The sequence below is a fragment of the Paenibacillus azoreducens genome (assembly GCF_021654775.1).
Taxonomy (GTDB): domain Bacteria; phylum Bacillota; class Bacilli; order Paenibacillales; family Paenibacillaceae; genus Paenibacillus_AQ; species Paenibacillus_AQ azoreducens.
Genome location: NZ_AP025343.1, coordinates 4,340,816 through 4,398,486 on the forward strand (window position 1 = coordinate 4,340,816; position 57,671 = coordinate 4,398,486).

Here is a 57,671-nt window from a genome sequence, read left to right on the forward strand (position 1 = left end):
TTCAGCGTGACGCCGCGCAGGCGGCCTTTGAAGTGCTGCAGTTCTCTCAATTTATTTTCCGTACAGCGCACCAGCTGTGTCATGTAATAACGAAGCGGCGGGCATTTCCGCAATTGTGAAATATGAAGAGGAAACGTTCGGCCATACAGTTCTGCATCATAAACAGCACTCCGGAACAAGTACCTCTCAATTTTCTTCCCATGTCCCTTGTAAAAGGTATCTACAAGATTTTTTCCGGTTGTTTTCCGCAAAAAGGAATCGACCAAGGCAACCACCTTCGGCACATATTCCTCCAGCAGCGAGCGGCCGCCGTCCAAATAAAATTTACTCCGCTGCAAATCATAATCCGAAAGGGTCAAAATGTGCTCCAAGCGGAGCGCGGAAGGTTCATATGTGAACAGCCTCGTTAATTCCAAATCAAACAGCTCTCCTGTTTTGGCGGATTGAGACCTCATCACGATGTCCATTAAAGGGATTTCCAGCCGATGCACAAGCACAAAATCGCTAACCCAATCAACCATGTAACTGTTCAGCTTGGGATACCTTTCGCCGTAAGCATCCCATAACTTCATCATCCATTCGTACCCCTCGGTCGGGTTCTCCCAACCGATGCCATGAATCAGCTCATATGAATAAACGAAAATATAGGAAAGATCAGTAAAAGGATATTGCTCCTTCCTCACCTCGCTTCTCCAGAAAAAATACCAGTCCCGCTGCGCTTCACTCATATGCTCGTAGGTAGGCCAATAACTCATAAACGGTACAAAGGCTGCCGGACCGCCTTCCCGATCGGCCCATTCCTTAGCTTGCTGCACAAACCTCCGCTCTTTCGAGAGCTCTTGGGCGAAAAGAGGGCCTTCTTGTGCAGGGAGATTCTTCCGCTCAGGGATGATCATTTCCGGAAGTGAAGAGCCGTTTTGATCCTGGCCACCGCTTATATCGATTTCCGCAAAGTCCAAAGACTTGTTATATGAATTCATGGAACTGTACATCACCATTCATAGAATATTTGTTCTGGTTTTTATTATAATATAAATCGGTTGCAGGTGTAATTTTTTCGCAGGCAAAAACGTTAACCCACTTGCATTGATGAAGAGGCACTCGTATGTTTTTACGTTTGCGATTTTGTGTCTTTTAAGCTGCATTCGGCATTCTTCACACTCCGCAGCTCTAACGAAACTCACAATCGTTATTCGAGCAAATAAGGGGCTTCTTTTTTTCTAACGAAACTGGGAATCGTTATTGAGTATTTTTGATGGGGTTTCGATACTTTTCCGACCAAATAGCGATATAGTGTTTCGTTAGATTAGAATTGGCTACTTTTTGTGGCTAATAACGATATACAGTTTCGTTAGAGAGATGCGATCGTCGAATTGATCAAAAACCACAAAAAAATAGCGGCTAAGGATTTATTCCTTAGCCGCATATAAGCTTTTTAATGAAACTCCACATCGACCTTTTTCCGGTTATCGCCGTCAATCTTCCGCATACGGACTTCCAATACCCCGTTTTTATAAGTCGCTTTGACACCTTCGGGGGAGACATCAGACGGCAGCGTAATCAAACGGTGGAACCGGCCGGAATAACGTTCCCGTCTATGCATATTCTCCTCCTTGACTTCATTTGATTTGTTCACGGTACCGCTGATCGACAACATATTGTGGTCAACTTCGATAGTGACATCCTCTTTCTTTTCCAAGCCCGGGATGTCGCAAGCCGCAATAACCTCGTTTTCCATCTCGTAGATATCCACATTCATTTGGCCGAAGTTTTGAGGAAATCCTTTGAATGACGGGAGATCATTCGTGAAGAAACGGTCCATTTCCCGTCGTATGTTATCCAAATGGCGGAACGGTTCATATGGCACTAAAGGCATTTGATATTTCCTCCTTGGTTTTTTTCGACATTATTGTTGCCGAAGTACCAAAAAATATCCATGCCATTATATATTCGCCAGGTCTGCCCGCTCTCCGACCATCGCTTCCGACAGCCCTATTTTACTTGAATCTTGAATTCAAGCTCGTGAATATATTTCTTTTCTCCTGTTTTTGGCGTCAGCACATACGGTTTGATCATCACAAACTCGGGAATTTCCTCAAAAGGCTCATAGCTGTATACATATCGGAAGCGGTCTGTTTCGCCTGAGCCGTTTCCGCCAACCGTATTTTGCAGATTTCCTTTATCGTCCGCGATATCGAAATCAAAATTCATGAAACCACCGACCTTGTACTGTTCCGGAACCAATTTTTCGATTTCGCTGAGGCTCTGGCCTTGATCGCCCTTGATTTCTACCTCAAGCTGCGTCGTAACCGGCGTGATTTCCAGCTTAATGATCCCCATTTGGATATGGTCAAGAACTCTAAACTCATCAGGAGTAATGACCGTGCTGTTTTCCGCTTTTTTGACCGGAAGCTTGAACTCGAACGGCTTCGGCTGATCTTCCAGCTTCACAAGGAGCTTCAACTCAAATTCATCCGGGATATGAAGCCCCGGGGAATCCAAAGCGGTAACAATGATCGAATGCGGCGCCGAACTTCCTCCCGGTCTGACGGACATCCCCGTATTGACCCATGACCCGTTCACATAAAAATCAATATTGTTCAAACCAAGCGTTGAACGCTTAATCCATTCGCTTGCCTCTCCAGATGAGTTCTCTTCAGGAAGCTTGTCGCGGGTCAGCACCAGATTCAGACGGCTTCCATCATAGATCAGCTCCGACAGCGTTACTGTAACCCCGTTATGAGTCACGCTCTGATCCGTTTTGACCGTCATCCCTTCATCGCTCGCTTTCTGCAAGCCGCGGTCTCCCGCCAGTTTAAACACGCTTTCCAAAAATGGGATTTGCTTTAATGCCTGCGCCATTACCGGCGAAACAAAACCGGAACCGATCAGCAGCATAAAAGCTGCGGCAGCTCCAGAAACAATCAAAATCGACCGCCGGACCCAGCTTCTTTTTTTCCTTTTTTCGGGTTCGGCCATCGGCATATCTTCGAGCATGAAATAAGTTTCGTCCAGCCGCATGCGAACGGATTCCGGCAGCTCCTGTGCCGGTTCTTCTTTCAACTGAAGGAGATCTTCATGTTCCAGCGCTTTCATAGCCTCACCTCCCTTGGTACAGGTTCATTTAACCAACGCGATAACGTCATTCTGGCACGGTAAAGCCTTGTCTTCACCGTTCCTTCGGATAACTCCAACATCTCCGCGATTTCGCGTATCGGCAAATCCTGAAAATAATGCAAAATAATGATCGTCCGCTGCGCCTCCTCCAAACGATAAACCGCATCCCGCAGGTCCATTCGATCATCCGGGGATTTTGGCGTATAGACAGGCTCAGGCGGCTCAGCCATCGCGATGATTCTCGATTTTTTGCGGAGCAGCGTGTTGCATTCATTGATAAGGATTCGGCAAACCCATGTATTAAAAAAGGCCGGATTTTTAAGCGTCGGGAGCGACTTATAAGCTTTTAAAATCGTTTCCTGGATCGCATCGGCACAGTCTTCGTCCTTTTTAACGATGGATCTGGCAATGTTGTACATCCGAAGTTCGATTTTTTTGATCAGTGCGATAAAAGCATCTTTATTTCCTTCCTGTGCGCGCTTCACTTCGGTTTCAAGATCTATATTCAAACGGGGCGTCCCCCTTTCAATTATTGTTTCCATAGATTAGACACGGTTCTTGCCGATGAGGTCACAAAAAAATAGAGCACTCGTGAATCCATTTCATCATAGCGCCGTCTGTTTGAATTCTTGCCTGTTAAAATCGTTACGAAATCCAATCGATCTTAATCCAGCTTCAAACACTCGCATACACCATAATGAATTCGATTCATCCCTGCTCTATTTTACATGTTTCCCGTATTTTTGAATGGTTTACTCGTAAATTGCATGCCTTGCGCTAAAGCTTCCGGTATTTTTTCAATGCCAAAATATTCAGGATGATAAACAAAGCGGCAAACAACACCAACACCGAAAGATCCAAAGCGATATCCGCAAAACCAAGTCCTTTGTACATGACGCTTTTAAGGGCATCGGCCCCATAATACAGCGGCATGATTCTGGCAATGACCTGCACCCAGGAAGCCATATGCTCCAGCGGGAAAATCCCGGCGAAAAAGATTTGCGGAATGATGACGAGCGGTATGAACTGGACCATCTGGAATTCCGATGCGGCAAAGGTAGACAACAGAATCCCGAGCGAAAGGGCTACAAAGGCCAGCAGCAAATTGATTAACAGAACATACCAGATCGATCCGGCCATATTGATGCCAAGCACCATCGTTGCATACACGACGACAATCACGGTTTGGATAAACGCGAATATGCCGTAACCGGCCAAATATCCGGTGATGACCTCTCCCCTGCGGACAGGCGTTGACATGAGCCGCTCCAAGGTTCCGGTCGTGCGTTCCCGCAGCAATCCGATCCCGGAAATTAAAAATACGAAAAAGAAAACAAAGAATCCGATCAAAATCGGACTTAACGTATCAAAAAGAGTCGTGTCCGCGCTGCCATATACATATTCCGTAGTTATTCCGGGCTTCGACGATGGGACTGACATTGCCTGCTTCTGACCCGCTTGCGTAAAAGCCTCCGCCATCTGGCCGATTTTCATCTGCAGCGCTTTGGATTGGGAAGGATCGCTATTTTTCAAAATGAGATGGAGTTCCCCGTCCTGCATTTCAATAACCGCATCCAGCTTATCCGCCACCAGTGTATCTTTATCGGCTTTTTCATAGGCGACCACATCCAGCCCCTGCTGCTTCATAAACGAAATGATTTGCGGGTCCATGTGGGCAGCGCCTATTTTGGCGTCGGATGCATTTCCGGTGTGATTAAATAAATAATACATCAATGACAATACGAGCAGCGGCGCCAGAAACAGCAAGGCCAAAGTTCTTTTGTCGCGCAGCATCTGTTCGAAAATTCTTCTGACAAGCGCTTTGATTCTCATGCCGTCCCGCCTCCTGCCCGCAAAAATACTTCTTCCAAATTTGCAGCATGATACTGCTGTCTAAGCTGCTCCGGCGTGCCGCTGGCTAAAATTTCCCCTTCCCGCACCATCGCCAGCTGATCGCATTTATCCGCTTCATCCATGACATGCGTCGTCACGATGATCGTTTTATGCTCGGAGGTCTTCAGCCTGATTAATTCATTCCAGATCGACTGTCTTAATTCCGGATCAATGCCAACCGTCGGCTCATCCAAAATGAGCACGGAAGGGTTGTGAATCAAAGCGATCGCAAGCGATAATCTCCGTTTCATGCCCCCGGAATAGACAGCTACTTTTTTCCTCAGCTCATCCGTCAAATTCACCAAACCTGCTGCATAAGCGATCCGCTGCTTTTGTTCAGCTCTGCCCATTTTAAACATTGAAGCAAAAAACTTCAGATTCTCCTCCGCCGTCAGTTCAGTATATAAAGCATCCGATTGCGCCATGTAACCGATTTGCTGAAGCATGGGCAAGCTGGGCATTTTCGTTTGAAGTACTTCAATCTGGCCTTCATCCGGCACATCCATGCCGACCATCATTTTGACGAGCGTCGTTTTGCCTGCGCCCGAAGGGCCGATCAACCCATAAATTTGCCCTTTTTCCATGTGAAGATCCACTTTGTTCAGCACGGTCTTTTGGCCAAAACTTTTGCTGACCTGCCGCACTTTGACGGTTGCTTCCATTTTCCCACCCCTTAATTAATGAACACCGCGTTGATTATCTATCGTGATTTTATTATAATCAATGCATATTTCAACTACAATAAACAGAATTTTGGAATGTGATCATTACTCGGCAGCTTTGCAATAAATGTTGATTTATAGGAGGATTCATGATCATGGAGCAAGCGAAGGACCGGCGGGTTGTGCGTACGAAGGCAGTCATCCGCAAGGCTTTGACCGAATTAATCGATGAAAAGGGCTTTGAAGCGCTGACGGTAAAAGATATTACGACCCGGGCGGAAATAAACCGCGGAACCTTCTATCTTCATTACCGGGATAAATACGATCTGCTAGAGCAAAGCGAGCAGGAACTCATCAAAGGTTTGATCGGGATTCTCAGTACGATTGACCTCTTTGATCCAACTGATCTGGATATGGAGCAGTCTTTTCCATACATCGTGAAGGTGATTGAGTACATGGGCGAACATGCCGACTTTTTGAAAACGATCCTCGGTCCCAAAGGAGATCCTTCTTTTCATTCTTTGCTTAAAGCCATGATGTCGGAGCATTTGTTCGAGAAAAATGTGGTTCCGTTTATAAAAAAGGAAAATGTGCTTGTCCCGACGCAATATCTTGTGGCCTATATCGCGTCGGCGCATTTCGGCATTATCCAGGAATGGCTGATGAAAGGGCGTAAAGAGTCGCCGCAGGAAATCGCGTCGATCATGTTCAAGCTCTCGGCCCGTGGTCCTCTATACGCCGCAGGCGTAATCAAGGAAAAACCCACTGACTGCGAAAGCGATAAATCGTAATGCAGTAAACATCAAAAGATGATTTATTGAGGAGCAAAATAAAATGAACAAACAAAAGCTTATAAGAAAAACGTCTATCGACGTACTTTCTAGGAAGACAGACCGCATTTAGCGGATGTTTTTCTTGCGATTATAGGATTTCTTAAGCTCCGCTTAAAATTTATAAATTCTATAATCTTCAAAAAGTTCGATAAACAGTCGGCTATATACGAGGAAAACACGCGCAAACGCATGCTGGGACAATGGCGGAAACGCCTTGTTGAAAGTATACAAGGGGACGTGCTTGAAATCGCAGTTGGTGCGGGAGCCAACTTCCCTTATTATGATATGGCTCAGGTGCGGTTGACAGCCGCCGATTTCAGCCCGATGATGCTGAAGCGCGCAGCCAGAATCGCGGATGAGCTGCATATGCAGGTGAATTTGATCGAAAGCGATATTGAAACATTGGAGTTTCCGGAACATTCTTTCGACTGCGTTGTCTCTACCCTTTCCTTATGCGGCTATGACAACCCTGAGCAGGTTCTCCGCAATATCCGCAGCTGGTGCCGACCTGATGGTCGTATCTGCCTATTGGAGCATGGACTTGGGGGCAATGTTTTTTTAAAATCCGCCCAGCACCTGCTAAATCCGATTGCCCGCAAAATGTCCGGATGCCACTGGAATCGCGACATCGTTCAGATCGTAAAAAATTCCGGTCTTCGGATTGAGCGGATGGAACGGTACTGGGGCGGCATGATTCATTTAATTTGGGCGCGGGTTTGAGCAATCCGGTAAATCGCAATGTCATTGTTGGAGAAAGAGATCTCATGTGCACCCTCTTCTCCCATGTTACTTCGTAACTTGATATAACTTGGAGTTACTTTCACTGGAAAAATGCAAAAGTGCAACCTTTTCTTCCACTCTAGTGTGTTCTAAGCCAAATTGTTGCCAAAGTGCATCTTTTCCAGTAAAAATCTCCGAATAAAGGCATAGATACTGTAAAAAATTGCACTTTTGCAGGCTTTTCCTTCTAAGATAGAAAAACTGCAAAAAAAGATGCAGATTCGCATCTTTTTTACTCATTTAAGACCTTTCATTCTTCGATTACTTTGCTTTCGCTTACTTGCTTTTCGAACTTCCTGCAGAATGTTATCGCGCACTCGGCTCCCGCGCTTCCTGCAGCATGCTATCGTGCACCCCGGCTCCCGCACTACTTGCAGCATGTTATCGCGCACCCGGCTCCCGCACTTCCTGCAGCATGTTATCGCGCACTCGGCTCCCGCGCTTCTTGCAGCATGTTATCGCGCACCCGGCTCCCGCACTTCTTGCAGCATGCTATCGCGCACTCGGCTCCCGCGCTTCTTGCAGCATGCTATCGTGCACCCCGGCTCCCGCACTTCTTGCAGCATGTTATCGCGCACCCGGCTCCCGAACTTCCTGCAGCATGCGATCGTGCTTCCGGCTCCCGCGCTTCTTGCAGCATGCGATCGTGTATCCGATGCACGTCCATCATACGAATGTCAGTCGCATAACGGATACCCGAAATATGTTGAAGCGCATAGTCGTATACGGTATTGTCTCAACCACCTTAACTTGTCATCGTACACAATACTTTTTAACCGTCTTACAACAACCGTACACAGGTTTCCCGCTGCAGCATCCAGCTTACATCACATTCGCCGTCATACCGCATGGCCGCTTGCCTCGGGTTATTCAAGACCAAACCTGCAATCCTCAACGCGGACCGCTTATTCCATTCGCTCTAACGTTTCCGCAAACCAGGCTTTAAACGCTGCCTGATCGATTTCGGTAGCGACTTGGATATTAGGCTCGCCGTTTATTTCCATGGTCATGCCCTTTGCCGGCCCTTCGGTAATAACGGTGATCCGCTTCGGTTCTACATGAAAAATCTCCGGATTCGTTAAATACGTGACCGCACACATATCATGCATAACGACCCCGTTCTCCATATCGCCATCCCGGTAATGACGGAAGGTGGCGTTAAACATCTCCGCTGCTTGGCTGCGTTTTCTTGCCGGATCCAGTTCTTCTTGGCCTATAAGCGCTTTCAAGGTTACGTCAAGTCCAATCATGACCATATCGACGCCGGAATCAAAAACGATTTTGGCCGCATGCGGATCGGCCCAAATATTGAATTCCGCAGCGCTGGTAACATTGCCGCCTGATAATGAACCGCCCATCAGAACGATGCGGTCTATTTTCCCTTTGATATGAGGGTACATCAAAAAAAGCATGGCAATATTAGTCAGTGGTCCGATGGAAACGAACGTTATTTTTTCATCCGATGATTCCAGTAATGAACGCATAACCTCGACTGCATGTTCTTCGACGATCCGGTGCGTGCTTTCCGGAAAATCATACCCGTCCATTCCCGATTCCCCGTGAACGTCCGTACTTACTACAGGTTGAAACAACGGCGTTTCCATACCGCGCGCCACAGGCGTATCCTGTCTATAAAATGTGATCAGCTTTAATGTATTGGCGGTTGTTTTATTAATATCCACATTGCCATGCAACGTCGTAATTAAGCGAACATCCAGTTCCGGCCGGTAAAAGGCCATTCCGAGCGCCGCCGCGTCGTCGATGCCGGGATCGGTGCTGATGATGACAGGAATTTTAGCCATCTGATCCTCCTCCTTAAAGTCTATCCCCTGTTTTGAGTCAAGGTTAGCCCAGTTTAAGCGAAACGTCAATGCGGGTTAGGTAATTTTGTGGGTAGAAGCATTGCAGAACAGGTAAGCAAGGCCTTTGATGATCTTGGAGATGTAAGCTTCTATCGCCTATTCGCCGCTAACGAAACGGAGACACGCTATTGACGCAAAAATACGGACCGCACAAATCTAACGAAACTGCATATCGTTATTCGGGCAAAGTAGCGCTCATTCCTCATTAACTTCGAGCAATAGCGTTCCCAGGTTTCGTTAGACTTTTTAATAGCCCTTTTCTGCTTGGATAACGATCGAAGGTTTCGTTAGAAAATCGAACCGATGGCTTCAATGGGGCAATGACGTGTCCTCTACCGTATTATAGGATGTATGACAGCCCCAATGCATGCCCATCAAGTCGCCCAAAAGAAAAAGCCCCTTAACGGAGCAGGCCGTAAGAAAAACGTCTATCGACGTATTTTCATAGAAGACAGACCGCGCTTAGAGATAGTTTTTCTTGCGATTATAGAATTGTTCAGCTTCGCTGAAAATTTATAAATTCTATAATCTTAAAATAAACCCTGTCCACGTTAAGGGGTATAACTAAGCTAAATGTTCATGCTGCATTGTGGTACTCTGTGGAATGAAAAATATCCGGTTACCTTTCAGGCTGAAAGAATACCTTTCGAAAAAACCATCCTGATCTCGTAAGCAGAATCCCTGCTAAAAGCGGTCTTTTGGCGGACCTCCGTCATGCAACGCCTCACCGCGCGCTGGGAGCAGCGCGCGGTGAGAAGGGTGCGCAGAAAGACGTTTTTCTCGTCTGCGGCTCCCACATCCTTAAGCTTATTCCTTCGTCACCAGCTTGAGCGGTGCAGGAATGGATTTTTCCACAGTCTTGCCTTGAAGTACATCAGATGCGGCCTGAACCGCCAGCTGTCCGATCAGGTCAGGCTGCTGCGCCACGGTTGCCGTCAGCTTGCCTTCCTTGATCGATTTCAATGCATCATCGTTGCCGTCAAAACCGATAACCGGAATGTCTTTGCCGGAGCTCTTGATAGCTTCGATCGCACCCAGCGCCATTTCGTCATTGTGTGCGAACACGGCTTGTACGTCAGGGTTTGCCTGCAGCAGGTTTTCCATGACGTTCAGACCTTTCGTACGGTCAAAATCCGCGGTTTGTTTGGCGACAACCTTCAAATTCTGGTCGGCGACTTCATGGAAACCCTTACCGCGTTCACGGGTGGCCGATGCGCCCGCTACGCCTTCAAGCTCAACTACTTTCGCATCTTTGCCCACAATTTTCTCGATGAATTCCGCCGCCATTCTGCCTCCCTTGACGTTGTCTGAAGCAACAAGCGCTTTGACATCGCCTTTATCCGCCGAGCGGTCGAGAGTAATGACCGGGATGCCAAGGCTGTTCGCCGATTGAACGACGGTCGAGATAGCTGCAGAATCGGTAGGGTTAATCAGCAGAACATTAACGCCTTTTTGCATCAGATCATCGACGTCATTGCTTTGTTTGGCCGAATCGTTTTGCGCGTCGATAACGATTGTTTCCATGCCGTGTTTTTTGGCTTCGGCAACCACGCCATCTTTCAAGGATACGAAAAACGGGTTATTTAGCGTGGAGACGGACAAACCGATTTTAATATCCTTCAAGTCCCCGCCCGTCTTTGGTTTGGCCCAACCTGGAGGCTCTAGGGAACATCCAGTCGTTAAAATGAGCAGAAATGCTACCAGTATAAACGTTAGCTTTTTCATGTGATTCTCTCCTCTCCCTTATGCGGATTTCTTCCGGTCGATGAGCACGGCGATCAGAATAACGATACCTTTGATAATCATTTGATAGTAGGAAGAAACACCGAGCAAATTAAGCCCGTTATTCAGGGTACCAATAATCAGCACGCCGATCAGCGTACCGACAATCCGTCCGCGACCGCCGGAAAGGCTTGTACCACCCAACACTACCGCGGCGATGGCGTCCAGCTCATAGGATGTGCCTGCTGTCGGCTGCGCCGAGTTCAGACGCGAGGTCAAAATGGCCCCGGCCAGAGCGGACAGCAAACCTGCCAAAGAGTAAATCATGATTTTAACGCGTGAAACTTTAATACCTGAAACGATAGCCGCCTTTTCATTGCCGCCGATCGCATAGGTTTTGCGTCCAAAGGACGTTTTGTGCAAAATCACCCACAGAATCGCAAAGGTAATGATCATCGTAATGGCGGGAACCGGAATACCGAATTGATAACCGCGGCCAAACAATTGGAACGTCATGCTGTCGCCAAGCCCGGTGATCGGGTTACCGTTGGTGTAAACGAGCGTCTCTCCCCTGAGAATCGTCATCGTTGCCAATGTCGCGATAAACGGTGCCATTTTCCCTTTAGCAACCAAAAGTCCGTTGATCATACCTATCACACCGCCAATCAAACAGCCGATGATGATCGCTAGAACCGGATCAAAGCCGGATACGAGCATATTGGCGACAAAGGCGCTTGATAACGCCAGGATCGAGCCGACGGATAAGTCGATGCCGCCCGTTAAAATAACGAAGGTCATACCGAACGCAATAAGTGCGTTGATTGATACCTGTCGCAGCAGATTCAAAATGTTAAGCGGTTCCAAAAAGCTCGGATCTAGAATGGATACGATCACAATCAGGATGATCAGACCAAGGAGTGGTCCCAGCTTTTGCGTGATTTGCGATAATTGAAAGCCTTTGCTTGTTTTTGCATCATTAATGGTTGTCATTTTACTGTCCCCCTGTCGCAAGCGTCATTATTTTTTCCTGCGTCGCTTCTTCTTTACTCAATTCTCCCGTGATTCGCCCTTCGTGAACAACAACGATGCGGTCGCTCATGCCGAGCACTTCAGGCAATTCGGAGGAAACCATAATTATGGCAACGCCATGGCCTGTCAGTTCGTTCATTAGTTGATATATTTCGCGCTTGGCGCCAACGTCTACGCCCCGGGTCGGTTCATCAAGGATCAGCAGCTTCGGACCGATGCCTACCCACTTGGCAATGACCACCTTTTGCTGATTCCCGCCGGACAAATTGCCGGCTGCCGTTTCCGAAGAATGCGTTTTGATTTGCAAGCGCTTAACCAGTGCATCCACGAACATCTTTTCTTTTTGCGCTGAGATGATGCCTTTGGATGTAAACCCGCTAAGGCTTGGCAATACCATGTTTTCCCGAACCGAAAAGTCCAGTATCAATCCTTCGTCTTTGCGGTCTTCCGTGATGAACCCGATTCCATGCTTCACGGCGTCCACCGGCTTTCTGATCACGGCCTTTTTGCCGAACATGCGGATCTCGCCTTGATCCAACCGATCCAATCCGAAAAGCGCTCTCATAATTTCAGTACGTCCGGAACCCATTAGGCCGGAGAAACCGACGATTTCGCCTTCACGAACCTTGAAGCTGACATCTTTGAACAATCCTTTACGGGATGCATGCTCGACTTCCAAAACAACCTCGCCCGGAGAAGGATTGCGGGCAGGGAAGCGTTCGGTCAGCTCTCTGCCGACCATTTTTTTTACGACTTCGTCAAAATTGGTCTGAGGAATCGCCTTGGTGTCTACCGTTCGGCCGTCGCGCATAACCGTGATCCGGTCGCAAATTTCGAAGATCTCCTCCATCCGGTGCGAAATATATACGATCGATACGCCTTCCTTCTTTAAAGAGTCGATAACTTCGAACAACTTCTGAATTTCTCTTTCCGTCAGCGCTGACGTCGGTTCATCCATGATGATAACCTTGGCGTCCGTGAGCAGCGCCTTGGCGATCTCAATCATCTGCTGCTGCCCGACCGAGCACTGCCCTGCTTCGATGTTCAGCGGAATGTCGACGGAAAGCTTTTTGAACTGCTCTTTTGCGAGCGCCTTCATTTCCTTCGACTTCAGAAGCCCCCATGATGAAGACATCTCCTTGCCGATGAACAGGTTCTCCGCCACCGTCATGTCCGGCCAAATATTGAGCTCCTGGTGGATAAAAGCGATGCCTTGACGTTCCGCCTCTTTCGGATTTACGAAATAGGTCTCCTTGCCATCGATGAGGATGGTTCCTTCATCCCTTGGATGCAGGCCGGTGAGGATGTTCATCAAGGTGGACTTGCCGGCGCCGTTTTCCCCCATCAAGGCGTGAACCTCGCCTTCGCGCAGGTCGAAATCAACGCCGGATAATACCTGGTTGCTGCCGAAGGCTTTGTGGATTCCTTGCATTTGAATTTGCATAACGGGTCCTCCTTAAAGTTTTGCGGAGCAAAGCTCCATTGATTGTTCTTCGCAGCAAAACTTGCTTCGTAAGCTGACGCTTAGTTTTGCGGAGCAAAGCTCCTTTGATCGTTCTTCGCAGCAAAACTGGCTTCGTAAGCTGACGCCTAGTTTTGTGGAGCAAAGCTCCTATATAAGTTGAACCAATGATTATGAACGGATGGGGGCAGCCGGATGAAATGTTCTTTCGATCGCTGTTGCTCCCAGATTTCTTTGATTTGAACCTATCTATGGTAGAAATCCGCTCACAAAGGCGAACGCTCCCGCTTCTCCAGAATCATTTCCTCCTCTTGCCTATCCCTTTTCATTTTCTTTAGTTCAACTTATATTGATTGTTCTTCGCAGCAAAACTTGCTTCGTAAGCTGACGCTTTTCAACCAAAATAGACGCCTGCCTGTAGAATGATATTTGCAAACGGTTTAGCCTCGCCTGTGCGGATCACGGCTTTGGCCTTGCGTGTCAATTGTTTAAGCTCTTCGTGAGGGCAATTTTCAATCGCGCATCCCGTAAATTTATCTTCTATAAAATGGAGCGCTTCCTCATTTTGAGTTTTCATTTCTTCCGCAATAACCACCTTCTCGATTTCCATATCGGCTGCGATGGCATTAACGGTTTCTTCAAAACTTGGCGAACCGAGCGTCAGGGCCAGATCGATTTTCTTGACCCCTTCCGGAATCGGAAGTCCAACGTCGGCGACGACGATCATGTCCGTATGGCCCAAATCGGCCAAAACTTTTGATATATGACTGTTCAGGATGCCTTGTTTTTTCATTTTACATTTGCGCCTCCACTTCTTGACGGTGCGGCATGCCGCCCTGCGCTCCAAACTTCGTTACGGACAAAGAAGCTGCGCGGTTCGCGAAACGGACGCTCTCGAAAATCGGTTTGCCCTCAGCAAGCGCAACGGCGAAAGCGGCGTTAAAGGTGTCTCCCGCGCCTGTTGTATCCACTACTTCCACCTTATAGGACGGAACGAGCACTTCGTTTAAGCCGTCAAAATAACGGACCCCCCTGCTGCCTTCAGTGATAAATAACTTGTTCGGATATTTGCGCAGCGCCTCGGAAACGCTTAGTGATGCAAACAATATTTTCGCTTCATGTTCATTTGGCGTAATGTATGCGGCATTTTCGATCACCTCTTCATCAAGCGGACGGGCCGGCGCCGGATTCAGCAGCAAAGGAATGCCAAGCTGCTTGCACGCTCTGCTGACATGGGTCACGGTTTCCACCGGGATTTCCTGTTGAATCATCACCATATCCGCCCCGTCAAAAGCTCCCATGGAGCGATCGATATATTCCGGCGTTACTTCATTATTGGCCGCTTTAACAACAACAATACTGTTATCCCCCTCAGCCAATATGATGTGCGCAGTTCCGCTCTCCATATGTGTAACCGGTTCCACATAGTCGATACAAACTCCATTGTGCTTAAAATTGTTCAAAATTTGCTCAGCAAAAGCGTCATCTCCCACGCGTCCAATCATGGACACTTCGGCGCCGAGGCGCGCTGCGGCGACGGCCTGATTAGCGCCCTTGCCTCCGGGAACGGTTTTGAAGCTTTCGCCGAGAACCGTTTCACCGGCTCCCGGACGTTTGGATGATGTGACGACCAAATCAATCGATGAGCTTCCCACTACAATAATTTTAGCCATATTGCTCCACCTTCCTCGTCGTTTCCCGCTCCGTAAACGTCACGGGCATCTGAATAATCCTATGATCAATATTTTCATTTTCCAGCAATTGAATCAAAAGGGCTGCCGATGCTCTTCCCATGTCATATGCAGGCTGCCGGATCGTCGTCAGCGCCGGGGTCAGAAGGCTGCTGAGCGGAATATCGTCAAAGCCGATAATCTGCACGTCTTCCGGCACCTTTTTGCCGAGCCGGAGCGCTTCATGAAGCACCGCTGTCGCTACGATGTCGTTACTGGCGATAACGCCGTCGGTATCGGGATACCGCTCGAACAGTTCCTTCGCCCAGATTCCGGCTTCCGTGAATGAAAACGATGTGGTCTGGATCACATTAAAGGCGATTCCTTGACTGCTCAGCATGTCAACCGCACCCTGGTAACGATCCAGTGCCGTCCGGATCGAGGCGGGACCTTGTATCACCGTGATCTGCCGGCTGCCGCGGGCAGCCATTTCATGGGCGGCAATTCTTCCGCCTTCGCGGCCATCCGCATATACCGATGGACGGTTATCCGCCGTCCGGTCGAGAAACACTACCGGAATTCCCAGCTTCCGGTATGTATCGGTATCCGGATGATTGGTAGAAGCAATCACGCCAACCACGTTATTTTGCACGAAAGTCTGGATGTATTCCTTTTCTTTATTTGCATTTTCATCGCTGTTGCCAAAAATAATCCGAAAATCATTCTCCTGCATCTCATCCTCCACCCCGCGCGCAAGCTCGGGAAAAAAGGGGTTGGTGATATCCGGAAGAAGCAGACCGATCAGTCTGGATTTTCGCTTATATAAGGATCTTGCTACCTCATTCGGCGTATAGTGCAGCTCTCTGATAGCGGTTTCAACCTTCTTGCGGGTATCTTCATGCACATAACCTGTCTCGTTGATCACCCGCGATACGGTAGCTACCGAAACGCCCGCGTGTTTCGCCACGTCTCTAATGGTTGCCATAATTTTGTTCTCTCCTCAATGTGGAACCGGTTACACTTATAAAATAGCACATCCTTTTTCGTTTGACAAGCTTAAGTTTCGATCCATAATCTGGGGCCTCTCCTATATTTACCCGTAACCCATTGCCTATATGAAGCGTTTATATGAATACAGCGCTTCCTGCTGCAAGTTATCCTCATGATATAAGAAAGTATCAACTTCAAGAAGACTATATCCTTATCTCGCAAGGAAAACAGCCACCAAAAGCGGTCTGTCTTCTACGAGGGTATGTCGATGGACGCTTGTAACTGGCCAGGAATCGCCATGACCATACGTATTGTGCGATGTTTTTTACTAAGAGAGAGGTGTTTTCATGCGCAAGCTTACTAGCTTTATGGGATGGCTGCTGTGCCTTGCGATTGTGGCAGGCTGCGGTTCCGACCAAGTTGAATCTGCGGAATATGGAAAAGAGCTTAACCATACAAGTATGGTCATTACCTCCGACGGTCTGAAATGGGATGTGGACAAAACAGCACCGTCATTTGAAGATACATTGAAACAGATGCCGTTTGAAGTCAAGCAAATCAAGCTTCCTTTCCCGCCTACGCATCAGGCGGCCAGCGTGATCAAAGCTCCGTTTGATATGATTCAGCTTACTTACGCCGATCTGCTGTACGGACAGCAAATCATTCTGGTGGAAAGCAATTCGCAGGACGATTCGGAGCCCAAAGGGAAACCGGGCCCCAAACTCCAAAATGGTACGCCAACCTGGATACAAAGCGATTCGCAGACAAGCGCGCTGTATTGGAAGGCAGACGGATATACATATTTGCTAATGTCGAACAAGGTGAAAAACGGTCATTTTGTACCGCTGTTCACCCCGAAAGAACTTGCGGTTATTGCCAGCTCCATGAAGTAAAAAAATACATATTGATTTTGAATGGTTAGAGTATCCGAGTTTGAAAAAATACGGATGAGAGCTATTATTGCTCTGACAAATTCACGTCCAGCCAAGGCATCAGAATTGGCAGAACATATTTGGCCTGCATCGCTCCGGTATGATCAAGACCGTCCAGAACCCGAACATCCCAACCGGCCTGCCGCAGCTCTTCTTCTTGATGAATTAGCGGGGACGCAATATCCACCAGAACATTTCCCCACTTCTCACCATACGCGATTTTGCCTTCGCTGCCCGCAAAACAAAGCCGTGGACAAGTAAGACGGGCCTGCGCTTGCCGATCATCGAATTGCCGCAAATGCCGATACAGCGTAGCGAACTGGCGCGTTTGCTTTTCGTTCATGCTTACTTCCACATTGGACCAATCGATATCCTCGCCTGTCTGCTTTTCTGGATTGGGGTTGTTTTGGTTCTGGTTCTGAGCGTCAACCGACATGCGATGGGTCGCTTCCGTAACTTTCAGCATCTGCTCGTAGGGACCGTTGATCGGCGGAAAGCCGCCCATGACCAGTGCCGCCAGACGTTCCGTCCGGATTGCCAGCTGGAAACCGCTTAGGGCAAGCCAGGAGTAACCGTAATAAGCAAAGTGCTCTAGCCCGGCTGCATCGGCAATCGATAAGAAATCGGACGCGATGTTGTCAGGCGTCAAAGTGTCGGGCTTGGGTGCCTGCAGCACATGCCCTTCATAATCGAAAGCGACAACGCGGTACTTTGCGCCAAGCGCCTGGATCAGTGTATATCCAAGTGCGGGATCCGCCCCCCACTTTCTCATCTCTTCCGCCTGAGCCCCTTCCATCGGAATCGGATTGACGGGCAATAACAGAGCTGGCCCTTCTCCTCGAATCATCACATCGATTGAATTGCCATCATGCAGCTCCACTTGAATCATGATTCTATCCCTCCTCGCTGTTCGTCTGCAAACGCATATTTGCCTGATTCAATGGAGTGAATCAGCCTGAGCGTATTTGCAATTTCGCTTTCCAAATAGTTTTTCCACAATCCGACCAGTTCCGGATGTTTCGAAGGATCGGTTGGCATTTCTTCCGTCGGCAGCGTGGTTAAAAATGCCGCCGATTCTTTCAGAGCGGACGCTCGGTTTTGAAGCAGGCGTATGACATGCGGCCGGGGCAGCATATCCATGTAGGCGATGCCTACGGCAAACGTCTGAATTTCAAAGTTTTGGAGCGCCGACTCCAAAAGGGATTTAAATTCGGCTTTCCCGACAGCAGTGATGCTGTATTCCGTGCGCGAAGGCCCCAGCTTGACCTGGTCGTTTGAAGCTTCCGTTCGAGTCATTCCCTGCGCCTCAAGTTTCTCCAAGGCATGATAAATAGATCCCGGTTTTACGTTCGTCCAGGTTTCGGCACGCCAGGAAGTCAGGTCATTATAAACCGCATAACCATGGCTGATGCCCCTTCGCAAAATCGATCCCAATACAAGCAATCTTACCGTCGACATTAAGGACGCTCCTTTCATCGGATTCAGCCTTAGTATAACGAACGATCTTAATCTAGTCAAATTTGAATAGTTAACAAAAAAAGCTCCCCTAAACAAGGAGAGTACCTCATTTAGGGGGATTTAACGCTTTTATTCCCATTCGATCGAAACGGCCGTGCCCTGCGGAGAACCCGGATGCTCGATAAAAACGGTCCCCGTTTCCTGATCATACGCAAAATGAACAGGTATTTGATCTCCTCAGTTCGGCATGCCCAGCTTGACGACTTCCTTGCCTTTCAACTGATCATTTACATATTTCATCGCTTCGTCGTAGCCGGTCTTTTTGATCTGATCACGCAGATCGTTAATCACTTTCAATGCATCCTGGTCCGATTTGGCGAATATCGCCTGCTTCCAAACATCGCCCATCTGATCCATGGATGGTTTGAGCGTTTCCCAATTCGAAGCTTTGGTAATGACATCCCCCGGGTTAAAAGCCGATATGATGTTGATTCCGTTCGGGCGCAATATTTTACGCGCATTGTCCATCGCGGCCAGGCGGTCCTGATCCGCCCAAATATCTCCACCCCCAACCGAATTGATCCGGTCCAGCCCGGTCATGTTTTCGAGTCCGATCCCAATCCCTTCGTTTCGCTTCACTTTACCGGTCGAATCTTCGTAGAATTTATCAAACCATTCCTGTTTCGCTTTCGGTTTGCCGTCGACCTTTTCCCAATGCACGCCCTCCACGCCGTAACGCACCAGCATGAAACCTTCGTCGGATGCGAGGAAGTCCAGCAGCTTGAGCGCAGCGTCGACATCCTTGCAATTTTTCGTAATGACCGTCACGTTATTGCCCTGAATCGACAAGTCCACGGGACGGTTCGGCTCCGCGCCTGCCCGCTCCAGCGGGCCGACCGGCACATACTCCGTACCCGGATGGGACTTCACGTAATCTTTGGACGCGTCGAGTATGGCGGGATAATGCGCGGCCAATACGGCAATCCGTCCCTGCTTAATCTTTTCGTTTGCGATCGGGTCCGTTTGGGTAAACACTTCCGGATCAAGCAGCCCTTCGGCAATCAGTTTGCGGTAGTACAGCGTATAGTCCTCATAGGCTTTGGTAAAAAACACATTCTCAAGGCTTCCGTCTCCCTTGTCTACGTAGCTGGTTCCATAAAACATGGTGTTCCCGATCCCTACCGCCCATCCGTCATGGAATCCGCCTAAAGGCATGACCGGCATGCCGTTTTCCGTCAGATTTGCATCCTTGATTTTTTTCAGGAATTGATACAAATCATCCTTCGTTTTCACTGCTTGCGGGTCTACGCCCACCTTTTCGGCAATGTCCTTGCGCACATAGAAACCGTACAGCCAATCATTGACGTCTTTTCCGGTCGCCGGCTGGTTTTGATACAGCATGTACTTTTTGCCGTCGATACCGCCAATTCCCTTTTCATACAGCGCTGGCGGGACATTTTCTTTGGCAAGCGCTTTGGCGAGGTTCGGGTATTTGTCGATTTTATCGGTGAGGTCCACCAGTTGTCCTTCCTTCGCTGCTTTAATGATCCCGTCCAGCTCCCCTCCCCATGCGGGTCCGGTGTAAATGTCCGGAAGATCCTGCGTAGCGAAAATCTGATTGACCTTCTCTACCTCGCTGCCTTTCGTATAATCGATCTTCATTTTGATCCCCGTCTTTTCTTCAATCGCCTGCGTAACCGGCGTCGTGTCGCCGTCCGGACCGGATGAACCGTTCCAGTTGTTCAAAATCGTCAGCGTCGTTTTCTTATCCCCTGAAGTATCTCCTCCGCCATTGTCTGCGCCACCTCCGCCGCATCCGTACAGCATACCGGTCAGCATGATGACCCCCATCAATGAACAGACCGCTTTGAAACGCAACTTAGCCATAAAAACCCTCCCCAAAAATAAAAGTGATATGATCAAGTTCCACAAGGGAACCTGTATCCGCTTCTGCTGCATATCCTCAGCCTTTAACCGATCCGATCATGACTCCTTTAACAAAATACCTTTGCAGAAATGGATACACGCATAAAATCGGGAACACCGTAATCACAAGCAGCGCCATTCGGAGTGATTCCGGCGTTGCGCCGGCCATGTTGACGTTGATGGTTTGTCCTCCCTGCTGTGCCGCCCTCTGCATTGCCGATGACAGCGCCTCGGCTTCGGTCAGCATCTGCTGCAAAAGCGTTTGAACCGGAATGAGATTTTTGTTCGAGACATAATAAGCGCCCGTAAACCAGTCATTCCAATGCGCCACTCCGATAAACAGCGAGATCGTCGCAATAACCGGACCTGACAGAGGCAAAATGATCCGCATGAATATTTGAAAATCATTTAATCCGTCAATCCGCGCCGATTCCTCGATCTCCTCCGGGATCCCCTGCAAAAACGTACGGATAATGACGATATGCATAAAGTTGAAAAGCATCGGGATCACGTACACCCAAAACGAGTTGATCAAGTGCAGCTTTTGCAGCGTGATGAAATAAGGGATGAATCCGGCGCTAAAAATCGTCGGCAAAAAGATATAGAAAGTGAAAAACGTGCGTCCGGGCAATGTTTTCTTCGAAAGCGCGTATGCCATCAGCGTGCACAGCAGCACATGCAGCACCGTTCCGATCACCGTACGCAAAATCGTAATTTTATAAGCCTGCCAAATTTGCTTGTTATCAAACACTTGAACGTAATTGTCCAAAGTGAATTTGCGCGGGAAAAAGTACAATGCGCCCAGCATCGAATCTTTACCGTCGTTTAACGAATAAACGAGAATGTAGATAAACGGATAGATCATCAAAAAGCCGAATAGAATCAGCATCATGTAATTGAAAAGATCGAATGTGGAAAATATACGTTTTCTCATGCCAGCCCTCCTTTAAAGTGCGTGTTCAAAAGCGGACTTTTTGAACAACCTTTTAAAACAGTGATACATCGCTGACTTTACGGGCGATCCAGTTCACGATCACGATCAGAACGAGCGCGATGCCGCTTTGGAACAGCCCGACGGCGGCCGCGTAACTGAGGCGACCCTGCTGTATGCCCGAGGTAATGACGTGAACATCCAGCACGCTGCCGATATTGGCCGTTGCCGGTCCATTTAGCAGAAGCAGCTGCTCAAAGCCGGCGCTCATCAAACTTCCGGTCGCAAGGATGAACAAAATCACCGCAACGTTGCGGATTCCCGGAAGCGTCACATGCCAGATTTGCCGAAAACGGCTGGCGCCGTCGATCTTGGCGGCTTCATACAGCTGCTGATCGATGCCGGCGATGGCGGCCATATAGATGATCGAGTTCCAGCCGATGTTTTTCCAGATGTCAGAACCGAGGATGAGCGGGTAAAACCAGGTTGTGTTGTACATGAATTGGACAGGCTGTACGCCGAATGAGCCGAGCAGGTCGTTCAGCGGCCCCCCGTACATGGAGAGAAGACGCTGCATCAGCGTAACGACGACGATCCAGGAGACAAAGTAAGGAAGGTAAGATAAGGTTTGGACCGTTTTTTTGAACTTCAGATTGCGGACTTCATTGAGGAGAATGGCCAAAATGATCGGCATTGGAAAACCGACAAGCAGCTTCATCAAGCTGATGATGATGGTATTCCGGATAATCGCCGTCGATTGGTAATAATCGAAAAACTGGTGAAAATACTTTAATCCCGCCCAAGGACTGCCGGTGAAGCCGCCGACAAACGTAAAGTCCCGGAAAGCGACCTGAAGCCCATAAAGCGGAACATAAGAAAAAATGAAAAACCATATGATACCGGGCAACATGAACAGATAAAACAGCTTGTGACGCCATACCCTTTTCAAAATCAGGGACGACTTCATGAACCTCACCTCTTTCTTGATGGTCTGTGATGGAACCAACCAGAATACAGTAAGCGCTCGCATTTTGTTCATTATCTGGTTCGGATGTTAGATCCCCTTTTGGTGTTTGTAAGACATTCGTTCCCTCCTTTGATGCTTGAACATTTTTTACATACTTTGGAATCATGATATAATATATATTAAACATATTCAATATGTTATGGAGAAAAAAAACGGCACAGGCGAATTTGCCTATGCCGCTTTTGAGGATATTTTTGCTAAATTCGATTCAGTTTCCCTTCGGTACAACAGCTGACGAACGAACTGTTTTCATGTACTGTCTCACTGCACCGCCGGAGGTTTGCCTGTTGTTTGCCCCGATACAAGTTCGGGCTTCAGCAGGATTTTGCTGTACTTCCGCTCCTGCCCCCCGCCGCTTCGGATGACATCCAGCAACGTCATGGCGGCCTTGCAGCCGATCTCATATTCAAACTGCTTGATATGCGTAAAAATACTGAATTCCTCCACGACGGATGTCGGCTCGTCAAAGCTGATAATCGACAAATCGCCCGGAACATCAAGCCCCGCCTGGCTGGCCAGCTGATACATTTGCACTCCAAGCTTGCTGTTTAAGGTAATGTACGCTGTCGCCATGCGATTGCGCATGTACCGGTAAAGCGGATGATTTTCGGCATCCTTCAAGCTGCGGATTTGAAAATCAGTGATAATATGCGCCGGATTAATCATCGCGCCTTTATTTTTCAAAGCCGTAATATACCCTTCGATCCGCTCCTGCACCGTTACGGTCTGAAGTGGGGAGTCCGAGCAAATCGCAATCTGCCTGTGTCCGAGCTCCCATAGATAATCTACAGCCAGCTCAGCGCCAAGCTTGCCGTCCGCTGCGATATAATCGGTTTCCACCCCGGGCAAAAAACGATCCATCAACACAAACGGATATCCGTTAAACTTCATACTCAAAATTTCCTCGTTGTAATGCTCCTCGTCGATCGGGAAAATCAAAATGCCCTCGGCCCCAATCGCTTTTAGCGTTTTTAGCGCCTCCTTCTCCTTTCCGATATCGCCCTCGGACAAAAGGATCATCACCCGGTATCCGTGTTTGGCAAGGGTTGTCTGTACTCCATTGATAAGCCGGATCCCGAAATAATCGAGAATCGAAGGAATAACCAGGCCGATCAGCCCGGCGATTTGATCCGGATTCGGGCTCTTTTCTTTCAACGATAACAGCGGAGCCACGGCAGCATCGTTTGCGGACGGCTGTTTCCCATGCCCGACGAAGCTGCCTTTTCCTGGAACCCTGTCGATGATCTGTTCGTCCGCGAGGCCTGAGAGCGCCTTAACAACCGTAATTTTACTGACGTTAAACTGCTGCATCAATTCTTTTTCCGTCGGTATCCGGTCTCCAGGCCGAAGTCCTGCGGTACGTATGAGATCGAGTATGTATTGTTGTATTTTCTGATATAAAGGTACGCGCGCATTCATGTTCATCAAAATCACCATTCTTTTATATATATTTGCTATATCAATATTTTAAACTACTATGAACTACATCGGAACAAAAGTTGATTTTATTTACGGCATTCCCTGTTCCTGCTCAGGCGTTTCTTTACAGTATACAAAGAAAAAATGCGGGATGTACCCGCATTTTCGCATCAAATTTTTTATTCAATTACATAACTTCGGGCGTCGGCGTAGGCGGCGCATATTTCCCCGTGGAGTAAGTTCCGTCAATAACCGCACGGATTTCTTTTACCGATTTGCCCTGTTTGTTCAGTTCGGCCACTGTCGTTGCCGTATCCACGCAAACGCCGCAGCGGGTTCCATGATCATCCCAGACGACGCTTCCATCCTCATTGGCATCCTTGATAAAACAATTCAGATTGCTTTTATGGCCTGCGCTTTCCCCGCACCCGCAATAGCAGGGGATGGAGCTGAGAATATCCTTCACACTGGCTGCTGTGGTGTATGCGGTTTTGAGTGAAGGATCCAGCGCATCCAAAAATGCCGGAAGCTTGTCCGTTCCTTGGGTCGTCTCCTGCAAATCGCCGTTCGCCGCGAGCTGCTGATGCTCGCCTACATGAACCGTCGCGGGTTCGGATTCATGCGAATCACCGGCTTCCTTCGCACCACAAGCCGACAGCAGCATGCTTGAAAGAATCACTCCGAGTATGGTCATCCGTGTTTTTTTCCCCAACATCATCTCTCCTCTACCTTTTGTTTCAAATGTATATCGCAGCAATAAATTTCCTAAAATATAGTATACCATCCTAGAGCATATTTTGAATCCTTTGCAAACATGCAATTCCTCTTTTTGCATAGGTTTGCCCCTTTAGGCGGAATTCCTCCTTTTCTTAATTGTAATCATTCCGTTTAAGGTTAACTTTTGCTATAATTGAATTAGCCAGTTTTAACACGGAACCAATAGAAAGGTGATCATATCCATGGAACAGTCCATCAATCCAATTGAAGAATGCGATGCAACCTGCATGGGCTCGGAAGAGGAGCTCAACCAAATCAAAGAAGGACTGATCGATGATCAAGCCGCCTCGCAGGTAGCCGACTGGTTTAAGGCTTTCAGCGACCCGACCCGCGTAAAACTGATCGATGCCCTGCTTCAGCGCGAGCTGTGCGTGCATGACTTGACGCTTCTGCTTGGCATGGGACAATCCGCCGTCTCGCACCAGCTCCGTTATTTGCGGAATCTCAGGATCGTTAAACGCCGCAAGGAAGGAAAAACCGTCTATTACTCGCTTGATGATACACATATCGAACAGATTTTTGTTCAAACCTTGCAGCACACCCAGCACGGGTAATTTGGCAGTAAAAAGAAGGATGCCCCTTAGGTCAACTTGGATCTCTCGGGACATCCTTTTCAAGTTTACGTATCACCGCGGTTTGAATACCTTCATGCGAAGTACGTATACACCAAGCAGCAATAACGGAAACAGCACGCTGTAGGTCAAATCGAGAAATGGCCAGTACCACATGATCGCATTATTATAGTAAGTGATATTCGGAGCAATACATAACGAAAGCACCATGACGAATATAGCACAGGGGAAGGCTAATACCTTATATTCCTTGAGTTTGAATATTTGACTTAAACCCAGGGTGAAGCCATAAAAAAACAATATGATCTTAAAAAAGATGGTGACGAACCACATGAGGGACAGGATCGCTTCAATCCTTTCCAAGAACTTTCCTATGCTGATCTTTTTCGCCAAAGCATAGCTTGGATACATATTACTCGCCGTTGCGTCCGCCCCCAATACGAGAATCGAGAGCAGAATCAACAGAATCAAAGCGATACCGCCGATCAACGCACCGGTGGTAAAGCTTTTCAATATATGCTTCGGTTGGTTGACATAAGGCATGATCATGAAAAATACAACAAGCTGTACAATAGAGAATGTAGACGATGTAATGGAACCCCGAAGGATTGGTATGAACCCCTCACCGAGAACGGGTTGAATATTCTCGAAATGTACCTGGGGCAGCAGAAACAGGATGAACAGGATAAAAAACAGGACGAATCCCGGGAAAAATATCTCCCCTGCCCGAGCAAACGTTTCGAGTCCAAGTCTTATGGCCATCACGATAATACACAAAAAGATGATGTGAATCGCCTGTATGGGCGTCTCCGGCATGCTTTGCGTGGTCATGAAATCACCGATTTCCCTGACATTCGCTGCCGCACATAGCAGGAAGTAGAATACAAACAACAGTGACAATACCGTTCCCAGCGTTTTCCCGAGTATTTTATTGTTAAATTGCACCAAGTTCATTTCGGGGTTAAGCCTCGCGATGACCGTGAACAAACAAACGACGAGCAGTCCAAAACCCACGCCCATAATGGTAGAGATCCATGCATCTTCTTTCGCTTCAAACGCCGTAGCCGACGGCAGCACCAAGATCGAATCGCCAACCGTAAACAGTATAACTAAGATTGAGAATTGCCGTAAGGATATCCTTCCGTTCTCCTGCATATTATTCACCCTTCTACTTCAAGTGACCATATATGATATTACTGATTGGCTTGTAAACCGCGATTACCAGATCTAAAGGGCTTGGGATCGGCCAATGCAGTCCCTGAGCTATACTCAATCCAGTCCCTATGATAAGCAGAATGGTAAATACCCATAACTCCTTGCGCAATTTCCTTTTGATTAGCGAGGGTATTTCAATCATCATGATAACCGCAGCTGCGGCAAGAATCCCTGTGATTACCCACATGATGGTCTTACTCCTTTATTTTTTCCAAGAATGAATTGCCTACTGCACCGATCTGACGAATCTTGGTATCTACCTTCACATTTACGTCTAGATGCTGAAACTGCCGATCCCAGTCTTTCTTTAATTTTTTCCAAGCCTTCGGGTTGGAACGCCGAATAGCGTCCCCGAATCCAAAGATGTCCACCTTGTATTTTTTCTGCACGGTATCTATAACATCTTCAACCAGTTGTTTTACTCTTTTTTCTCCCGCCTTCTCCAGTTCAGCAATCGTCTTCGTCTTGGTTAAATCAATATGGCACTCTACATCATCAACATTCACTTCTCCGCGTATGCCGATGTCGATATGGGGTTTTCCACGCTTCATGCTTCCTTTGATCTTTGTTTTTGACCGAATCGTCTCTACGGCCAATTTACCTCCCTTAGAGCAGGGAATCACGGCGGCAGTACTTGACACCTTATCAAGGATATAGTTATATCCTTTGCTTTCATTTACGTCTAACCAACCGATCAGCTTGTCTTTTTTAAAGACACCTAACGTCGCGTATTGATGCCTTGCTGGTGAGTTGGACACTTCCACATTTTTTCGGGCTGCACCTTCTTGCGGATTACCATTGACGACGATTCCCGTTAATACTGGGTGCTTCCCTTCGCTTGTCATGTCCGAGATCAACGTATCCAAGGTGACAGAAGCTGTAGGTGCCCACTGTCTACTTGATGTTTCGAGTGAGTTAAAGAGCTTATTGGCAGGAATGGCCTCCAGTGTTGTCAAAACCTTCAGCACGTCTTCGGCAGTTGTACCCTTGGCCACGGTCACGTAAAAATCTGTTCGTGCCTCAGTGTCTCTGGTCAGGAAATCCAAAGATTTGCCGATTCCCTCTCTGGCCAAAGCCTCACCAAGCACAACAATACGGAGGTGAGCTATATATACTTTTCTGGGACTGACTGTCGTCATTTTACGAACGGCTTCGAAAACCGTATCTCCTACCGCGCTAAATACGGTAACCGGAGATACACCCCTGCTCTTTTGTGCAGTGATTTCACCCGGTACCACAACTTGTACGGTAACCTTGTATTTTTGCCCCTGTTTATCGATCCCCATTCCCAAAGTAATCGCAAGATCATTGAGTTCCCGACGATTCCAACAACCGGTCACAAATAAGAGCGTGCATAGAAGGAGCACAAGCGATAACTTTCTTAACATAAAATAATCCTCTCCAATCGGCCCTTTCAGGTTCGAGATTTGGGGCCTTGAGAAGGCTGCTCGCGAGTTATATTTCTCTGACTGATCAGCCGGGGCCGAGATAACAAGCTAAAACGCGGCATCCTAATGATCGTATCCTTTTGGTCCTTGAGGATGAATGGCGCCAGGGGAGCTGTATAAGGCACTCCGAAAGAGCGCAGGCTGCACAAATGAAGCACCAGCGCGATAAATCCGACAATAATCCCGAATAAACCGAAAGAGGCCGCCAGCAACATCATGGGAAAACGAATGAGCCGGACGGAAAGCGACATGTTGGGAGCCGGAAAAATAAAATTCGAAATCGCCGTAATCGAAATGACAATGACCATAACGGCGGATACGATTCCGGCATTCACTGCAGCCGTTCCGATCACCAGTGTTCCCAGGATGGATACAGCCTGTCCTACGGCCCGAGGCATTCTGATACTGGCTTCCCTTAGAATTTCAAAAGCCGTCTCCATCATCAGCGCTTCAATGATTGCAGGGAAAGGAACGCCTTCCCGCTGCGCCGCCAAGCTGATCAATAACGGCGTCGGCAGCATTTCCTGATGGAATGTGGAAACAGCGATATAGAGCGATGAACCGACCAGGGCAATAAAGAAGCTGAAAAAACGAAGCATGCGAAGCAAGCTGCTTGCCCCTGCAGGCTGGTAATAATCTTCTGCAGCCTGAAAAAATTGAATAAATAAAGCTGGAGCCGTTAAGACGAATGGCGTTCCATCCACCAGAATGGCTATACGACCTTCCAACAAGTCTGCAGCGACGACGTCCGGTCGCTCGGTATTGTATATCATGGGGAACGGAGAGTAAGGTTCATCCTCAATCAATTCCTCAATATAGCCGCTTTCCAGAATCCCGTCGATATCAATCCGATCCAGCCGTTTACGCACTTCATCCACGACTTTGTCATTCGCAATGCCATGGATATACATGATGCCTACGTCGGTTTTGGTGACTCGCCCGATGGTTCTGGTCTCCAACCAGAGATTCCGGTCTTTGATTTTCCGTCGAATGAGCGCGGTATTGGTCCGAATGGATTCCGTAAAGCTTTCTCGCGGACCACGAACGATCGTCTCCGTCGATGGCTCGGTCACGCTTCGTTGATTCCATTCCCTGATGGCAACGGCAAAACCTTGCGTTTGTCCCTCGAATAACAGAATGGCATCGCCAGATAGCAATGACGTATAAAACGTTTCAAAATTCGTTACTTCCGTGATCCCGTTCACCGTAATGGCACGTTCTTTCAGGACATTCAGCAGATCCTTCTCGAAAGAGACCATATTGTCCAATTCGGCGTCTTTCATATCCAATAACAGAGATTCCATAATAAAATCTGCAAGAGCTTTAGTGCCTGTTAGGCCGTCTGTATAGAAGATCGCTGCTTTAAAATCACCTTTTTTGCCAATCCCTATTTCTCTGATCATAATGTCAGTACTATTTCCTAACTCTTGTTTGACCTGATCTATATTTTGTTGGAGATTAGCCGAAATGGATTCCGCGGTATCCGCCGGGGCTTTCGAAGACGGGGAGGTTTCTTGTCCTTCTCCAAAATTCTCATTTGTATGCTCCATATGCAATCCCTCGATTTATCCGCTATCTATGGAACAATTGTTGCCTAATTGATGCCATTATATTCCGGACATGCGGTCGTAAAGTATAAGTACGAACGGAGAAGCTGTTCACTACAAAGAGGAGCCAATGAAATGAAAGTTTACTGAAAGTAGGCAGCTGCGCAGCAAAAAGAAGCGAGGGTTTATGGAAAACGGACCACGAACCTCGCTCTTTTTTGGCTGAATTTATAGCCCGAGCATCCGCACGGACTTTTCTTTCGAATTTCTGCCCTCGATTGTTAATATTCGTTTACACGAGCGGACCTGCCTCATCCACCCATACCGTAAGTTCCTGAAATGATTTCCGTTTTCCTTCCGCAGCCACGTTTTCCGCCGGTACACCCAAATAGATAAAACCCAATACCTTATCCGTAGAGCGGAGACCAAAATGCTTTATTCGATGTCGTAAAATGAGCGCTTATGTCCTACGGTTTCCTGCTTCCAAAGCGGAACTGGTACACGTCCGTCCCGCTTATGCCTTCCGCCATGCAAACCAGGACAGGCTCGTCTTTTTTCCACTGCAGTATACGTACATAACCGGGATCGCTGTACACGGTCGTTTCATCCACAAGCCGATTCCCCTCCATTCTGGCGGCCATAAGCTTGTATTGGCCATCCGCGGTGCGCATGGAGTAAGCCACTCCATCCTCATTGGGAGTTGCAGCAATGTTTTGGAAGGAGCCCTGTTTGACCGGCCGAAGTCCTTGCTGCTCATCCACCTTAAATAAACCTTCCTGTCCGTTTATTTGGCCGGAGACGAGAAGCGACCCGCCGCCAAGCACGGAGAGGTCGTGCACTTCCCCTTCTGCAAGTTTGCTGACGACGCCGGAGGCGGGGACGATCGACAGAAGCACGCCCTGAGTCGGCTGATCGATCGAAGGCAGCGAAACGTAGATACGGCTTTGGTCCGGGGAGGCGACCCATTTCACCATGCTCAAATCATTTTTGGGGATGGTCATGCCGGATGAGTTCAGGCTGGCAACGGTACGGGTTTGGCCGGTATTCAAATCCCGCAACAAAATGTCCAAACCCAGCAGTTCCAAGCTGTGCCGGTCATCCGGCATGGCGATGAGGAGCGACCAATCCTGCCAGGACCGGATGACCTTTTTCTGAACGATATCGTAATATACGATTTGCGGAGCATCACTAGCCGAATACGTGGTGTATACCGCTTTTGTTCCGTCCGCTGAGGCGACAGCGTTCTGCACAGGCTCATTTGGTTGATAGACCTCCGGTCTGCCTGTTGTCAAATCGATGAAGTGTAGGCCCGTCCCGTCAGCGGACCGGTTATCTTTTAACCAGTAAAGCAGCGCATTGTTTGACAGCAGCCGAGCCTGTTTAACGGGCTCTGAAATCTGCTGTTTGACCACGCTTTCCACGCGAAATCCGGCAAGTTTGGATTCCGCGAACAAAGCCGGATCCATAACGACGGTCTTTTCCCTATTCAGCGAATGAGTGTACAGCTCGATCATGCCAAGAAAGGCTGCCGTGACAAGCCCCATGAGCGCTGCAAGCCAAACGATGCGGGGAAAGGGATAACGCCGCTTCTTTTCCAACGCCGACATGCTCATCCCTCCCCTATTTCAATGATGACTTGCGTACCAGCATTCAGCGTGCTTGCAAGCCTCACCGACCCGCCGTGTTTTTCAGCGATGGCCTTGACAAGGGACAGACCGAGCCCGGCGCTGCCCCGCTCTGCTTCTTGAGGCTCGCCTGACACCCGATAAAAAGGTTCGAAAACATGTTCGATATGCTCCTCCGCTATCCCCTTGCCTTGATCAGATACGCGAATCGTCACCTTGCCCGTATCCGCCCTCTTCAGCGAAACCGTCACTGTCGATTCAACGCCCCCGTACTTGACCGCGTTATCGACGACATTGATCAGCATCTCCCGCAGCTTTTCCCGGTCTCCCCGAAAATCAAAATCCGCACCGGTTTCGCACCGGATATCGATCTTGTATTTTCTCGCCTTCACGGTCATATCTGTGCACACGTCCCTGACCAATACAGGCAAATTCACTTCTTCATACCGGTAATCCGTTTGTCTGGAGACAGCGGTGGACACTTCCAGAATTTGAACCACCTTATCATTCAGCCTGCGGCTTTCATCCATAATATACTTCATCCCTTTATCGAAAAAAGGCTTATCCCGAAAACCGTTCTCCATCATCGTCTGCGCATATCCGCTAATGATTGTCAGCGGCGTTTTGAGCTCATGGGTTACGTTGTCAAAAAACGTTTTGCTCATTTTCTGCGTTTTCAAAAGCGTATCCCGCTCCCTTTTGATCACGCCCATCTGCTCTTCAATTTTTTCGGCCATCCGGTGAAACGCCCTCGCCAAATCGCCGATTTCATCTGTTCTGTGATTCAGTCGCAGCGGTTCATAACGCCCGTTCGAAAAATCCTTCAAGCTTCTCGACAGTCTGCCGATCGGACCGGTCAGGCGGCTGGACAAAAATACGGCAGTGATGAAGACCAGGGCAAAAATTGCCACCGCAATCCATTTCACCGCAAAAAGAAAGCGGCTTGTAAAATCATGCAAAGCCGCATTATCTTTAACGACGCGAATCACTCCGATTAATGACCCATTCGCCAGAACCGGACTGGATAAGCTGATGGTGGAATCAGTCCCGGACTGGCTGACGGCATACGAGATTCTCCCCTGCAGCGCGCCCGGAAAATCCGATGTGTCCGGTACCGGACCATTCAAATCTGACAAGCTTTTCCCCTTCGAATCATAGATCGAAACGGTGCTGCCGACGGCTGAGCCGAGCTCTTTGACGAGTCCGTCCGCTTCCGCATGGAAAGAGTCTGCGCTTAGGACCATGTTTCGGGTCAGGAAATATTGTTTCAAATAAAGGTCTACCGTTTTTTTTGTCTGCACCATATCCCGGTCGATGAGGCGCGAAACGTTCTGCTCGGTAATTTTGACGGATACTAGCAGGAGGGACAGGAGCCCGATAAAAATGACCAAGGTGAATGAGAGTAGAATTTTGTACCTTATGGTAAGCCTCATGCGTCCGATTAGGTTCATGGCATCCGGTAGCCAACGCCGAAGACGGTATCGATGATGGCTGCATCGAGCTTTTTGCGGAGCCGCTGCACATGAATGTCCACCGTTCTTGTATCGCCTGCGAACTCGTAACCCCACACCTGATCGAGCAATTGGGATCTCGTAAACACAATGCCTCTATGCTCCGCCAAAAACAGCAGCAAATCGAATTCCATGTTCTTCAGCACGACTTTCTCTCCTTCCTTTTTCACTTCGCGCTGCCTCTTGCCGATTTCGATCGAATCATAAATACGGATCTTACCTTCGCCGTCCAAGTCCGATTGCTCCATCACCTGCTCGATCCGCCGGAAAATAGCCTTAATCCGCACGATTACTTCCCGGATATCAAATGGTTTGGTGACGTAATCATCCGCCCCCAGCTCCATCCCCAGCAGCTTGTCCACAATGTCGGATTTGGCGGTCAACATGATGATCGGAATATTCCAATTCTCTGTCGACGCAATCCGGCAAATATCGAAGCCGCTCATATCCGGCAGCATCAGATCCAGCAATATCAAGTCCGGACGATTCGCGCGGATGAGCTCCAGAGCCTCTTCCCCTTTTCCCGTACTGGCAACGACATACCCTTCTTTCTCCAGATTATATGCAAGCAGCTCCGCAATCGGAGCTTCGTCTTCCACAATGAATACTTTCTGCTTCCTCATGATCCATCCTCCGCCCTCGCAATTGAAGTTCCCTGCCTATCTTAGCACGTCTCCCTGGGCGGAAATCAATTGATCTGCCTGCGTCCACCGAGATTTTACATTTTGGATACAAGTCGGCAGTATTCCGGATACATCGACAGAAAACGCGGAAACATCCTTCCTTTACACTTCCGTTATGACCAGCGAGGGATCATGATTCCCCGACTATCCTTAAAAGGAGATTGAACACATTGAAAAAAGCAATTCTGATTTTTTCCGCTGCGGCATGCCTTCTAAGTGCCTGCGACAAACCTGCGGATACGGCTGTCGTGAAACAAAACGTACAGAAGGAAAAGCAAAGCAGTGCGGGTAGCAGCGAAGCATCCCTTCAGAACAGTGGGGAAATCACCACCTCCACTCCGAGCGAAAGCGGAAGTAGCGACTTGAGTAATACGGACAAGGGGACAAGCCCTTCAGGGAAAGATGGAATCGGCGATATCCAAACCGTCGCCAATCCCGCCTCCACAGACGTGCTCGTAAACAAGCAGCATAAGCTGCCGGAGAACTATGCGCCGGACGACCTCGTATATCCGAACGTACGCTTTACCTTTAAAGAGAAGATCGAAAAGCGCATGATGCGGAAAGAGGCTGCGCAGGCTCTCGAAAAATTGTTCAAAGCTGCGGACAAGGACGGCCTGCCGCTCGCAGGAGTATCCGCTTACCGTTCCCACAAAAGACAAAAAGCGGTGTTTGAAGCATACGTCCAAAAGGACGGCGAAGAAAAAGCGCGTACTTATAGTGCTTATCCAGGCACCAGCGAGCATGAAACCGGCCTCGCCATCGACGTGACCAAATCGGACGGCAGCTGCGCCGCAACGGGTTGTTTCGCCGGCACGCCGGAAGCGGAATGGCTTGCGGAGCATGCGCATGAATTTGGCTTTATCATTCGATACCCGAAAGGAAAAGAAAACATTACGGGCTACACTTACGAGCCGTGGCATCTTCGTTACGTGGGTCAGCCTGCGGCCGATGACATGTTCAAAAATGATCTTACGTTTGAGGAATATGCAGATCAGGCACGTGTCGCATCCGGTTCCTAAGCTAATCACTGTCGGTTCATGATTGCTGGCCGCAATTTATCCAAAAATACACCATCATCTCTCTTATACAGGAGATGATGGTGTTTTTGACAGGCGCTTGTTGTTTTGTACTCCTAAACCGGCAATTGTCCGCCCACAAACCGCTTAATTTCCGTACTCTACTTTTAGTTTATAGCTCTCGGGCGCTACTATCTCGATTTCGACCTGCGACGGCGCAGCAATGGTAAGCAGGAGCTGATCCTTCCCTTCGACCCGCCAGGAAACATCGATACGCCCGCCATCCGGCAAAGGTACGGAACCTGACGCCCGCTTCAGGCCACATGGCTGAGGGGCAACCTTTACCTTGGACCAACCCGGGCTCGCGCCCTGAACGCCCAGAATATGCGCTCCGAGGAAATAGGCGGGGCCAGCGGACCAGGCATGGCAATGGCTCCGGGTCAGTATTCTCGGATCTTTGAAATATCCGCTCCATGGGTACATCTCCCAACACGCCGTGGCGCCGTTTTCGATCATAATGCCATAGCTCTCGCGCATATCGTTGACCATGACATCCAGCCGTCCCATCCGGGCTAACGCTTCGTAATAAAAGAAGGACATAAACGGGCTGCCGATCTTCACGAAAGATTGCGGCGGATCGAGAATATAGGACTTGAGCTTCTCTAACCGCTCCCCCTCCGCCACATCGCATAAATGAGCCGCAACTTGCGTCTGGGCGCTAAGCGTTTCGGAGAAGCTGCCGTCACGACGGATACAATCGGCATACGCCTGCCTCGACTCATCCCAAAGATGCGCATTGATCGAGGTTTTCAGCTTTGCGGCTTCTTCACGAAAACGCTCGGAGCTCTCCTGATCACCGGCAATGGTTCCGATCTCGGCTGCATGATTGAGCGTTCTGTACAAAAACATATTCTGTGGGGCGACCACGCCTTCATTCGGCTGCTCAAATGGAGCCCAGTCCAGCAGGTTCCAGCCGTCAAACGCAAACAGTCCCTTATCGTCAATATGTTTCAAATATTGTTCCATCGTCCGTTTCACGTGAGGCCAAATCTCCTTCAGAAACGAATCGCGCCCGGCATATTGATAATATTCAAGGCATGCCGTCACCCAAAAAAAGGTCCAATTCGGGATGACGCTGTTCCAGCCGCTTGGCACCTGGTCAGCGTACAGCGGCGTTTGGAAATCGGAGCCCGGCACAAGCTTCAGGCAGCGTTCGACGATTTCTTTTGCGCCAAATGCATAATAACCGACCAGCGCTTCATTTCGGGCATCGCCGACCCAATAGGCCTGTTCGTAAGCCGGACAATCAACGAACGTATCCTCCATGCACAGCCGGGTCGTATCCCGGCTGATTCTCCATATTTCATTGAGCATCGCGTCACTGCTGCGGAAACTGCCGATATTCGCCACCGGGAAGTTGCTCTGAATCATCTTCACCTCGAACAGCCGGACGGGCCGGGAGGCGCCTCGGGCGGTCAATGCCAAATAGCGCAGCCCGCGCCGGATCAACGAGGTATAGACCTGCCTCCCCTCTCGGCAGCGATAGCGGAGCGTATTATCCAACTGGTAAGTGTGCTGCCGCCATCCATCCTTCATAAACTCGAAGCCATACAGGTCTATCACGGTCCCGCTTGCGGCGTCCAGCTCAAAAGAGATATATCCCGACAACTCCCTTCCGAAATCAATGACAATTTCGGTATCCATGCCCTGCAGCACGGGCAGGACGGCCGCATCCGGACCTGCAGTCACGGCATGCTGCAAAGACGCAGGCATCTGCTGCACTGTTTCGGCCTTTTTCCATACGCAAGCCGCGAAGACATCATTGCGATTGATGAATGGAGCATCAACAGAACGTATCCAAGCTTCGAACGGCTGCAGGCCGGAAGCGGATGCAGCGTGTCGAATCGCTTGATAGGCCGGATGTTCGCGGTTCAAGGGTCTCGTCGGCTGGTGATCAATGATCGCCACCGCATCAAATGGGCCGACAAGGCTGAACTCGGGCGGATAAGGTTGCGCTGCCGATCCCGCAGCCTCGACCGCACTCGCCTCCGACTCCTCCCCCGACGATACTCCGGTCGCCAATGCCTTGGCCTCAGTCACATCTATGGCTTGCAGCTGGAAAGGAACCTCGCAGTCAAAGCCGATATGGAAACCATGCCCGTGGCTCACGCCGGTCACGTCCAGCAGGAGGAAATGTTCTCCCGCTTCCAAGAATACGTTCAGATAACGCTCGGGCTCTTCACCGGTATAGTCCTCTGATTCGTATTGGTGCCCGTCGATGCGAATAACAGGAGCGATGCGCCCCGAATCGGGAATGCCGATCGTAAAAGGGGCCGACTCCTCCAGCATCATCCTTGTCGCCAAATATCCGCAGAATGCGATATTATTGGCATGATAGCCGCTGTCCGGCGACATCATGCCGTACAAATCGATAACCGCACTCCAGGCAGGAGGCTTCACGCCGTGCAAACTCTCCACCCTTGACGGATAGACAGGTTCCTCCGTCAGGTAAGGAATGTCCCTAGGAACCAGCTCCGTCCATGGCTTCACACCAACGGGCCCGATAACCGAAGCTTGCTCCCAGCCGCTGTCGTCATATGCGGCGGTGACCCATCGGCCGTCCCATTTCCCGGCATCCATGATTTCCGTAAAAGCTATCTGACAGGAAATGCGCGAGGAATTCGGGTCATGTCCTTGGTGGATGGCTGTTTTCCAAGAGGCATCCGAGACGATGCTCCAATCGATAGGATTTGAACCGCCAGAGGCAAAACCTGAATCTGCATTTTGCATATCCAGCTGAACCAAAAGCCCCCCACGGCCTCGTATGTATTGAAATGTAGAGATGCCGTAATGCATGACCAGCACCGCAATGACCGTTTCTTTTCCCGCTTCCAGCAGATGGCTGATCTCATATTCGTCATAGGCCCAAGCGGATGGCCACGAGCGGACAGGCCCCCGTCCAAGCAGCTTGCCGTCGATGTACAGCACATACCGGGAATCGGCGCTAATTCGTAATTTGGCGGAACGAACGGAACTCCCCGAAGTGAAAACGCGGCGGAAACAGCGCCATTCATTCCGGGGGCTCGGCTCGCCGGATCCCCAAATCCAGGAAGCCTTCCATTCCGGGAGTACGGATTGATTCATGATATAAATCCCCTCTCCAATTTCCTTTAAATGATAGATGCTCTTTGAATAACTCTATTATTCATCAGCACCATTCATGAGTGAAGGGTAATTCTAACTAACTCTGAAACAGATTCAGGTTCCAACTGAAGTATTTAAATAAAGGGAATCGCGGAGTTATAATCAGAATGAGATAGGTTTACGATTTGTGGCGAGGACAAGTTTTTCCAATGCGTATAAAAAAGAACGCCTCTTCTCCCATTGGAGTAAGATGCGTTCTTTGCATTATGGAGTATCTAATATTCCCGGCATTTCTATGGTCCCTATGGGAATACCTGGCCCCCACTCTTCCAGGCTATTCCTTTTCTAGTTATTTCGCCTTCAATACCCGCATCGCGTTTAGTACCGCAATAAGCGTGACCCCAACATCCGAGAACACCGCTTCCCACATTGTCGCAATCCCAAATGCGCCCAAGAGGAGGAAGATTGCTTTAACCCCCAGCGCAAAAACAATGTTCTGCCATACAATCGAGCGCGTGCGCTTTGCGATATGAATCGCCGTTCCGATCTTGGAAGGCTCATCCGTCATAATGACCACGTCCGCCGCTTCGATGGCGGCATCCGAGCCCAGACCGCCCATCGCCACGCCGACATCAGCTCTGGCGAGTACCGGCGTATCGTTGATGCCGTCGCCCACAAATACGATTTTTTCTTTTGCGGATTTCTTGCTGTCCAGCTTCTCGATCTCTTCCACTTTATGCTGCGGCAGCAGTTCGGCATGAACCTCATCCAATCCCAGCGAGCGGCCAACCGCTTCGCCAACCGCCTTGGAATCCCCTGTCAGCATAACGGTTTTCTTGCCCATCTGCTTCAGCGTGCGGATCGCTTCCGCCGCATCTTCCTTCACTTCATCCGAAATGGTAATGTATCCGGCATACCGGCCATCCACGCTGATATGCACCGTTGTTCCGGCAAGTTCCGGCTGTTTGAAAACTATAGATTCCTTATCCATGAGTTTGGTATTTCCGGCCAACACGGCTTTGCCGTCTACTTGCACCTGAATGCCATGTCCGGAGATTTCGTTATAGCTTTCTATCCGTCCTTCATCCAACTCCCTGCCATAAGCCGTACGGATGGATTCGGCAATGGGATGCGTCGAATGAAATTCGGCGTAAGCTGCAATCTCCAGCAGCTGTTCCTTATTCATTCCCTCCAAGGTTGGACGGATATCCGTTACCTTAAAAGCGCCTTTGGTTAATGTGCCGGTTTTGTCGAAAACAACATATTTGACATCATTTAACGCTTCGAGATAGTTGCTTCCTTTGATCAGGATGCCCGCTTTGGAAGCCGCTCCGATCCCGCCGAAGAAACCAAGCGGAATGGAAACGACCAGCGCGCAAGGACAAGAGATAACCAGGAATATAAGTGCTCTGTATATCCAATCCGAAAAGGCTGCTCCGCTGATTACAAGCGGCGGCACAAGCGCAAGGAGAACGGCCACGATCACCACGACCGGCGTATAGTATCTGGCGAATTTCGTAATAAAATTTTCGGTCGGAGCTTTCTTGCTGCTCGCATTTTGGACCAAATCCAAAATTTTCGAAACCGTCGATTCTCCGAAACCTTTGGTTACTTTAATGGTCAAAACGCCGTTTTTGTTGATAAATCCGCTTAATACATCGTGTCCTGTTTCAATTTCGCGGGGAACGGATTCGCCGGTCAAAGCCGATGTGTCCACCATCGAACTTCCTTCGACTACCACACCGTCGAGCGGTACCTTTTCTCCCGGTTTGACGACGATATAATCGCCGACCTGCACTTCTTCCGGAGCCACGCGTTTCGTATCGCTGCCCACTTTCAGGTTGGCAAAGTCCGGACGCAAGTCCATCATAGCGCTGATGGATTTGCGGGAACGGTTGACGGCAATTCCCTGGAACATCTCGCCGAGCTGGTAGAACAGCATAACCGCAACGCCTTCCGGATACTGGCCGACGCCAAATGCGCCTATGGTTGCGACCGACATCAGGAAATATTCATCGAATACCTGACCCCGGATGATATTTTTGACGGCTTGAAGCACGATATCCGCGCCGGCAACCAAATATGCCGCAAGGAAGATCGCAAGCTCCACATACGGGCCGGCATCGATAAGCAATCCAGCTGCGGTCAAAGCTGCGCCAACAACTAAACGGATCGCCATCTTTTTCGTTCCGCCGCTACCATGATCATGAGCATGAGAATGTCCTTCCGCTCCATGGTCATGTCCGTGTGCATGGCCGTGTTCGTGACCATGATCATGACCGTGTTGATGGTCATGGTGACCGCCTTGTTTCTTATGCCCTGCAGATGGGTGGTCCATCACTGTAATATGCGGCTCAAGCTTTTTGATTTTCTTTTTCACATCGTAAAGCAGTGCTTCATTTTCCTCATCCGTTTCATAGATTAACGTCTGCTTGACGAAATTGACGGAGCAGGAACGAATTCCATCCATTTTCTTGACGTTGTCTTCAATTTTCATTGCACAATTGGCGCAATCCAAGCCGTCCAACACGAGTTCGCGTTTCACTCTTCCGGTTGCCTCAGCCATCTTAAACAGCCTCCGATCTAAACTGCGATATAATATGAGCATATGTTCATATGTGACTTGTTAAGCATATTATATTCACTTTACCGGGAAGATGTCAATGCACTCTCTCCTAAAATTAGTATCATCGGCAAAAAAAACCGCGTTTATACGCGGTTCATGCAGAATTATGTACATTGGGATTCTTTTTTCTCAAGGATTACTTTCATGATCAAAGCCATAATGGCCATGAACAGCAAGATAAGCTGCATCCCGCCAAGTCCCAGCCATAACGCTTCTACCGATTCGTCCACAAGCGATACGGCAAACAAGCCGATCGCTGACCACATCACGGTGCAAACCAGAAGATAACTGCTGAAGATCCGCTCCCGATGCCGGAATTGATAGACAACGACGGCTGCTGCAACAATGGCGGTACCGACTGCGGGATACCCCCCGTCGTCCAGAAAAATTCGCAGCAGATCCCAAATGCCATACGCGGAAATTAGCCAGGTCAGTCCCGTATTGGCGTAAACCGTCCAAGGCTTATGCTGTTTCACGCACTTGTAAGCAATGATCAGGACGGCCGCCAAAGCAGCCAGCAGAATTCCCGATGTCCCGCCTGTATAATAAAGCAAAGATTTCGGCGAATGCATCATTGCCTTCGCGTTAAAAACGAACGGACTGAGTCTCCATATCAAAATGCCGATCAAAAGCGCAACCATAAGATCGTCCAATACTGCCTTTCGAAGCCGGGTATCCAAATGTCTTGTCCGGAAAAGAATGACCAGATATCCGGTGGACGCAGCAATGATTGCCATAATCAATGAGTACTTTAGCATGATCGGACCGATCATAATCACCTGCAATATGTACGGCTCCTTCCTTTCATTGATTGTAACGGTTCCAGGCTGGTATACCGCAAGGCCCTTCAGTTCCCCCGCCTTATAGCAAGAAAGAACCCGGCAAAGCTAGGCCTGGTTCTTTCAGTAATGCAACTTCTCGACCATCAAGTCGTTAAAAAATCAGCAACCGACCGAGCGGCAGCAGCAGCCGCAATTCCAAGGAGCTTTGACGTTGCTTGGAGCATATATCCTCAAGAAACCATACCTCTTCAGCATACGTGCCGCCTTTTTGGTCTTGCGGACGTTTTCTGCCAAAATGACCACAGGCGCTTCGGATGTAAGCTGCGACTCATGAACATAGGGCAGTCTGCCTATGGAAATATTGATCGAACCCGGAACATGATGCTTTATATAATCTACCTGATCCCTTACATCAAGCAATTGCATTCCATGCCGATCCTTTTCATATGAATATAGATCTTCATTGCTAATAAAGGTCAGACCTTGAACCGGGGTCAGTTCCCGAACAACCCATACAACAGCCGTTGCGGCAGCAAACAATGCAAACAATATCCACAGTATCAATTTCGTTCCTCCTTGAACCGTGTCTTGTTTAACGACGTAATTACATACCCAGAGGGGTATAAGAACATTATAGAAGCGCTCATTCTAAAAATCAACAAAAATTATTCATCACCCTTGTGAGATCGAATCGGCAATCCGCAGCTGCTGATTGGCAAACTCCCGATACATGGCATGGTTTTCAACCATTTCATGATGCGTGCCTCTTCCCGTTATATGCCCTTTTTCAATAAACAGGATCTGGTCGGCATCCACGACAGTAGACAAACGATGGGCTATAACCAGCGTTGTGCGCCCTTTCATCAGATTTTGCAGCGCCTTCTGCACAAAAACCTCCGACTGGCTGTCCAGACTTGAAGTCGCTTCATCCAACATCAGAATTTGCGGGTTCCGGAGAAGCGCACGGGCAATGGAAATCCGTTGCCGCTGACCTCCCGATAATTTGATCCCGCGTTCTCCAACTTCGGTCTGATAACCCTCAGGCAATTCATCGATAAATATGTCGGCATACGCCATATGGGCAGCATGTTTGAGTTCTTCCTCGCTTACTTCGCGGTCCATGCCGTAACATATGTTATCCCGGATTGTCCCTGCCACGATCGGACTTTCCTGCGGGACGTATCCGATTTGCTTGCGCCATGACTGGAGTGAATATTCGCTGACATCCTCTCCTCCGACCCGGATGACCCCGCTGTCAGGAAGATAAAAACGTTCCAGGACGGAAAACAGTGTGGTTTTGCCACCCCCGCTCGGTCCGACAACAGCCGTCACTTTCCCCGGTTTCAGCGTAAAACTGATGTCATGCAGAACGGTATCGCCTTTTTCATATGAAAAATGAACATGCTCAAGCTCGATGGTTTGAATGGGACCGGACAGCGTTTTGCCTTCCGATACGTTTTCCTGTCTATCTTCCAGTATATTGACAATACGTTCCGTAGCCCCCACCGATTTTTGCAGTTGTGTAAAAAACATCGTAATCTGGTTCATCGGCATGATAATCTGTACCAGATATAAAATAAATGCCACCAAATCACCTGCGGACAGCGCCCCGCTTGATACTCGCAAGCCACCGTACCCGATAATAAGCACCATGAGACCCATCATTACAAAAGAAATAATCGGACCGATAAAAGCCTGGATTTTGCCCTCACGTATGCCGAGCCTCAACAATCCCTGAATCGCCTTTTGACCGACTTCCGTTTCCCGGTCTTCCGCATTGGAGGCTTTTACAAGCCGAATCTCGGAGAGGACCTGATTCAGGATCGTCGTAAAATCGGCGGTCTCATCCTGCAGACGGCGCGAGATGTGAAGCATAACCCGGCCGAGCGGAACCAAAACCGCAGCCGTAACGGGAATTGCCGCAAGGATAATCAGCGTCATTTTCCAATCGAGAAGCAGCAAAATGACGATTGCCCCCACCATCGAAATCACGCCGTTAAAAAATCCCGTGACATGCTCGGACACAAGTCCCTTCAGCACCGCAGTGTCATTTGTCATCCGGCTAATCGTATCGCCTGTCCGGTGATTGTCGTAGTATGGAATGGGCAGCTTCAGCAGCTTTTTCCAGAGACGGTCGCGCAGCTTGGCAACCACCTCTTGTCCCAACCTGTTCAGCAAATAAATCGATACCCCGCCGGAAATGGCGGAAACCACGAAGCTTACCACAAGCAAAACAATTTGAACGGGTTTGATGTCGTTCACCGTAAAACTGTCCACCAGCCCTTTGGTAAACAAAGGCACCACAAGACTCACCAAAGTGGAGAAAATGCTTAAAACCGCCGCCACAGAAAGCATCCAGGCGGATGGCTTGGTTTGGCGGACCAGGTGGACAAACGCTTTCCAGTTCCCTTTTTGATAACCTTCTTTCATTTTATGATTTCTCCTATCCATGTATAATAATGTTAACATCCTTTTCTTAACTAATTATACATTCACTAATGTATGAAGTCATATCTTGGAGGTGAGCGTGCACATGAAAGAGAATTGGGAACGGCCGGCTGCTCCGGCGCCAATGAACCAGACCCAGGCTTCCGCACTGGTCTCGGACTTATTTCCCGGAAAACAGGTCTTGCAGGTTGAACGAATTGGAACAGGCCTCAGCAACTCCAACTACGTCATCAGGTTTTCAGGCATGTCAGTTCCATACATACTAAGAGTATATCGGGAAGGGGCATGGATTGCCGAAAAAGAACAGGCTATTCATCAGCTTGTAATGAATTCGGCGCCCGTTCCGCAGATTTTATATATGGATGCGAGCTGCACACGGTTAAGCCAACCTTATGCCGTACTGGAATGGATGCCGGGAAAACTGCTGCGGGATGTACTCCAAAACGGTGATGCCGATGAAATTTCCCGATGCGCCGCTTCCGCCGGGGCAGCGTTGGCCCAAATCCACAGCCATCAGTTCGAAGAACCGGGGTTCTTTGGCAGCGAACTGAATATCGCCCAACGCATCAAGATGGATGCGGACACATTTACGGCTTTTATCGACGACAGCCTCGAGCAGCAAAACGCCGGCCAATATCTTGGGAGCGGCATTGCACGCCGATTGCAAGAATGCTGCGCAAAACTCGCCCCCTACTTGGATGAGCAAGCCGGTAAACCGGTGCTGGTTCATTCCGATTACAACGGTCTCAATATCCTGTTCAAAGACGGCGCCGTATCGGCCGTTCTCGATTGGGAGTTCGCGTATTCAGGCAGCCGGCTCTGCGATATTGGAAATATGTTGCGATACGAAAAACCGGACTCTATATTCGAACAAGCCTTTATAAAGGGCTATGTAGAAGCTGGAGGGCAGCTCCCCTTCAACTGGCGTATGCTTGCCAGACTGGAGGATCTCGTTGCTCTCTGCGATTTGTTGAACCGATCGACACCGGCCATGCCGAACCGCATTTCGGATTTGAAGTCGTTGATTGCAAACAGCATTGAGGAACTCAGTCTATGCATGGGCTAACGAAACACATAATCGTTATTCGAGCAAAAAAGAGCTTCTAAAACTTTATATGAAAATATGCTTTTGCTGTTTTTGAGACAAAAACCATAACATTTTCATTGTTGGTGTTGACCGTGAGGTTATGTGAGTTTCTAACGGACACCACAGCCGCTAAGAGGTCAAAAACAGCCTTTTTTAAATTTTAACGGACACCACGACGCTTAATTGCTCCAAAACACCACCACAAAGGGACTTTTTGATTAAATAGCGGCGTCTGTGTCCGTTAGAATTCAAAACGGTCGAAATCATCCTCGATAGCGTCCGCTGTGTCCGTTAGAATTCTGCGCAGGTCAGCATCGTGTCATTTTGCGGCTCTGGCTCTGTACTTCTCAGAATTTCACTGAAGATTTGGAATGAGGTGCTGCCCCAAATGTAAGGTTCAATTGGTCTTGAAAACAGCCGACCTCATAGACTGCGAACTCCAATTAATTGCAAAAGTGCAGTTTTTGGAGCTCGAATTGCAAAAAAATATCAAATGGTTGCGATAGTGCATTTATTTTCTCGTTCGAAGGATAAATGTAAATATAACAACGTAAAAAGATGCACTTTTGCAGGCTTTCTCCTGAAATTGGGCTAATACGATTGAAAAACCTGCACTTTTGCAACAATCTCGAATTTTCCCTTTACATCACATCGCAGTACATCAAAGCAAATCGCAACTGGCGAGTATAATCAAAAAAGTCTATCCAAGAAGGGAATTACGGATGAGCCAGTCCCAAATTTAGAACAACAAAGCCTTCAAAACCACCGCAGCAGCGGGTTTGAAGGCTTCTTTATTGTTTGAAATCCTGCCTGTGGCGGGGCTTAAAAAGCATAAACGACTTTTAGGACAGCCCCTTCTCAGGCAATCTAGGACGCGGATTCTACCTGCGTCTTTTTGGTTCAAGCTCATCCATGAGGACCGATTCCGGCAGCTTGATCCCGCGGATTCTACCCGCGTCTTTTTAGTTCAAGCAAACTTGCACCCTTATTTTCTTTAAAAATTCTAAATGTTCTATGGAATATCATTTTTCTATAAGTCCTATTGAAAATCATTTTTCAGCTGACGTTCCTGCTTCCCCTCAGATTTATAATGCTCAGGAATTTTACCATACGTGCCTAACCGCCAAATCCATTCCAGAGGTCCCATAGCAAAACGTTTCAACCACATGGTGCTGATCACCATTTGGAGCAGCAGAATCTCTGCGGCAATCATGGCCAAGATCAAATAATAAGCACGCCCGCTCAGGCCCAGCACTGCATCCAATGTTAAAATGATGACGGTCTGCATAATGTAATTGGTCAGCGCCATGCGTCCGAGCCGATTCAGCGGCATCAGCCACTTTCTCATGAACGGATACTGCAAAAGCAGCGTAAGCGACGTGACGTAAAATACATCTTCCGCAATGGCCCCCGCCGCCATCCCAACATCGAGCATCCCGGTTCGATCAATAATGGCATACTGCGCCCATAAGCCGAACGGGATGAGGACCAGCGAAACCACCTGCGCAATGATCCAGCGCTTCTTATATTGGCCCACCTGCTCAAATATGCGGCTTTGGCCCGCCCACAGGCCCAGTACAAACATGCTGAGACTCATGCCGAGAGCTCCAAAACTTTGGCCCAAAACCAAGATCACGATTCCCAGAAACAGATTGACTGCAGGTTTCAAATTATACAACGGCAGCAGCAGGAAGCCCAAAATCGAATACAGCATCAACGCTTCTCCAGGCTGGAACTTGCTATGGATAAACCCGAATACGAGCAGAATCAGCAGCCTTCGCACAAACAAGAGATAGGCTTTATCCCCTCTCGCTTTGGCGCGGGAAATAAACAAGTAAAAACCTATACCGAATAAAAAGCTGAATATCGTATAAAAACGGCCGTATATCCCATAATCAATTAGTTTTAATACGCCAACCTCAAGCTGGCTCCAAAATCCATAATCCTGCGGCATATGCTCATAAGGAATCATCTGAAAGATGTTGATGAAGATAATCCCGACAAGCGCAAATCCGCGCAAATAATCCAGGACGTCAATTCGTTTCATGGTGAATCCGTTCATCACCTTTCTAAACCATCACCCTTTTCAGTTTTTGAATATATCTGGTGCTGACCAGCAGGAAATACAGCGTCTGGGCTGCAAGAAATGCCGCCGAAGCGATTAGGACAGGCTGATTGACGTCATCCAAACCAAATCCTTCCCGCACCCGGTTTAACACCACAAGTGTCTGGATTGCCGAGACGATTATCGGCGTAAAAAACAATACCGCAATTTGAATCGCCGATGATTTGCCCATTTCGCCCGGCTGCAGGCCGATTTTGGACATGGCGGTGTACATCTCTTGATCCTGCCGGAGTTCGGAATGAAGTTTGAAGTAGAGGAAGCTGGCCGAACAGACCGATAGCAAGGAAGCGATAAACACGCCGACGAAGCTCATCATCGCTACCCCTTGTTCTTGCATGGCATACCTTCCCCCGCGGCTATCCAGAAGATTGGCCGAGTGTTCTACGGAATTCTGTTTATACGCCCATTGTTGAAGCTCCAGGCCTAGCTTGTACTCCTGATCCTCTCTTCCCGGTTTGCCCGCATTGGTCCAGGCAGGAACCATATAAATGTACACGTCGTTGATCCGATAGCTTTTATTTTCCGGAATTTGTTTTGTCAGCTTTTCATAAACCGGACGGGATACGACGAGCATATTCGTACCGGACAAGGGCGAAACCTCCTGTTTTGTCCGGATCTCCTTCATGATCTGCAGCTGCAGATCCGGATCCGCAAGCTTCACAGCGGAATTTTTGCCCCAATCCGGATTATTGCGCGCTTCATTATCGGATTGCACCAGCACGGCCTGATCACCCTGTAGAGAACTTGCTGCATCCAGCCCAAGCGCCTTCGCAATCTTTAAGTAAGTATCCGCCGGAACGATCGCAACTTCCGGTGTACGACCGGAGGCTTTGGCAGCAAAAGATTCCGTCCGGAACATTTGATATTCGATGCCTGTTTCGTCCAACTTTTGCCCAATCACCATTAGATCATTTTCTCCCCGGCTTGGATCATTCAAGAAAAAACGGATTGCATAAGGGTTATTTTCGTATGCCCTCAGGTTGCCCAAATTCACGGACATGACAAAAGCGACAGCCATGCAGCAAATAGCGGTCACGACGGTAACCATAAACAGAACCCGCGCGTTATCCTTGATTTTATAAGCCATTTCAGAAATCCAGATCAAGCGGGTACCCTTCCAGGTCAAGCGGCGGCTTTTTTTGAGCATGCGGAACACTAGAACCGTGATCTGCGTGTAGAAGAAGTACGTTCCGGCAATTCCCGTCGCTGCGGCGATCGCGAGGTTTTTATCGACCGTATAGTAGCCTGCCGCCAGAAGCAAAATGCCGAACAAGGAAACCCCAATGGACACCCTCGGTTCTTTTTTCGGTTTGCTTGAACCTTTCAGCAGCTCCAGCACGCGGCTTTGATTGATAAAAAACAAGGTAAAGGCCGAGATGACTACAAATAAAAGGATAAACGAGCCTGCCGTCAGCAGGATTGCTTTTGCAGGAAAATATAATCCAAGTTCCTCGATGCCGATCATGCGGGCGCTCAGCGTCAAAAAAAGCTTGGAGAGCAACAGGCCTGCCAGCATCCCGGCGATGATCGAGAGAGCCCCAATCAGCATGTTTTCAACGAAAACCAATCTGCTTATCTGACCTCGAGTCCCCCCAAGTATCGTCAAAATGCCGAATTCTTTATTTCTTGCCTTCAGAAAGATTCCGATCGAGTAAAGCACAAATAAAAATGCAAAAATGTAGATGACATATTCCATGATTCTCATGACCATCTGCACGTTGGACCCCAGCTCGGTCCGGTCGATATCCGGATGGAAAATAAACAGCGCATACGTAAAGAAAACCATGACCATAAAACAGCTGCTTAAAAAATAGGCAAAATACGCGCGTGAATTCCGTTTGACATTGTTAAACGCGAACTGAAGAAAGCTCATGCGCGTTACCTCCCAAATACGAAAGCATGTCGATGATTTTCTGGAAAAAGGTTTGGCGGCTGTCGCCCCGGCGGATTTCACCCGAAAGCTTTCCGTCTTTGATGAACACCACGCGATGGCAATAACTCGCTGCCAGCGGATCATGCGTCACCAGCATCATCGTTACGCCGTCGTCGGCATTCAGCTTTTCCATGGTCTCCATGACCGTCTTCGAGGAAGCCGAATCCAATGCGCCCGTGGGCTCATCCGCAAGTAAAAGCGACGGCTCGGGAATGATGGCGCGCGCGATGGCGGCACGCTGTCTCTGTCCTCCGGATATTTCATACACCCTTTTGTTCAAAATCTCTTGAATGCCAAGCCGGGTCGCGATTTGCTCCAGCTTCGCTTCCATCGTCTGCAGATCCGCCTTATCCAGCGTAAGCGGCAGCACAATATTTTCCGCCACCGTCAGCGTGTCGAGCAGATTGAAATCCTGGAATACGAACCCCAGCTCGCGTCTCCTGAACAGGGACAGTTCTTTTTTCTTCAGAACATGCGGGTTGCTGCCGTTGATCAGCACGGTACCCGAGCTTGGCGTATCAATCGTGGACACCATGTTCAGCAGAGTGGTTTTGCCGCTCCCGGACGGTCCCATCACGCCTACGAACTCTCCTTTTTGAATCGTTAATTCAATATCGGTCAAGGCCCTTGTGATCACTTTGCCCGGATACACTTTGCTGAGGCCGGTTACTTTTAAAATATCACTCATCCTCGTTCTCCTTCCTGTATCTATTAAGTTGAAACGATGGTCATACGGATGAAGGCGGCCCTTTTTTAGAATATCGAACCCTCTTGCCTATTCCTTCTCCTCTTCTTTAGTCAACTTATATAGCTTCTCTATGTATCCCACTTTATAGCATTGGCGCTTTGCTTACTATGGATTCCCCTTAAACCAACCTTAAAGATTTGTAAGGTTCTGTTCGGTATGATGTCATAACTCAGCCAAAATAAAATAACCCCACAAAGAGTATCGGAAAGAAGTAAGGGCGCCTCTCAAAGAGGGGCGCTTTTGCGGAGCAAAAGTACTGAGTGGGGCCTGCGCTTTGATGCTTATTCCTATTACTTTCCGGGGACTTAAATAGAGCGCTATTCGTTATCGAGAGCGCCCTTTTGATCCATATACTTCACTTTTCAAACGTAAACCGAACCGTCGTCCCCTCGCCGGGTTCCGACTCCAACTCGATTTGGTGATCCAGCTTCAAGCATACTTCCCGTACCAGAAACAATCCCATGCCTGTCGATTCGTGATATTGTCTCCCTTGGTTGCCTGTAAAATAAGGCTCGAATACCCGGCCCAAATCCTCTTTGGCAATCCCGATTCCTTCATCCCTGATCTCCAAAACCGTATGCGGTCCCTGCCCATAAGCTATGAAAACAACTTTTCCCCCTTCCTCAATCGAATAATTCACCGCGTTGACGATCACCTGACCAAGAATAAAAGCCAGCCATTTGGCATCGCTTATGATGCTTAGATCGGCAGGAACCCTGATTTCCGGGTAAATCCCCTTGCGGATAAACCACTGACGATTTACCGCAACGGCCTGCTCCACCGCATCCCGCAGCGGAATGCTTTCCACCTTGAAATCCTGTTCAAACTTGTCCAGTCTGGAGGTATATAGTGCCATCTCCAGCCCTTTTCTCAGTCTGTCGATTTCCTCCTGCATTCCATCCGCCGCCTCATCTTCAATGTCCAAATCCTGCAGCGTGAGCTGAAGAACGGAAACCGGAGTTTTCATTTGGTGAACCCAACGGTTGATGAAGGCGGTATGATTATCCAGCTTCTGCCGCGTATCATACAGTTCATTTTTGTACATTTGGAATTGATGGCGGAGCAGATCGGTTACGGCGGCGGCCATCGGCGTTTCTCCCAGGTCGCCCAGCGCTTGGTCCATTTCGGCCAGCGATGATTCAAGCCTCGCATACAATTTTCTTTGACTGTAGTAACGGAAGGCCAGATATAACAGCAGTACGGCAAAGCTCAGTAAAGCGCCGTAAACGACGGTAAACGCGGCATGATCCGGGACCGCAAGCCAATACCACAAGCCGATCAGCATCATCTGTCCCGCGTAAAATAGCAGCAGCGGCAGCTGCTCACGTATGAACAGTCTCATTTTTCAGCATATCCTTCCAGCTTCAGCTTGTAGCCCGCACCGCGAACAGTTTCCACCGGCTCGGCTAATCCTAGCTCGCTCAGCTTCTTTCGGATTCTTGTAATGTATACGTTCAAGGTATTATCATCGATAAAATGCTTGTCCTCCCACATTAAATCCAGCAGGCGCCCACGGCTGACAATGCGGTCGGTCTTTTTCATGAGCGCTTCAACCAGCACCGATTCTTTTTGCGTGAGTTCAACCGTTTCGCCGCGGTAGGTCAATATAAACCGTTCCGGATACAACACCAGCCCCGATGTTTCCACGGTTCGTTCTTCCGTTCTGGCGGAATAGGAACCGTATGCCCTCCGCAGATGACTGCGGATCTTGGCGACGACCACATCGTAATAAAAAGGTTTCGTGATGTAGTCGTCGGCTCCGTTCTCCAGCGCCATCACCTGGTCCATCTCGCTTTCTCTGGCCGATATAAACAGAACTGGACAGGTGGACAGCGACCGGATTTGCCTGCACCAATAAAATCCGTCAAACATCGGCAAGTTCACGTCCAGCAAAACCAAATGCGGCCCTATCTCTTTGAACTCATCCAAAACATGGGCAAAGTCCGCCACCCTGAAAGCCGTATAACCATATTTCTCAATATGCGTTTTTAATAGAGAAGCAATTTTGGCATCGTCCTCAATAATCAGTATTTTCACTTGATCCACGGTCTTACCTCCATTCTCGCCCCATTCGCGGATTGTGAATCTCTTTTATATCAAATCAGCCAACCGATTCATATCATATACAAAAGTTCTTCGCACGCGCAAAACATGCTTCCGCGATGTGCGGATGATGCGGAAGAAGGGGATGACAACATGGTCAATTTCAAGATCTTCAACAAATCCAGCCTGCCTCTGTACACGCAAAACGTCAATACGTACACATCGCCCGGCATCGGTTCGCTCCCAAGTTCCAGTGCCGCGTCGGCCGGGGCTTCTTTTACCTTGACATCAGGCAGCGTCACCGTTCCGATTTCGCAAAACCTTCTGCTTCAAATCAGCAACCCTGCTGGAAGCGGTAAAACGGTCTACGCTTCCAGTATCTCCGGAGGGTCTACGGCTGCGGCCACAGTGAATGTGTATTCCGGCGGCACGATTACTGGAGGGACGACACCTACGCCTCAAAATAATCTGTTTGGAAGCACGATCACCTCCATCGTAACGACACATCAAAACAACGGAACCCTCGGCGGCAGCCCGGTGCTTTACATCAACGTTCCCGTTACGGCCGGACTGTACTCGATTAGTTTGAACGGTTCGCTCGTCGTCCCCCCTGGCCAAACATTGACGATCACTCTTGGAACAGGCGCGCTGACGGGCTCGATCAATCTTTCCTGGTGGGAAGCTTAAGAGCTGCAGCTAATGGCGAACAATAAGGAGGAAAATACATGCCTAATCATTTCGTCTTTGACAAATCCAGCCGGCCTGTCTACACAAATCTTACCAATACGTATAAATCGCCCGGAACGGTTGCGCTTCCGGAGACCGGTGCGGGAGCAGCCGGCAATCTTTATGCAGCAAGCGCCACAAACTCGGCGACGCTTGCTCTAGGCGGTACTGTTGCGATCACCCTGCAAGTCGCAAATCCAGCCGGCAGCGGTAAAACGCTTTACGTCTCCAGAATTGCGGGCGGGGTTACCGTGGCGCTTAACCTGCTTTCATCCTTTACCGGCACGCTGACGCTCACGAAAGGAGGAACGTTAACTTCCCCGACGACACTTACTCCCGTTAACAGTAATTTTGCGAGCACCAATACAAGCGTTATGACTGTCCATTCCTCAACTTCCGCGCCGAATGGAGGCACTGCCTTCTTTAGCATTCCTCTGCAAGCCGGTCCTTTCCTTTATGATGAAGCCGGAGGCTATGTCGTACCGCCGGGACAGACGATTACAATGTCAGTCAGCGGCTCCCTATCCGTAACCGGAGTCGTCGGCACAACCGCCGATCTGGTCTGGTGGGAAGCCTGAACCGAAGGGCTGGGCTTTACGTCGATCCGGATCCCGTTTGCTGTGACGGCTGCCAGCCTGTCAGCCACTCTTTGGCGCAGCGGATCAGCTGTTTCGTTGCCGGGGCGCTGCTTTTGGCCGTGTTCAAGGCAATGCCGAGCGACCGGAAGCTTCGGTCTTCCAGCTCAAGCGCGACAATAGGGCTTGTTCTTGCCTGCAAAATCATTTCCGGTAAAATGCTGATACCCAGCCCGTTCTCTACCATGGCGATGATGGCGTAATCGTCCGACGCCTGAAAGGGGACAGGCGGTTTGATCCTGCCTTTGCGCAATACGCGCCGGACATCATAGTCGCTCCCTTCCTTCGGCATGATAAAAGGAATGTCGGCGATTTGGCTGTAGCGCACATAAGGCTGCGAGGCCAGCGGATGACCGGGAGGCACCACGCATAACATCCGGTCGCGGTGCAGCGGGATAATATGAAAGGAATCCATGGTCGGAAGGGACACGAACCCCAGATCGATTTCTCCATTAAGCAGCCATTCCTCGATTTCGTGATAGTCCCCTTCATACAGCTTAATTTCAATGTTCGGGTGTTGGCTTAAAAATTGCCTGATGATTCCCGGCAGCCACTGCATCGATATGCTCGTAAAGGTGCCGATCCGGATCGTACCGATCTCAATTCCGTTAATCAAGGAGACCTCTTGCTTCAATTGCTCTTGAACAAGAAGCATGTCCCGGATATATTTCAAGACGCGCTGCCCATTGTCCGTAAGCTTAACGCCGGACCGGCTTCGGCTGAGCAAAGAAAACCCAAACTCCGACTCCAGGCTGCGAATCGCGTGGCTGACGCCGGACTGCGTTAAACCAAGCACTTCTGCGGCTTTGGTTAAGCTGCCCAGCTCAACCACCCGCTGCAGTATCTCATATTTGATCAAACTCATGTCTTGTTTCCATCCCTTGAAATTCCTTTTTTCTTTTTACATGAATTTTTCTCATGTTAACAATGATAAACATTCAATTTTCTTATCTTAGAATACCATTTATACTGATTCAGGCACAATCTTGATTATAGAAAAAAGGCTGGGACACTTTTGATGAAACAACACAAAGCGGATTTAATCATTCTTTTGGTCACCTTGTTTTGGGGAACTTCGTATTTATTTATGAAAATCGGTCTGGATACGCTGCAACCTTTCAATTTGATCCTGCTTCGGTTCGGCGTGGCTTTTATAGCGGCAGGCTGTTTATTTTATAAAAGGATACTGCATGCGAGCCGTAAAACCATCCATTACTCTTTGCTGCTGGGAAGCCTTCTGTTTGGGCATTTTGCCTGCATCACAGTCGGCCTTCGCAGCACCTCGACTTCAAACGCAGGATTTCTCATGAGCTTGACGGTTATTTTCGTGCCTATATTAACTGCCTTGTTCATGAAGAACAAACCCGGGAAACGGATCATCGCCGGTATCGCAGTGGCCGTTGTCGGCATTGGGCTGCTTACATTAAAACCGCATACCGCCTTACAGTCCGGGGATGTCTGGTGCATCCTTGCCGCCTTGCTGTTTGCCATACATATCATCATCACGGGGCACGCCGCAAAGAAAACCGACTCGATCGGTTCGGGCATTCTTCAGCTTGGCTTTACCGCATTCTTCGGGCTTATCTTCTCCCTGCTGTTCGAGAAACCCGAACTGCCTGCTACGACTTCCGGCTGGATGTCGGTACTGGCCCTAGGCGTGTTTTGCAGCGCGGTCGGCTTCGTTTTGCAGGCTATTGCCCAAAAATATACGTCGCCAACCCATACCGGACTTATCTTCGCACTGGAACCCGTTGTCGCGACCGTATGCGGAATTGCTTTCATGGAAGAAACGATCACGCTGCAGGGATATATCGGCGCAGTCCTTGTCCTTCTTGGCGTTGCATTTTCCGAGATCGATTTCCGCAAGTTATGGCCTGGACGAAAACGGCAAACGCTGCTTCATATCCATGACGTCAAATAGATGTTAAACCGTCAAAAAGCCCCGCTTATATATTTACATAAGCGAGGCTTTTTGGCATATGAGCAATTCTTTTACTTCCGCAAACCGTATTTCTTCAACAGCGCCTTCAAGTCGTCGTTTATGCTTTTCACGTCGGGGCCTGCGGCGGGCCCGTCCGAAATATCATACTTCTGCTTCAGCTTCAGGATGGCATATACCCGGTTGTTCAGCATATCCTCCGATATCCTGCCGCCCTCGACCGCCTTTTTTAATGCGTTAATGGCCGTCTTTTCCTTTTCGTAATCATGGCCGACCAGAATCATGTTCCCTCCGGCCAAAATCGCGTTGACTGAAGCTTTACCGATATCATAGTTTTTTTCGATGGCTCCCATCGTCATATCGTCCGAAATTACGACGCCCTGGAACCCGAACTCGCCCCGGAGCAGATCCGTAATCAGTTTTTTGGAGAAAGAAGCCGGGTGATCGGGATCGATCCGGGGCATCAGCAGATGTGCGATCATAACGACATCGGCCTGATGTTCCACCGCTGCCTTGAACGGAACAAGCTCCAGCTGCCGGAGCCGTGCCAGATCATGATTCACGACGGGCAAACCGATATGGGAGTCGACCGAAGTATTCCCGTGCCCGGGAAAATGTTTGACCACCGGAACCACTTTCTGTTCTCTGATGCCTTCCATCGCGGCGATCCCGAGGCGGCTGACCAACTCCGCTTTATTGCCGAAAGAGCGGTCGCCGATGACCGGATTTTTCGGGTTGCTGTTCACATCGAGCACAGGCGCAAAATCCATGTTCAAGCCAAACCCCGCAAGCTCGCGGCCAAGGATATTTCCGATTCCTTTTGCCAGCTCTGTGCTGTTTTTCGAGCCGATCGCCCGGCTGGACGGCACTTTCACGAATTCATTCGGCATACGGGAAACGCGCCCGCCCTCTTCATCGACGCTCATCCAGAGCGGGATGGGGTTCGATTTATTATCCTTCTTGAGATCATTAAACAGCTTCAATGCCTGCTGCGTGCTTTCGATGTTGTTTTTATAGAAAATAAAACCGCCGACATGGTATTTGCTTAAGAGTTCACGGGTCGCATCGCTGCTCGCCGTCCCATCCATCCCTACCAAAACCAACTGGCCGATCTTTTCTTCGGTACTCAACTTGTTCAGCTGCTCCAGCACCGGATCGCTCGGAACCTTGCCTGCATCCTCTGTTCCTTTATCGCCGCCTTCCGCCGGGGGGCTTGTCCCGCCGGAGTTAGAAGCGCCGCCCTGCCCTTGTTGAGATTTTGCGGCATCTGATCCCCGCTCTGCCGTCTGCTGTTTATCGGCTCCGGCTCCGCATCCGGCAAAAAGCATCACGGCTAACATTAAAGTGCTTAAACGCCATAACTGTTTCAAACTCCATCCCTCTTTCCGTCGGATTTGCGACCTTGCCTGTACAATTCATTTTATTATGATTTTATGAATAACTGATTATATTTAAACGCGAGAGCCCCCTGTTATGATCACCATCATTCTTCTGCCTACGACTCCTTACGGCCGCCTTTCTTTTTATTGTACTGCTTGACGCTTCCGAGCGTCGTTCCTAACGGAAAACGAAGATGCTGCGATTTCGGGACCCCGATTTGCTGTGAGGTGTAAATGCCCGTGTGACCCGAAGCCAGATAGCTGACGATGCAGGCGATAAACATATACACAGCGCCGCTTGATCCGAATAATTCGATCCCCATAATAAAGCAGGCAATCGGGGTGTTCGTCGCCCCGCAAAATACCGCGATAAAACCAAGCGCTGCCAAAAATGGCGCATAAAGCCCCAATATTCCTGACAAGGTGTGACCCAACGAAGCTCCGATCGCAAACAACGGAGTAACTTCCCCGCCTTGAAATCCGGCACCCAAGGTAAGCGAGGTGAAAACCAATTTCCACAAAAATGCCAGCGCGGGCACCGACTTATCGAAGGAATCTTGAATCAGCGGAATGCCTAAGCCCAAGTAAGCCCGGCTTCCTACAGCATATACCAAAGCGATGATGACGATACCGCCAACCGCGCTTTTGATCATCGGATTTTTGAAGACGGAGCTGTACCATTTTTTAAGAAAATGCGTCAATTCGCTGAAAAGGAAGCTTGCAAAGCCGAACAAAACGGCAGCGGCAATCACCTTAAGCAGAACCGGTAACGATATTGCCGGTACATTACCCATGTGATAATGAATATGGGAGACGCCCCAAAACGAACTTGTGACAAGATTTCCGACGAAGCTGGCGATAAAAGCGGGAACTAAAGCTTCATGGGAAATCAGTCCGATGGCGAGCACCTCAACTCCGAAAACCGTTCCTGCGAGCGGCGTTCCGAAAATCGAGCCGAACCCGGCGCTGATGCCGCAGATCAATAAGATTTTCCGGTCAACGCTATTCACTTTCAACAACCGTCCAAACGTTTCCGCCAAACTGCCTCCCATTTGCACCGCGGTTCCTTCACGCCCCGCCGAGCCGCCGAACAAATGCGTGACTAAAGTGCCGAATAAAACCAGCGGGGTCATTCGCAGCGGGATGACTTCGCCGCCATCATGGATCTGCTCTAAAATCAGATTATTCCCTTTTGAACTGTTTTTCCCGAATTTCAAATACAAGTAGCTGACTAAAGCTCCCCCAAGCGGCAATCCAAACAGGAGCCATGGATGATGATTGCGAAGTCCGGTGACATACTCCAAACTGACCAGAAAAAACGCCGACAACGTACCTGCCAATACGCCGACACAGCCGCCCAGGACAATCCACTTCAGAAACGTAACCAAAATAGCCGCCGGTGTTGACGTTTCCGCAAAACGATAAAGTTTAGTTCTAATCCACCCCATATGTTCTCTCTCCAGTTCCCTAATTTCCAAAAAAACAGACTCCTACCAGTAAAGAAAAGTTCTACTGGTAGGAGTCATTAGCCTTACGGCGGTTATGGCGAACTCCATCGCCTATACAAGTTATTCCCATCATAATGAATTCTTTAACCGGAGTCAATATCAATTCCCCGAGCGTTAACTATCACGTTTCTTATTGTAAAATTCCCGTTTTTCAGGCAAACTTGATATCGTGACATTAATGATAAGTAGGATGAACTGATGATAAAAAATAATGCGGCTACCATGTTTAGTAAAATAAGAAACGCCATCAACGACATGATTGTGTCTGAACTGGAGAAACACGGAGTGACAGGGATTGTCTCATCACATGGAGACATTCTGTGGTCCCTTTATCAGCACGACGCACTCCCAATTAAGACGTTAGCGGATAAGATCCACCGAACGCAGCCGACGGTTACCGTACTAGTGAATAAGCTGGACTCGCTGGGATATATTCGCAAA

Annotated in this window: 50 protein-coding genes and 1 riboswitch (2 of these 51 running past the window's edge); of the genes, 10 read left to right on the forward strand and 40 right to left on the reverse strand. The window is 49.0% G+C overall.

Translation table 11 applies throughout. The features are described from left to right. The 6 genes from L6442_RS19110 to L6442_RS19135 all read right to left on the reverse strand — a co-directional run. Positions 1-980 carry the 5' portion of a TerB N-terminal domain-containing protein gene (locus tag L6442_RS19110; protein ID WP_212976653.1) on the reverse strand. The gene continues 733 nt to the left of window position 1, outside the view, so the window shows 980 of its 1,713 coding nt (coding positions 1-980); its start codon is at positions 978-980; its stop codon lies beyond the left edge, outside the window. 455 nt (positions 981-1,435) lie between these two features. Next, positions 1,436-1,876: an Hsp20/alpha crystallin family protein gene (locus L6442_RS19115; protein WP_194234839.1), complete on the reverse strand. Its 441-nt coding sequence runs from the start codon at positions 1,874-1,876 to the stop codon at positions 1,436-1,438. A 116-nt stretch (positions 1,877-1,992) separates the two neighbouring features. Further along, entirely contained in the window at positions 1,993-3,096 is a 1,104-nt protein-coding gene (locus L6442_RS19120; RefSeq protein ID WP_212976654.1) for a DUF4179 domain-containing protein, read from the reverse strand. Beyond that, entirely contained in the window at positions 3,093-3,626 is a 534-nt protein-coding gene (locus L6442_RS19125; RefSeq protein WP_306436654.1) for a sigma-70 family RNA polymerase sigma factor, read from the reverse strand. The genes L6442_RS19120 and L6442_RS19125 overlap by 4 nt, the downstream gene beginning before the upstream one ends. Positions 3,627-3,894: 268 nt before the next feature. After that, positions 3,895-4,950 (reverse strand): ABC transporter permease, encoded by a 1,056-nt coding sequence (locus L6442_RS19130; RefSeq protein ID WP_212976655.1) that lies wholly within the window; start codon positions 4,948-4,950, stop codon positions 3,895-3,897. After that, positions 4,947-5,672, reverse strand: a complete 726-nt coding sequence (locus L6442_RS19135; protein WP_212976656.1) for an ABC transporter ATP-binding protein — start codon at positions 5,670-5,672, stop codon at positions 4,947-4,949. The genes L6442_RS19130 and L6442_RS19135 overlap by 4 nt, the downstream gene beginning before the upstream one ends. Before the next feature lie 152 nt (positions 5,673-5,824). Here L6442_RS19135 and L6442_RS19140 point away from each other — a divergent pair, with 152 nt between their 5' ends. Together L6442_RS19140 and L6442_RS19145 are read left to right on the forward strand one after the other, a co-directional pair. Beyond that, positions 5,825-6,463, forward strand: a complete 639-nt coding sequence (locus L6442_RS19140; protein ID WP_373871780.1) for a TetR/AcrR family transcriptional regulator — start codon at positions 5,825-5,827, stop codon at positions 6,461-6,463. 231 nt (positions 6,464-6,694) lie between these two features. After that, positions 6,695-7,225, forward strand: a complete 531-nt coding sequence (locus L6442_RS19145; RefSeq protein WP_212976658.1) for a class I SAM-dependent methyltransferase — start codon at positions 6,695-6,697, stop codon at positions 7,223-7,225. Between the two features lie 965 nt (positions 7,226-8,190). On the opposite strand, the gene rihC is transcribed toward L6442_RS19145, so the two are convergent. The 7 genes from rihC to L6442_RS19180 form a co-directional block, all read right to left on the reverse strand. Continuing rightward, positions 8,191-9,087 carry a ribonucleoside hydrolase RihC gene (gene rihC, locus L6442_RS19150; protein WP_212976659.1) on the reverse strand — a complete coding sequence of 299 codons (897 nt, stop codon included), beginning with the start codon at positions 9,085-9,087 and terminating at the stop codon, positions 8,191-8,193. Positions 9,088-9,954: 867 nt separating this feature from the next. Next, positions 9,955-10,872 (reverse strand): ribose ABC transporter substrate-binding protein RbsB, encoded by a 918-nt coding sequence (gene rbsB, locus L6442_RS19155; RefSeq protein WP_212976660.1) that lies wholly within the window; start codon positions 10,870-10,872, stop codon positions 9,955-9,957. Between the two features lie 18 nt (positions 10,873-10,890). Continuing rightward, positions 10,891-11,859, reverse strand: coding sequence for an ABC transporter permease subunit (rbsC, locus tag L6442_RS19160; RefSeq protein WP_212976661.1), 969 nt, complete (start codon positions 11,857-11,859; stop codon positions 10,891-10,893). Position 11,860: 1 nt separating this feature from the next. Continuing rightward, the gene (locus L6442_RS19165; protein WP_212976662.1) at positions 11,861-13,342 is read right to left on the reverse strand and encodes a sugar ABC transporter ATP-binding protein; all 1,482 of its coding nucleotides are present in this window, start codon (positions 13,340-13,342) and stop codon (positions 11,861-11,863) included. 412 nt (positions 13,343-13,754) lie between these two features. Continuing rightward, on the reverse strand, positions 13,755-14,153 hold the full coding sequence (rbsD, locus tag L6442_RS19170; protein ID WP_212976663.1) for a D-ribose pyranase: 399 nt from the start codon (positions 14,151-14,153) through the stop codon (positions 13,755-13,757). A 1-nt stretch (position 14,154) separates the two neighbouring features. Beyond that, complete coding sequence (gene rbsK, locus L6442_RS19175; RefSeq protein ID WP_212976664.1) at positions 14,155-15,033, reverse strand: ribokinase; 879 nt, start codon at positions 15,031-15,033, stop codon at positions 14,155-14,157. Beyond that, on the reverse strand, positions 15,026-16,015 hold the full coding sequence (locus L6442_RS19180; protein ID WP_194234853.1) for a LacI family DNA-binding transcriptional regulator: 990 nt from the start codon (positions 16,013-16,015) through the stop codon (positions 15,026-15,028). The genes rbsK and L6442_RS19180 overlap by 8 nt, the downstream gene beginning before the upstream one ends. 352 nt (positions 16,016-16,367) lie before the next feature. Here L6442_RS19180 and L6442_RS19185 point away from each other — a divergent pair, with 352 nt between their 5' ends. Then, on the forward strand, positions 16,368-16,913 hold the full coding sequence (locus L6442_RS19185) for a hypothetical protein (protein WP_212976665.1): 546 nt from the start codon (positions 16,368-16,370) through the stop codon (positions 16,911-16,913). A 64-nt stretch (positions 16,914-16,977) separates the two neighbouring features. Here the strand turns inward: L6442_RS19185 and L6442_RS19190 are convergent, their stop codons facing one another. From L6442_RS19190 to L6442_RS19220, 7 genes are all read right to left on the reverse strand, one after another. Then, positions 16,978-17,841 carry an alpha/beta fold hydrolase gene (locus L6442_RS19190; RefSeq protein WP_212976666.1) on the reverse strand — a complete coding sequence of 288 codons (864 nt, stop codon included), beginning with the start codon at positions 17,839-17,841 and terminating at the stop codon, positions 16,978-16,980. Further along, positions 17,838-18,410, reverse strand: coding sequence for a PadR family transcriptional regulator (locus tag L6442_RS19195; RefSeq protein WP_212976667.1), 573 nt, complete (start codon positions 18,408-18,410; stop codon positions 17,838-17,840). Before L6442_RS19195 ends, L6442_RS19190 begins: the two co-directional genes overlap by 4 nt. Before the next feature lie 237 nt (positions 18,411-18,647). Further along, entirely contained in the window at positions 18,648-20,297 is a 1,650-nt protein-coding gene (locus L6442_RS19200) for an extracellular solute-binding protein (RefSeq protein ID WP_212976668.1), read from the reverse strand. A 76-nt stretch (positions 20,298-20,373) separates the two neighbouring features. Continuing rightward, positions 20,374-21,270: a carbohydrate ABC transporter permease gene (locus tag L6442_RS19205; RefSeq protein WP_212976669.1), complete on the reverse strand. Its 897-nt coding sequence runs from the start codon at positions 21,268-21,270 to the stop codon at positions 20,374-20,376. A 52-nt stretch (positions 21,271-21,322) separates the two neighbouring features. Next, entirely contained in the window at positions 21,323-22,234 is a 912-nt protein-coding gene (locus L6442_RS19210; protein ID WP_212976670.1) for an ABC transporter permease, read from the reverse strand. 321 nt (positions 22,235-22,555) lie between these two features. Continuing rightward, entirely contained in the window at positions 22,556-23,719 is a 1,164-nt protein-coding gene (locus tag L6442_RS19215; RefSeq protein ID WP_212976671.1) for a GntR family transcriptional regulator, read from the reverse strand. Positions 23,720-23,900: 181 nt separating this feature from the next. Then, on the reverse strand, positions 23,901-24,428 hold the full coding sequence (locus L6442_RS19220; RefSeq protein ID WP_306436659.1) for a PCYCGC motif-containing (lipo)protein: 528 nt from the start codon (positions 24,426-24,428) through the stop codon (positions 23,901-23,903). A 244-nt stretch (positions 24,429-24,672) separates the two neighbouring features. On the opposite strand from L6442_RS19220, the gene L6442_RS19225 reads away from it, so the two are divergent. Beyond that, positions 24,673-25,044, forward strand: coding sequence for an ArsR/SmtB family transcription factor (locus L6442_RS19225; protein WP_194234865.1), 372 nt, complete (start codon positions 24,673-24,675; stop codon positions 25,042-25,044). Positions 25,045-25,116: 72 nt separating this feature from the next. Here the strand turns inward: L6442_RS19225 and L6442_RS19230 are convergent, their stop codons facing one another. The 7 genes from L6442_RS19230 to L6442_RS19260 all read right to left on the reverse strand — a co-directional run bounded on the left by L6442_RS19230 (position 25,117) and on the right by L6442_RS19260 (position 33,031). After that, on the reverse strand, positions 25,117-26,217 hold the full coding sequence (locus tag L6442_RS19230) for a GerAB/ArcD/ProY family transporter (RefSeq protein WP_212976673.1): 1,101 nt from the start codon (positions 26,215-26,217) through the stop codon (positions 25,117-25,119). Between the two features lie 13 nt (positions 26,218-26,230). Then, a complete protein-coding gene (locus L6442_RS19235; RefSeq protein WP_212976674.1) occupies positions 26,231-26,464 on the reverse strand; it encodes a hypothetical protein in 234 nt (77 codons plus the stop codon). A 7-nt stretch (positions 26,465-26,471) separates the two neighbouring features. Further along, the gene (locus tag L6442_RS19240; protein ID WP_212976675.1) at positions 26,472-27,665 is read right to left on the reverse strand and encodes a Ger(x)C family spore germination protein; all 1,194 of its coding nucleotides are present in this window, start codon (positions 27,663-27,665) and stop codon (positions 26,472-26,474) included. Between the two features lie 26 nt (positions 27,666-27,691). Beyond that, positions 27,692-29,275, reverse strand: a complete 1,584-nt coding sequence (locus tag L6442_RS19245) for a spore germination protein (protein ID WP_212976676.1) — start codon at positions 29,273-29,275, stop codon at positions 27,692-27,694. A gap of 464 nt (positions 29,276-29,739) precedes the next feature. Then, the gene (locus L6442_RS19250) at positions 29,740-30,879 is read right to left on the reverse strand and encodes a hypothetical protein (RefSeq protein ID WP_212976677.1); all 1,140 of its coding nucleotides are present in this window, start codon (positions 30,877-30,879) and stop codon (positions 29,740-29,742) included. A gap of 2 nt (positions 30,880-30,881) precedes the next feature. Then, entirely contained in the window at positions 30,882-32,348 is a 1,467-nt protein-coding gene (locus tag L6442_RS19255; RefSeq protein WP_212976678.1) for a sensor histidine kinase, read from the reverse strand. Next, positions 32,345-33,031 (reverse strand): response regulator transcription factor, encoded by a 687-nt coding sequence (locus L6442_RS19260; protein WP_212976679.1) that lies wholly within the window; start codon positions 33,029-33,031, stop codon positions 32,345-32,347. The genes L6442_RS19255 and L6442_RS19260 overlap by 4 nt, the downstream gene beginning before the upstream one ends. 230 nt (positions 33,032-33,261) lie before the next feature. Here L6442_RS19260 and L6442_RS19265 point away from each other — a divergent pair, with 230 nt between their 5' ends. Further along, the gene (locus tag L6442_RS19265; RefSeq protein WP_212976680.1) at positions 33,262-34,110 is read left to right on the forward strand and encodes a M15 family metallopeptidase; all 849 of its coding nucleotides are present in this window, start codon (positions 33,262-33,264) and stop codon (positions 34,108-34,110) included. A 144-nt stretch (positions 34,111-34,254) separates the two neighbouring features. On the opposite strand, the gene L6442_RS19270 is transcribed toward L6442_RS19265, so the two are convergent. The 5 genes from L6442_RS19270 to L6442_RS19290 form a co-directional block, all read right to left on the reverse strand. Further along, positions 34,255-37,251 (reverse strand): family 78 glycoside hydrolase catalytic domain, encoded by a 2,997-nt coding sequence (locus L6442_RS19270; RefSeq protein ID WP_212976681.1) that lies wholly within the window; start codon positions 37,249-37,251, stop codon positions 34,255-34,257. A 349-nt stretch (positions 37,252-37,600) separates the two neighbouring features. Further along, entirely contained in the window at positions 37,601-39,859 is a 2,259-nt protein-coding gene (locus L6442_RS19275) for a heavy metal translocating P-type ATPase (protein ID WP_373871777.1), read from the reverse strand. Positions 39,860-39,981: 122 nt separating this feature from the next. Next, positions 39,982-40,662 (reverse strand): hypothetical protein, encoded by a 681-nt coding sequence (locus L6442_RS19280; RefSeq protein ID WP_212976683.1) that lies wholly within the window; start codon positions 40,660-40,662, stop codon positions 39,982-39,984. Between the two features lie 156 nt (positions 40,663-40,818). Next, positions 40,819-41,223 carry a rhodanese-like domain-containing protein gene (locus tag L6442_RS19285; protein WP_212976684.1) on the reverse strand — a complete coding sequence of 135 codons (405 nt, stop codon included), beginning with the start codon at positions 41,221-41,223 and terminating at the stop codon, positions 40,819-40,821. A 108-nt stretch (positions 41,224-41,331) separates the two neighbouring features. Further along, positions 41,332-43,089 (reverse strand): ABC transporter ATP-binding protein, encoded by a 1,758-nt coding sequence (locus L6442_RS19290; protein WP_237099989.1) that lies wholly within the window; start codon positions 43,087-43,089, stop codon positions 41,332-41,334. A gap of 103 nt (positions 43,090-43,192) precedes the next feature. Between L6442_RS19290 and L6442_RS19295 the strand changes: the two genes are divergently transcribed. Continuing rightward, positions 43,193-44,173 carry a phosphotransferase family protein gene (locus L6442_RS19295; protein WP_212976686.1) on the forward strand — a complete coding sequence of 327 codons (981 nt, stop codon included), beginning with the start codon at positions 43,193-43,195 and terminating at the stop codon, positions 44,171-44,173. A 1,060-nt stretch (positions 44,174-45,233) separates the two neighbouring features. Here the strand turns inward: L6442_RS19295 and L6442_RS19300 are convergent. The 5 genes from L6442_RS19300 to L6442_RS19320 all read right to left on the reverse strand — a co-directional run bounded on the left by L6442_RS19300 (position 45,234) and on the right by L6442_RS19320 (position 51,046). Next, positions 45,234-46,241 (reverse strand): DUF418 domain-containing protein, encoded by a 1,008-nt coding sequence (locus tag L6442_RS19300; RefSeq protein ID WP_212976687.1) that lies wholly within the window; start codon positions 46,239-46,241, stop codon positions 45,234-45,236. A 22-nt stretch (positions 46,242-46,263) separates the two neighbouring features. Continuing rightward, positions 46,264-48,192, reverse strand: a complete 1,929-nt coding sequence (locus L6442_RS19305) for an FtsX-like permease family protein (RefSeq protein ID WP_212976688.1) — start codon at positions 48,190-48,192, stop codon at positions 46,264-46,266. Next, complete coding sequence (locus L6442_RS19310) at positions 48,167-48,940, reverse strand: ABC transporter ATP-binding protein (protein WP_212976689.1); 774 nt, start codon at positions 48,938-48,940, stop codon at positions 48,167-48,169. The genes L6442_RS19305 and L6442_RS19310 overlap by 26 nt, the downstream gene beginning before the upstream one ends. Before the next feature lie 415 nt (positions 48,941-49,355). Next, complete coding sequence (locus L6442_RS19315; RefSeq protein WP_212976690.1) at positions 49,356-50,342, reverse strand: sensor histidine kinase; 987 nt, start codon at positions 50,340-50,342, stop codon at positions 49,356-49,358. Continuing rightward, positions 50,339-51,046, reverse strand: a complete 708-nt coding sequence (locus L6442_RS19320; RefSeq protein WP_212976691.1) for a response regulator transcription factor — start codon at positions 51,044-51,046, stop codon at positions 50,339-50,341. The genes L6442_RS19315 and L6442_RS19320 overlap by 4 nt, the downstream gene beginning before the upstream one ends. Before the next feature lie 150 nt (positions 51,047-51,196). Here L6442_RS19320 and L6442_RS19325 point away from each other — a divergent pair, with 150 nt between their 5' ends. Together L6442_RS19325 and L6442_RS19330 are read left to right on the forward strand one after the other, a co-directional pair. After that, entirely contained in the window at positions 51,197-51,730 is a 534-nt protein-coding gene (locus tag L6442_RS19325) for a hypothetical protein (RefSeq protein WP_194231283.1), read from the forward strand. Between the two features lie 38 nt (positions 51,731-51,768). Beyond that, positions 51,769-52,347 (forward strand): hypothetical protein, encoded by a 579-nt coding sequence (locus L6442_RS19330; RefSeq protein ID WP_212976692.1) that lies wholly within the window; start codon positions 51,769-51,771, stop codon positions 52,345-52,347. 16 nt (positions 52,348-52,363) lie between these two features. Here L6442_RS19330 and L6442_RS19335 read toward each other — a convergent pair whose 3' ends face one another. Next, the gene (locus L6442_RS19335) at positions 52,364-53,269 is read right to left on the reverse strand and encodes a LysR family transcriptional regulator (RefSeq protein ID WP_212976693.1); all 906 of its coding nucleotides are present in this window, start codon (positions 53,267-53,269) and stop codon (positions 52,364-52,366) included. Between the two features lie 153 nt (positions 53,270-53,422). Here L6442_RS19335 and L6442_RS19340 point away from each other — a divergent pair, with 153 nt between their 5' ends. Further along, entirely contained in the window at positions 53,423-54,325 is a 903-nt protein-coding gene (locus tag L6442_RS19340) for a DMT family transporter (protein WP_212976694.1), read from the forward strand. A 71-nt stretch (positions 54,326-54,396) separates the two neighbouring features. On the opposite strand, the gene nagZ is transcribed toward L6442_RS19340, so the two are convergent. Continuing rightward, complete coding sequence (nagZ, locus tag L6442_RS19345; protein ID WP_237099990.1) at positions 54,397-55,713, reverse strand: beta-N-acetylhexosaminidase; 1,317 nt, start codon at positions 55,711-55,713, stop codon at positions 54,397-54,399. A gap of 125 nt (positions 55,714-55,838) precedes the next feature. After that, entirely contained in the window at positions 55,839-57,170 is a 1,332-nt protein-coding gene (locus L6442_RS19350; RefSeq protein ID WP_212976695.1) for a voltage-gated chloride channel family protein, read from the reverse strand. A 61-nt stretch (positions 57,171-57,231) separates the two neighbouring features. After that, positions 57,232-57,291: riboswitch (Fluoride riboswitch) on the reverse strand. Between the two features lie 137 nt (positions 57,292-57,428). On the opposite strand from L6442_RS19350, the gene L6442_RS19355 reads away from it, so the two are divergent. Next, positions 57,429-57,671 carry the 5' portion of a MarR family winged helix-turn-helix transcriptional regulator gene (locus tag L6442_RS19355; RefSeq protein WP_212976696.1) on the forward strand. It continues 180 nt past the right edge of the window, so the window shows 243 of its 423 coding nt (coding positions 1-243); it begins with the start codon at positions 57,429-57,431; the stop codon falls past the right edge of the window.

What these genes read in the sequence shown, in the direction of transcription:
- L6442_RS19130 (WP_212976655.1), bottom strand. Translation starts at nt 4,950, where the DNA reads ATGAGAATCAAAGCGCTTGTCAGAAGAATTTTCGAACAGATGCTGCGC.
- L6442_RS19260 (WP_212976679.1), bottom strand. Translation starts at nt 33,031, where the DNA reads ATGAGGAAGCAGAAAGTATTCATTGTGGAAGACGAAGCTCCGATTGCG.
- L6442_RS19190 (WP_212976666.1), bottom strand. Translation starts at nt 17,841, where the DNA reads ATGATTCAAGTGGAGCTGCATGATGGCAATTCAATCGATGTGATGATT.
- L6442_RS19290 (WP_237099989.1), bottom strand. Translation starts at nt 43,089, where the DNA reads ATGAAAGAAGGTTATCAAAAAGGGAACTGGAAAGCGTTTGTCCACCTG.
- L6442_RS19215 (WP_212976671.1), bottom strand. Translation starts at nt 23,719, where the DNA reads ATGAACATGAATGCGCGCGTACCTTTATATCAGAAAATACAACAATAC.
- L6442_RS19135 (WP_212976656.1), bottom strand. Translation starts at nt 5,672, where the DNA reads ATGGAAGCAACCGTCAAAGTGCGGCAGGTCAGCAAAAGTTTTGGCCAA.
- L6442_RS19300 (WP_212976687.1), bottom strand. Translation starts at nt 46,241, where the DNA reads ATGAAACGAATTGACGTCCTGGATTATTTGCGCGGATTTGCGCTTGTC.
- L6442_RS19235 (WP_212976674.1), bottom strand. Translation starts at nt 26,464, where the DNA reads ATGTGGGTAATCACAGGGATTCTTGCCGCAGCTGCGGTTATCATGATG.
- L6442_RS19315 (WP_212976690.1), bottom strand. Translation starts at nt 50,342, where the DNA reads ATGAGACTGTTCATACGTGAGCAGCTGCCGCTGCTGCTATTTTACGCG.
- L6442_RS19295 (WP_212976686.1), top strand. Translation starts at nt 43,193, where the DNA reads ATGAAAGAGAATTGGGAACGGCCGGCTGCTCCGGCGCCAATGAACCAG.
- L6442_RS19145 (WP_212976658.1), top strand. Translation starts at nt 6,695, where the DNA reads ATGCTGGGACAATGGCGGAAACGCCTTGTTGAAAGTATACAAGGGGAC.
- L6442_RS19275 (WP_373871777.1), bottom strand. Translation starts at nt 39,859, where the DNA reads ATGCTCATATTATATCGCAGTTTAGATCGGAGGCTGTTTAAGATGGCT.
- L6442_RS19270 (WP_212976681.1), bottom strand. Translation starts at nt 37,251, where the DNA reads ATGAATCAATCCGTACTCCCGGAATGGAAGGCTTCCTGGATTTGGGGA.
- L6442_RS19350 (WP_212976695.1), bottom strand. Translation starts at nt 57,170, where the DNA reads ATGGGGTGGATTAGAACTAAACTTTATCGTTTTGCGGAAACGTCAACA.
- L6442_RS19225 (WP_194234865.1), top strand. Translation starts at nt 24,673, where the DNA reads ATGGAACAGTCCATCAATCCAATTGAAGAATGCGATGCAACCTGCATG.
- L6442_RS19120 (WP_212976654.1), bottom strand. Translation starts at nt 3,096, where the DNA reads ATGAAAGCGCTGGAACATGAAGATCTCCTTCAGTTGAAAGAAGAACCG.
- L6442_RS19220 (WP_306436659.1), bottom strand. Translation starts at nt 24,428, where the DNA reads ATGTTGGGGAAAAAAACACGGATGACCATACTCGGAGTGATTCTTTCA.
- L6442_RS19185 (WP_212976665.1), top strand. Translation starts at nt 16,368, where the DNA reads ATGCGCAAGCTTACTAGCTTTATGGGATGGCTGCTGTGCCTTGCGATT.
- L6442_RS19245 (WP_212976676.1), bottom strand. Translation starts at nt 29,275, where the DNA reads ATGGAGCATACAAATGAGAATTTTGGAGAAGGACAAGAAACCTCCCCG.
- rbsD (WP_212976663.1), bottom strand. Translation starts at nt 14,153, where the DNA reads ATGAAAAAACAAGGCATCCTGAACAGTCATATATCAAAAGTTTTGGCC.
- L6442_RS19340 (WP_212976694.1), top strand. Translation starts at nt 53,423, where the DNA reads ATGAAACAACACAAAGCGGATTTAATCATTCTTTTGGTCACCTTGTTT.
- rbsB (WP_212976660.1), bottom strand. Translation starts at nt 10,872, where the DNA reads ATGAAAAAGCTAACGTTTATACTGGTAGCATTTCTGCTCATTTTAACG.
- L6442_RS19335 (WP_212976693.1), bottom strand. Translation starts at nt 53,269, where the DNA reads ATGAGTTTGATCAAATATGAGATACTGCAGCGGGTGGTTGAGCTGGGC.
- L6442_RS19305 (WP_212976688.1), bottom strand. Translation starts at nt 48,192, where the DNA reads ATGAGCTTTCTTCAGTTCGCGTTTAACAATGTCAAACGGAATTCACGC.
- L6442_RS19115 (WP_194234839.1), bottom strand. Translation starts at nt 1,876, where the DNA reads ATGCCTTTAGTGCCATATGAACCGTTCCGCCATTTGGATAACATACGA.
- L6442_RS19165 (WP_212976662.1), bottom strand. Translation starts at nt 13,342, where the DNA reads ATGCAAATTCAAATGCAAGGAATCCACAAAGCCTTCGGCAGCAACCAG.
- L6442_RS19205 (WP_212976669.1), bottom strand. Translation starts at nt 21,270, where the DNA reads ATGAGAAAACGTATATTTTCCACATTCGATCTTTTCAATTACATGATG.
- L6442_RS19330 (WP_212976692.1), top strand. Translation starts at nt 51,769, where the DNA reads ATGCCTAATCATTTCGTCTTTGACAAATCCAGCCGGCCTGTCTACACA.
- rbsC (WP_212976661.1), bottom strand. Translation starts at nt 11,859, where the DNA reads ATGACAACCATTAATGATGCAAAAACAAGCAAAGGCTTTCAATTATCG.
- L6442_RS19195 (WP_212976667.1), bottom strand. Translation starts at nt 18,410, where the DNA reads ATGTCGACGGTAAGATTGCTTGTATTGGGATCGATTTTGCGAAGGGGC.
- rihC (WP_212976659.1), bottom strand. Translation starts at nt 9,087, where the DNA reads ATGGCTAAAATTCCTGTCATCATCAGCACCGATCCCGGCATCGACGAC.
- L6442_RS19200 (WP_212976668.1), bottom strand. Translation starts at nt 20,297, where the DNA reads ATGGCTAAGTTGCGTTTCAAAGCGGTCTGTTCATTGATGGGGGTCATC.
- L6442_RS19230 (WP_212976673.1), bottom strand. Translation starts at nt 26,217, where the DNA reads ATGCAGGAGAACGGAAGGATATCCTTACGGCAATTCTCAATCTTAGTT.
- L6442_RS19325 (WP_194231283.1), top strand. Translation starts at nt 51,197, where the DNA reads ATGGTCAATTTCAAGATCTTCAACAAATCCAGCCTGCCTCTGTACACG.
- rbsK (WP_212976664.1), bottom strand. Translation starts at nt 15,033, where the DNA reads ATGGCTAAAATTATTGTAGTGGGAAGCTCATCGATTGATTTGGTCGTC.
- L6442_RS19210 (WP_212976670.1), bottom strand. Translation starts at nt 22,234, where the DNA reads ATGAAGTCGTCCCTGATTTTGAAAAGGGTATGGCGTCACAAGCTGTTT.
- L6442_RS19180 (WP_194234853.1), bottom strand. Translation starts at nt 16,015, where the DNA reads ATGGCAACCATTAGAGACGTGGCGAAACACGCGGGCGTTTCGGTAGCT.
- L6442_RS19250 (WP_212976677.1), bottom strand. Translation starts at nt 30,879, where the DNA reads ATGTCGGCGTTGGAAAAGAAGCGGCGTTATCCCTTTCCCCGCATCGTT.
- L6442_RS19240 (WP_212976675.1), bottom strand. Translation starts at nt 27,665, where the DNA reads ATGTTAAGAAAGTTATCGCTTGTGCTCCTTCTATGCACGCTCTTATTT.
- L6442_RS19255 (WP_212976678.1), bottom strand. Translation starts at nt 32,348, where the DNA reads ATGAACCTAATCGGACGCATGAGGCTTACCATAAGGTACAAAATTCTA.
- L6442_RS19310 (WP_212976689.1), bottom strand. Translation starts at nt 48,940, where the DNA reads ATGAGTGATATTTTAAAAGTAACCGGCCTCAGCAAAGTGTATCCGGGC.